The 57671-nt window shown below is 64.3% G+C and carries 43 protein-coding genes, 2 pseudogenes and 2 riboswitches (2 of these 47 cut by a window edge); of the genes and pseudogenes, 17 read left to right on the forward strand and 28 right to left on the reverse strand.

All coding sequences use genetic code 11. The features are described from left to right. Nucleotides 1-509: pseudogene (locus SCLO_RS22995) on the reverse strand (IS481 family transposase) (its annotated part extends 94 nt beyond the left edge of the window); the annotation flags it as partial. Between the two features lie 57 nt (nucleotides 510-566). On the opposite strand from SCLO_RS22995, the pseudogene SCLO_RS23935 reads away from it, so the two are divergent. Beyond that, nucleotides 567-770, forward strand: a pseudogene (locus SCLO_RS23935) (3-isopropylmalate dehydratase small subunit); the annotation flags it as partial. A 7-nt stretch (nucleotides 771-777) separates the two neighbouring features. Here the strand turns inward: SCLO_RS23935 and SCLO_RS14225 are convergent. Then, on the reverse strand, nucleotides 778-1254 hold the full coding sequence (locus SCLO_RS14225; protein ID WP_066522510.1) for a DNA-methyltransferase: 477 nt from the start codon (nucleotides 1252-1254) through the stop codon (nucleotides 778-780). A gap of 265 nt (nucleotides 1255-1519) precedes the next feature. Continuing rightward, complete coding sequence (locus tag SCLO_RS14230) at nucleotides 1520-2008, reverse strand: MarR family winged helix-turn-helix transcriptional regulator (protein ID WP_096362155.1); 489 nt, start codon at nucleotides 2006-2008, stop codon at nucleotides 1520-1522. 228 nt (nucleotides 2009-2236) lie between these two features. Between SCLO_RS14230 and ectA the strand changes: the two genes are divergently transcribed. The 8 genes from ectA to SCLO_RS14270 are packed head-to-tail and all read left to right on the forward strand — an operon-like array spanning nucleotide 2237 to nucleotide 10779. Then, a complete protein-coding gene (gene ectA / locus SCLO_RS14235) occupies nucleotides 2237-2788 on the forward strand; it encodes a diaminobutyrate acetyltransferase (protein ID WP_083949017.1) in 552 nt (183 codons plus the stop codon). Between the two features lie 4 nt (nucleotides 2789-2792). Then, the gene (ectB, locus tag SCLO_RS14240; protein ID WP_066515462.1) at nucleotides 2793-4100 is read left to right on the forward strand and encodes a diaminobutyrate--2-oxoglutarate transaminase; all 1308 of its coding nucleotides are present in this window, start codon (nucleotides 2793-2795) and stop codon (nucleotides 4098-4100) included. A gap of 11 nt (nucleotides 4101-4111) precedes the next feature. After that, the gene (locus SCLO_RS14245) at nucleotides 4112-4525 is read left to right on the forward strand and encodes an ectoine synthase (protein WP_066515461.1); all 414 of its coding nucleotides are present in this window, start codon (nucleotides 4112-4114) and stop codon (nucleotides 4523-4525) included. A gap of 24 nt (nucleotides 4526-4549) precedes the next feature. Beyond that, entirely contained in the window at nucleotides 4550-5470 is a 921-nt protein-coding gene (gene thpD / locus SCLO_RS14250; RefSeq protein ID WP_066515460.1) for an ectoine hydroxylase, read from the forward strand. Further along, on the forward strand, nucleotides 5467-6924 hold the full coding sequence (locus SCLO_RS14255) for an aspartate kinase (protein WP_066515457.1): 1458 nt from the start codon (nucleotides 5467-5469) through the stop codon (nucleotides 6922-6924). Before thpD ends, SCLO_RS14255 begins: the two co-directional genes overlap by 4 nt. Beyond that, nucleotides 6924-8174, forward strand: a complete 1251-nt coding sequence (locus tag SCLO_RS14260; RefSeq protein ID WP_066515454.1) for an MFS transporter — start codon at nucleotides 6924-6926, stop codon at nucleotides 8172-8174. Before SCLO_RS14255 ends, SCLO_RS14260 begins: the two co-directional genes overlap by 1 nt. Continuing rightward, nucleotides 8171-9511, forward strand: coding sequence for an MFS transporter (locus SCLO_RS14265; RefSeq protein ID WP_066515451.1), 1341 nt, complete (start codon nucleotides 8171-8173; stop codon nucleotides 9509-9511). The genes SCLO_RS14260 and SCLO_RS14265 overlap by 4 nt, the downstream gene beginning before the upstream one ends. Then, complete coding sequence (locus SCLO_RS14270) at nucleotides 9508-10779, forward strand: mechanosensitive ion channel family protein (RefSeq protein ID WP_066515449.1); 1272 nt, start codon at nucleotides 9508-9510, stop codon at nucleotides 10777-10779. The genes SCLO_RS14265 and SCLO_RS14270 overlap by 4 nt, the downstream gene beginning before the upstream one ends. Nucleotides 10780-10870: 91 nt before the next feature. On the opposite strand, the gene SCLO_RS14275 is transcribed toward SCLO_RS14270, so the two are convergent. The 6 genes from SCLO_RS14275 to SCLO_RS14300 all read right to left on the reverse strand — a co-directional run bounded on the left by SCLO_RS14275 (nucleotide 10871) and on the right by SCLO_RS14300 (nucleotide 17712). Further along, nucleotides 10871-11899: a methionine synthase gene (locus SCLO_RS14275; protein ID WP_066515447.1), complete on the reverse strand. Its 1029-nt coding sequence runs from the start codon at nucleotides 11897-11899 to the stop codon at nucleotides 10871-10873. A gap of 26 nt (nucleotides 11900-11925) precedes the next feature. Next, a complete protein-coding gene (locus tag SCLO_RS14280) occupies nucleotides 11926-12933 on the reverse strand; it encodes a DUF1852 domain-containing protein (RefSeq protein ID WP_066515442.1) in 1008 nt (335 codons plus the stop codon). A gap of 121 nt (nucleotides 12934-13054) precedes the next feature. Next, nucleotides 13055-13275, reverse strand: a riboswitch (cobalamin riboswitch). Nucleotides 13276-13565: 290 nt separating this feature from the next. Further along, on the reverse strand, nucleotides 13566-14966 hold the full coding sequence (locus tag SCLO_RS14285) for a short-chain fatty acyl-CoA regulator family protein (RefSeq protein WP_066515439.1): 1401 nt from the start codon (nucleotides 14964-14966) through the stop codon (nucleotides 13566-13568). A 257-nt stretch (nucleotides 14967-15223) separates the two neighbouring features. Next, nucleotides 15224-16147 (reverse strand): methylisocitrate lyase, encoded by a 924-nt coding sequence (gene prpB, locus SCLO_RS14290; protein ID WP_066515434.1) that lies wholly within the window; start codon nucleotides 16145-16147, stop codon nucleotides 15224-15226. 47 nt (nucleotides 16148-16194) lie between these two features. Further along, nucleotides 16195-17340 (reverse strand): bifunctional 2-methylcitrate synthase/citrate synthase, encoded by a 1146-nt coding sequence (prpC, locus tag SCLO_RS14295; RefSeq protein WP_066515432.1) that lies wholly within the window; start codon nucleotides 17338-17340, stop codon nucleotides 16195-16197. A 66-nt stretch (nucleotides 17341-17406) separates the two neighbouring features. Continuing rightward, nucleotides 17407-17712 carry a hypothetical protein gene (locus SCLO_RS14300; protein WP_066515430.1) on the reverse strand — a complete coding sequence of 102 codons (306 nt, stop codon included), beginning with the start codon at nucleotides 17710-17712 and terminating at the stop codon, nucleotides 17407-17409. 162 nt (nucleotides 17713-17874) lie between these two features. On the opposite strand from SCLO_RS14300, the gene SCLO_RS23420 reads away from it, so the two are divergent. Continuing rightward, nucleotides 17875-18045 (forward strand): hypothetical protein, encoded by a 171-nt coding sequence (locus tag SCLO_RS23420; protein WP_157080302.1) that lies wholly within the window; start codon nucleotides 17875-17877, stop codon nucleotides 18043-18045. Nucleotides 18046-18066: 21 nt separating this feature from the next. On the opposite strand, the gene prpF is transcribed toward SCLO_RS23420, so the two are convergent. Together prpF and acnD are read right to left on the reverse strand one after the other, a co-directional pair. Further along, entirely contained in the window at nucleotides 18067-19263 is a 1197-nt protein-coding gene (prpF, locus tag SCLO_RS14305; protein WP_066515427.1) for a 2-methylaconitate cis-trans isomerase PrpF, read from the reverse strand. After that, the gene (gene acnD / locus SCLO_RS14310; RefSeq protein ID WP_066515424.1) at nucleotides 19263-21881 is read right to left on the reverse strand and encodes a Fe/S-dependent 2-methylisocitrate dehydratase AcnD; all 2619 of its coding nucleotides are present in this window, start codon (nucleotides 21879-21881) and stop codon (nucleotides 19263-19265) included. Before acnD ends, prpF begins: the two co-directional genes overlap by 1 nt. A gap of 1042 nt (nucleotides 21882-22923) precedes the next feature. On the opposite strand from acnD, the gene rnk reads away from it, so the two are divergent. Both rnk and gdhA read left to right on the forward strand, forming a co-directional pair. Continuing rightward, nucleotides 22924-23334: a nucleoside diphosphate kinase regulator gene (gene rnk / locus SCLO_RS14315; RefSeq protein WP_066515421.1), complete on the forward strand. Its 411-nt coding sequence runs from the start codon at nucleotides 22924-22926 to the stop codon at nucleotides 23332-23334. A gap of 54 nt (nucleotides 23335-23388) precedes the next feature. Beyond that, nucleotides 23389-24738 carry an NADP-specific glutamate dehydrogenase gene (gdhA, locus tag SCLO_RS14320; protein ID WP_169800545.1) on the forward strand — a complete coding sequence of 450 codons (1350 nt, stop codon included), beginning with the start codon at nucleotides 23389-23391 and terminating at the stop codon, nucleotides 24736-24738. Between the two features lie 374 nt (nucleotides 24739-25112). Here the strand turns inward: gdhA and cobO are convergent, their stop codons facing one another. The 4 genes from cobO to SCLO_RS14340 form a co-directional block, all read right to left on the reverse strand. After that, a complete protein-coding gene (gene cobO / locus SCLO_RS14325; RefSeq protein WP_066515418.1) occupies nucleotides 25113-25721 on the reverse strand; it encodes a cob(I)yrinic acid a,c-diamide adenosyltransferase in 609 nt (202 codons plus the stop codon). Between the two features lie 2 nt (nucleotides 25722-25723). Continuing rightward, a complete protein-coding gene (gene cobN, locus SCLO_RS14330; RefSeq protein WP_066515416.1) occupies nucleotides 25724-29443 on the reverse strand; it encodes a cobaltochelatase subunit CobN in 3720 nt (1239 codons plus the stop codon). Further along, on the reverse strand, nucleotides 29443-30480 hold the full coding sequence (gene cobW / locus SCLO_RS14335) for a cobalamin biosynthesis protein CobW (RefSeq protein WP_066515413.1): 1038 nt from the start codon (nucleotides 30478-30480) through the stop codon (nucleotides 29443-29445). The genes cobN and cobW overlap by 1 nt, the downstream gene beginning before the upstream one ends. Before the next feature lie 258 nt (nucleotides 30481-30738). Continuing rightward, nucleotides 30739-30975, reverse strand: a riboswitch (cobalamin riboswitch). Nucleotides 30976-31042: 67 nt separating this feature from the next. Continuing rightward, entirely contained in the window at nucleotides 31043-31621 is a 579-nt protein-coding gene (locus SCLO_RS14340; protein WP_066515412.1) for a histidine phosphatase family protein, read from the reverse strand. A 97-nt stretch (nucleotides 31622-31718) separates the two neighbouring features. Here SCLO_RS14340 and SCLO_RS14345 point away from each other — a divergent pair, with 97 nt between their 5' ends. The 4 genes from SCLO_RS14345 to SCLO_RS14360 all read left to right on the forward strand — a co-directional run bounded on the left by SCLO_RS14345 (nucleotide 31719) and on the right by SCLO_RS14360 (nucleotide 37132). Next, nucleotides 31719-32036 carry a CbtB domain-containing protein gene (locus SCLO_RS14345; protein ID WP_456154406.1) on the forward strand — a complete coding sequence of 106 codons (318 nt, stop codon included), beginning with the start codon at nucleotides 31719-31721 and terminating at the stop codon, nucleotides 32034-32036. A 9-nt stretch (nucleotides 32037-32045) separates the two neighbouring features. Next, on the forward strand, nucleotides 32046-32780 hold the full coding sequence (locus SCLO_RS14350; RefSeq protein ID WP_083949015.1) for a CbtA family protein: 735 nt from the start codon (nucleotides 32046-32048) through the stop codon (nucleotides 32778-32780). A 240-nt stretch (nucleotides 32781-33020) separates the two neighbouring features. Beyond that, nucleotides 33021-35516: a TonB-dependent receptor gene (locus SCLO_RS14355; protein WP_066515405.1), complete on the forward strand. Its 2496-nt coding sequence runs from the start codon at nucleotides 33021-33023 to the stop codon at nucleotides 35514-35516. 74 nt (nucleotides 35517-35590) lie between these two features. After that, nucleotides 35591-37132: an alkaline phosphatase D family protein gene (locus tag SCLO_RS14360; protein WP_066515403.1), complete on the forward strand. Its 1542-nt coding sequence runs from the start codon at nucleotides 35591-35593 to the stop codon at nucleotides 37130-37132. 20 nt (nucleotides 37133-37152) lie between these two features. On the opposite strand, the gene SCLO_RS14365 is transcribed toward SCLO_RS14360, so the two are convergent. From SCLO_RS14365 to SCLO_RS14430, 13 genes are all read right to left on the reverse strand, one after another. Further along, nucleotides 37153-39042 carry a BCCT family transporter gene (locus SCLO_RS14365; protein WP_066515484.1) on the reverse strand — a complete coding sequence of 630 codons (1890 nt, stop codon included), beginning with the start codon at nucleotides 39040-39042 and terminating at the stop codon, nucleotides 37153-37155. Between the two features lie 255 nt (nucleotides 39043-39297). Beyond that, nucleotides 39298-40251: a hypothetical protein gene (locus tag SCLO_RS14370; RefSeq protein ID WP_066515401.1), complete on the reverse strand. Its 954-nt coding sequence runs from the start codon at nucleotides 40249-40251 to the stop codon at nucleotides 39298-39300. A gap of 218 nt (nucleotides 40252-40469) precedes the next feature. Next, on the reverse strand, nucleotides 40470-41159 hold the full coding sequence (locus tag SCLO_RS14375; protein ID WP_066515399.1) for a response regulator transcription factor: 690 nt from the start codon (nucleotides 41157-41159) through the stop codon (nucleotides 40470-40472). Then, a complete protein-coding gene (locus SCLO_RS14380) occupies nucleotides 41156-43351 on the reverse strand; it encodes a sensor histidine kinase (protein ID WP_066515397.1) in 2196 nt (731 codons plus the stop codon). Before SCLO_RS14380 ends, SCLO_RS14375 begins: the two co-directional genes overlap by 4 nt. Nucleotides 43352-43898: 547 nt before the next feature. Further along, complete coding sequence (locus SCLO_RS14390; RefSeq protein WP_197705108.1) at nucleotides 43899-44300, reverse strand: DUF305 domain-containing protein; 402 nt, start codon at nucleotides 44298-44300, stop codon at nucleotides 43899-43901. Between the two features lie 10 nt (nucleotides 44301-44310). After that, nucleotides 44311-45666, reverse strand: coding sequence for a hypothetical protein (locus SCLO_RS14395; protein WP_096362156.1), 1356 nt, complete (start codon nucleotides 45664-45666; stop codon nucleotides 44311-44313). Nucleotides 45667-45671: 5 nt separating this feature from the next. Beyond that, nucleotides 45672-47009, reverse strand: coding sequence for an ABC transporter permease (locus tag SCLO_RS14400; RefSeq protein ID WP_066515386.1), 1338 nt, complete (start codon nucleotides 47007-47009; stop codon nucleotides 45672-45674). Between the two features lie 40 nt (nucleotides 47010-47049). Next, nucleotides 47050-48519: an ABC transporter permease gene (locus SCLO_RS23590; RefSeq protein ID WP_066515384.1), complete on the reverse strand. Its 1470-nt coding sequence runs from the start codon at nucleotides 48517-48519 to the stop codon at nucleotides 47050-47052. Between the two features lie 24 nt (nucleotides 48520-48543). Then, complete coding sequence (locus SCLO_RS14410; protein WP_066515382.1) at nucleotides 48544-50097, reverse strand: ABC transporter permease; 1554 nt, start codon at nucleotides 50095-50097, stop codon at nucleotides 48544-48546. A 6-nt stretch (nucleotides 50098-50103) separates the two neighbouring features. Then, nucleotides 50104-50838 carry an ABC transporter ATP-binding protein gene (locus tag SCLO_RS14415; protein WP_066515373.1) on the reverse strand — a complete coding sequence of 245 codons (735 nt, stop codon included), beginning with the start codon at nucleotides 50836-50838 and terminating at the stop codon, nucleotides 50104-50106. Between the two features lie 32 nt (nucleotides 50839-50870). Next, nucleotides 50871-52532, reverse strand: a complete 1662-nt coding sequence (locus tag SCLO_RS14420) for a M20/M25/M40 family metallo-hydrolase (protein ID WP_169800543.1) — start codon at nucleotides 52530-52532, stop codon at nucleotides 50871-50873. Nucleotides 52533-52621: 89 nt separating this feature from the next. Continuing rightward, nucleotides 52622-55342 (reverse strand): TonB-dependent receptor plug domain-containing protein, encoded by a 2721-nt coding sequence (locus tag SCLO_RS14425; RefSeq protein WP_231923244.1) that lies wholly within the window; start codon nucleotides 55340-55342, stop codon nucleotides 52622-52624. 653 nt (nucleotides 55343-55995) lie between these two features. Continuing rightward, complete coding sequence (locus SCLO_RS14430; protein ID WP_066515369.1) at nucleotides 55996-57237, reverse strand: D-amino acid dehydrogenase; 1242 nt, start codon at nucleotides 57235-57237, stop codon at nucleotides 55996-55998. Between the two features lie 308 nt (nucleotides 57238-57545). On the opposite strand from SCLO_RS14430, the gene SCLO_RS23430 reads away from it, so the two are divergent. After that, nucleotides 57546-57671 carry the 5' portion of a hypothetical protein gene (locus SCLO_RS23430; RefSeq protein WP_157080301.1) on the forward strand. 21 nt of this gene lie beyond the right edge of the window, so the window shows 126 of its 147 coding nt (coding positions 1-126); its start codon is at nucleotides 57546-57548; the stop codon falls past the right edge of the window.

Consider the following 57671-nt stretch of genomic DNA (forward strand, 5'->3'; position numbering starts at 1 on the left):
GCCTTGTCGACGAGTTGCGTGACGGCGAACTTGCTGGTGCGGTCGATGCCGACGAACAGGTACAGCTTGCCTTCTGCAGTTTGCACTTCGGCAATATCGATGTGGAAGAAGCCGATCGGATAGCGTTTGAAGCGTTGTCGCTTTGGCTTGTCACCTTCGATGTCGGGCAGGCGAGAGATGCCGTGTCGCTGCAGGCACCGATGCAGCGCCGATCGTGTCAGGTGCGGGATCGATGGTTGCAGGGCATAAAGACAGTCATCGAGCGGCAGCAACGTGTGTCGACGGAACGCCACAACCATTGCCTCCTCGGCCTCGGACAGGGTGGTGGAATGAGGGGCCTTCGGCCCGGTCTTCAAATCCTCGACCGTCGCCCGCTTGCGCCACTTCGCCACCGTCTTCGGGTTGATCCCCAAATCCCGGCTCAGCGTCGCGAGCGAAGCTTGCGATCGCTGTATTGCTGCTCGGACGGCGTGCGTGGTCGTGGCGCTCCCGTGACGTACCTGTCCCATAAGGCTTCCTTCCATTCCAACGAAAGGATCGCACCATCAAACCGTGGGATCAAACAACTAGGCATCCAGGCCGTGATCGCCCCCAGTTTCTCCGACATATATGCGGGCAACGCATTCAAGAACGGTATCCTGACGGTCGTGCTGCCGCAAAGCCAGGTCGATCGGTTGCTGCAGGTGGCTGAGGAGCATCCGATTATGATCGACCTTGAGACCCAGGTGGTGACGACACCCCATCAGGATCGCTTCCACTTTGAGCTCGAAGCGCTCATCAACCTTCACTCCTTTCAAGCGCGGCGTTGGCTGCTTTCTCCATATCGGCAGCACGCCGCTTTTGCACATCGACATATTTCTCCCCGGTCGTTTCGAGTATCGCTGCCTTGTGGGTGATCATCTGCCACCGCCGGATCGTCACCTCGCAATAGCCCGGCTCATATTCGATCAGCCGACCACGCCGCTTCGTCTTCTCCGCCGCGATCAGGGTCGATCCTGAACCTCCAAACGGATCAAGCACGATCTCGCCGATGCGCGAAGTGTCCTTGATGTCATCCATGATCATCGGGACGGGCTTGACCGTCGGATGCATGGCAAGCTCCGCATCCGCACCGGTCTTCGTCGCGCCGCGATAGTTCCACACATTGGTGCGATAGCGGCCGTTCTTCCCGAGTTCGACCGTATTGAGATGCGGAGCGCTTCCTACCTTCCATACGAAAACCAGCTCATGCTGAGACCGGTAGAAGCTCCCCATTCCAGCGTTGTCCTTCGACCAGATGGGGGGCTTCCCCTGGGTGTCCTCGGGAGAAGGTGAGTTCAACTATGACTTCGCCGTGTCGTGCACGGTCAAGGGCCGCAAGGCTGGACGCGCCCTTTACAACTATGAGCTGGCCAGGATCGAACATAGCGCCGGCATGTTCGGTCTCAGTGTTTTCGTGAAGGACGAGGCGGGTGTCAATCGCGGCATGGCGCCCAGCCGCTTCGACGGTTCCAGTCCCGATAGCCGGTCAGTTGTGGAGTCAGGCTGGAGCGGACCGGTCGATGAGGCCGCTGTCGAGCAAGGGGGCGGCGTCGATATTCTGGGCGTCCATGAGCGTGGCGAGGCGTTCGACGGCGGCCAGGATCATCGCCTGCTCCCATGGCGGCAGGGCGACGAAACGATCGGTGAAGGTCGTTTGCAGCGGATCGGGCGCGTCGGCGATGGCGGCCTTGCCGGCGGGCAGGGCGCTCAGGTGAAACTGGCGCTTGTCCTTTTCGCTGCGCTGGCGCTGGACGAAGCCCAGCGATTCCAGGCGATCGACGATGGTGGTGATCGTCGCCTGGCTGAATTGCAGCGCCTGGGCGATCGTGCCGGGCGTGGCGGACTGGCGGATGTCGATTTCGCGCAGGACGAGCAATTGCGATGGCGTGAGGCCGGTGGCGGTCGCCAGTTGTCGGCTGCCGATTTCCGTGGCGCGCAATACCCGGCGGAGCGCGCGCAGGGTCAGGGAAGCGATTTGCGAAGTCATGGCCGGTGCATAGCGAAACCATGAACGAGTCAGCAATGTGAATGGGGTTTGGGGGACTGTTTTAGGGCATATCCTTTATTTGATAAAATATTTTGAGTGCTGCCGGGGTTGAAAAATGGCTCTGAACTGCGCATATACCGCGCCGAGTCGAACGGAAGCGTGGCTTTCGGACTGAGAATATAATTCGGGAGATAAACAATCTTCGATTCCCAAGCACCAGCGGCCGCCGTGCCGCCAAGGGCTTCTGCGCGCTCCGGACGGAGCAAGGGGCAGGTCTTTGAGCTTCGAAAGCCCGTCGGAACGGACGGGCCCGCCATCACGGCGCTGGTCGCGGCCTGTCCGCCGCTCGACGCCAATTCCGCTTATTGCAACCTGCTGCAATGCACCGATTTCGCCGATTCCTGCGTCGTGGCGGAAGCGGACGGCCGGGCGGTGGGCTGGGTATCGGGCTATCGCCCGCCCTCCGCGCCCGAGACCTTCTTCGTCTGGCAGGTGGCGGTGTCCGCCGAGGCGCGGGGCCGGCGGCTGGCGGGCCGCATGATCGAGGCGCTGCTGGCGCGCCCGGACAATGCGGGGGTCACCCATCTCACCACGACCGTGACGGACGACAATCGCGCGTCCTGGGCCCTGTTCGAAGGGCTCGCCCGCCAATGGGGCACGGCCCTGGAGAAAAGCGCCCGTTTCGGGCGCGACACGCATTTCGCCGGCGCCCACGCCACCGAATGGCAGGCGCGCATCGGCCCGCTGCCGGCGCGCCGCCCGCCCATCGAGGAGAATTGACGACATGACCATCACGCAACCCAAGCCGACCCCCTCCATTCCCGACATAGCGATCTACGAACGGCGGGAGTCGGTCGTGCGCAGCTATGCCCGGTCGATGCCGCGCCAGTTCACGCAAGCGCAAGGCGTGTGGATGCGCGACGACCAGGGCGGCCGCTATCTGGATTTCCTGTCGGGCTGCTCGACCCTGAACTACGGCCATAACCACCCGGTGCTGAAGCAGGCCCTGCTCGATTATATCGCGGCCGACGGCATCGCCCATGGCCTGGACCTGCATACCGACGCCAAGGCGGACTTCCTCGAAACCTTCGAGGACATCATCCTGAAGCCGCGCAAGCTGGACTATCGCGCGATGTTCACCGGCCCGACCGGCACCAATGCGGTGGAAGCGGCGATCAAGCTGGCCCGCAAGGTGACGGGGCGCGAAGGGGTGATCGCCTTCACCAACGGTTTCCACGGCATGACGCTGGGCGCGCTGGCCTGCACCGGCAATGCGTCGAAGCGCGCGGGCGCGGGCGTGCCGCTCAACCATGTCGCCCATGAGCCCTATGAGGGCTATCACGGCCCGGATGTCGATACGGCCGAACTGCTGGAACGGCGTCTGGCCGACCCGTCCAGCGGCCTCGATGCGCCCGCCGCCATATTGGTGGAGACGGTGCAGGGCGAGGGCGGCCTCAACGCGGCGTCGCCCGCATGGCTGCGCGCCATCGCGGAGATCGCCCGGCGCCACGGCGCGCTGCTGATCGTGGACGACATCCAGGCCGGCTGCGGCCGCGCGGGCGGCTTTTTCAGTTTCGAGGGCATGGGCGTGACCCCGGACATCGTGACGCTGGCCAAGTCGCTGTCGGGCATGGGCCTGCCCTTCGCCCTGGCGCTGTTCCGCCCGGAACTCGACCAATGGCTGCCCGGCGAGCATAACGGCACGTTCCGGGGCAACAACCATGCCTTCGTGACCGCCGCCGCCGCGCTGCGCCATTTCTGGAGCGGCGGGGAGTTCCAGGCGGATGTCGCGCGAAGGGGCCGCCTGCTCGAAAGGCGGCTAGACGCCATGGCGGCGGAACATGGGCTTTCGACCCGCGGCCGGGGCATGATGCGCGGCATCGATGTGGGATCGGGCGAGATCGCGGGAGCGATCACCGCCGCCTGCTTCGCCCGCGGCCTCATCATCGAAACGAGCGGCGCGCATGACGAGATCGTCAAGGTGCTCGCGCCGCTCATCATCGACGACGCCCTGCTGTCGGCGGGGCTGGACATATTGGAGACGAGCATCCGCGAAGCGTTGGCCGTGCCCTACGGCGTCGCGGCGGAATAAAGGAGAATAGCATGATCGTTCGCAAGCTTCAGGACATCCGCAAATCCGACCGCAACGTGCAGTCGAAAGGCTGGGAAAGCGCCCGCCTGCTGCTGAAAGACGACAGCATGGGCTTTTCCTTCCACGTCACGACCATGTATGCGGGCGAGGAACTGCACATGCATTACCAGAACCATCTGGAAGCGGTTCTGGTGCTGAAGGGGAAAGGCACGATCGAGGATCTGGGCACGGGCGTGACGCACCCGCTCGCCTCCGGCGTGATGTACGCCCTCGACGCCCATGACCGGCATGTCGTGCGGCCCGAAACCGACATACTGTGCGCCTGCGTGTTCAACCCGCCCGTCACGGGCAGCGAAGTGCATGACGAAAGCGGCGCCTATCCGGCCGAGGCGGACATGGTTCGCGAGGCCGTCCCGAGCAACTGACCCGACAGGAAAGGGGAAGTCCCCGTGCAAGACATCTACCCGTCCCGCCATGCACAGGCGGCGGCGTTTCTGCCGCGCCTCGATCCGGTCGTCCATGGCGGCTGGCACGAAGGCGCGCCGCTGAGCCGGGAGCAGGCGGCGCAATTCGACCGCGACGGCTATCTGGTTCTGGAGGATATGTTCTCCGACGAGGAAATCGCCTTCCTGCAAGGGGAGGCGGGAACGCTGCTGGCCGATCCCGACGCGCTGGAGGAGGAGACGGTCGTCACCGAGCCGGGCGGGCGAGAAATCCGGTCGATCTTCAGGATCCACGCCCAGAGCCGGGTGATGGGCCGGCTCGCCGCGGACGAACGGCTGGCCCAGGTCGCCCGCTTCCTGCTGGGCGACGAGGTGTACATCCACCAGTCGCGGCTCAACTACAAGCCGGGTTTCCAGGGCAAGGAGTTCTACTGGCACAGCGATTTCGAAACCTGGCATGTGGAAGACGGGATGCCCCGGATGCGGGCGCTGTCCATGTCCGTGCTGCTGGCGGAGAACACGCCGCATAACGGGCCGCTGATGCTGATCCCCGGATCGCACCGCAGCTTCCTGACCTGCGTGGGGGAAACGCCGGAGGATCATTACCGCATGTCGCTCAAAAAACAGGAATATGGCGTGCCGGACGAAACCAGCCTTGCCGAACTGGCGCATGAGCATGGGATCGTCGCGCCGACCGGAAAGCCGGGCACGGTCGTCCTCTTCGACTGCAACGTCATGCACGGGTCGAACGGCAATATCACGCCCTTCCCCCGCGCCAACGCCTTCCTGGTTTACAACGCTGTCGGCAATGCGCTGGAGCGGCCCTTCGGAGCGGAAAAGCCCCGCCCCGACTTCATCGCCGCGCGCGGCGATCCGGACAGGATCGTGCCGGTCGGCGGGCCGCTGATGGCGGAGGCGGTGGCATGAGCGCGGACGCCGCGAAGGGCCATAGCGTCGAGAAGATCGGCGGCACATCCATGGCCGCGACCGCGATGCTGTTCGACAATGTGCTGGTCGCCGGGCGCAAGGGCGCGGAGCTTTATAACCGCATCTTCGTCGTGTCGGCCTATGCGGGCATGACCGACCTGCTGCTGGAGCACAAGAAGAGCGGCAGGCCCGGCGTCCATGCGCGCTTCGTCGCGGACGAAGGCGCCGATGGCTGGCGCGAGGCGATGGAGGAGGTGCGCGCCGCCATGCATGCGCGCAATGCGGAGATGTTCGCGCGGGCGGACGGGCTGGCGCAGGCGACGGCCTTCGTCGACATGCGCATCGACGCGGTGGCCGCCTGTCTGGACGATCTGGCGCGGCTGCGCAGCCATGGGCGCTTCTGCGTCAAGGAGCAACTGGTGACGGTGCGCGAACTGCTGGCCGGGCTGGGCGAGGCACACAGCGCGCACAGCACCGCGCTGCTGCTGAAGGAACGGGGCGTGAATGCCGCCTTTGTCGACCTGACGCTGTGGGATCAGGACGACCGGCGCGGGCTGGACGAGCGGATCGTCGCGGCGCTGGAGACGGTCGACCTTTCCACCACATTGCCCATCGTGACCGGCTATGCCGGCTGCGTCGACGGCATGGTGCGCCGCTATGCGCGGGGCTATTCGGAAATGACCTTTTCGCGGATCGCCGTGCTGACGGGCGCGCGGGAGGCGATCATCCACAAGGAATTCCACCTGTCGAGCGCGGACCCGAAGCTGGTCGGCATCGACCGGGCGCGCAAGATCGGACGGACAAATTACGACGTGGCCGACCAGCTCGCCAATCTGGGCATGGAGGCGATCCATCCCGGCGCGGGGCGCGGGCTGCGCCAGACGCATATCCCGCTGCGCGTGCGCAACACCTTCGACCGGGAGGATGGCGGCACGCTGATCTGCGGCGATTATGTGTCGGAATATCCGCGGGTCGAGATCGTGACCGGCATCCGCCATGCGCAGGCGCTGCAATTCTTCGAACAGGACATGGTGGGCGTGAAGGGATATGACGCCGCCATATTGGAGGCGCTGACCGCGCATGGCGCGTGGATCGTCAGCAAATCGTCCAACGCCAACACCATCACCCATTATCTGTCCGCCGACGCCGCGACGGTGAAGCGGGTGATGGCCGACCTGCAACAGCGCTATCCCGAGGCGTCGGTCTCGGCCCAGCCGGTGGCGATGGTGTCGGTGATCGGCAGCGACATTTCGCGGCCGTCCCTGGTCGCCGACGCGCTGGACGCGCTGGCCGGGGAAGGCATCGGCATCATCGCGATGCAGCACCAGATCCGCAATGTCGACGTGCAGTTCATCGTCGATGTCGCCCAATATGACGCTGCCGTGCGCGCGCTGCATCGCGCATTGGTGGAACAGGACGAACCGGCCGCGGCGGAGGGACGACGCGCCGCCTGATGCTTGCCGCCATCCATCCGGTTCGCAGCCTGCTGCTCTCCATCTTCATGCTGATGGCGGGCAGCGGGTTCCTGGCCACGTTGATCAGCCTGCGCCTGGAACGCGGGGGCAGCGGGACCATCACCATCGGCATCGTCGCCACCGCCTATTTCGGCGGCCTGATGGCGGGCGCGCTGCGCGCCGGAGAAATCGTGCGGCGGGTCGGGCATATCCGCGCCTTCGCCGCTTTCGTCGCCCTGCTGTCGGCCAGCACGCTTTCCTATGTGCTGCTCGACCATCCGGCGCTGTGGGCGGGGCTGCGGCTGATCGACGGCATCTGCGTGGCGGGCGTGTTCGTGTGCCTGGAAAGCTGGCTCAACGACCGGGCGGAGCCGGACATGCGGGGCAGCGTGCTGGCCGCCTATATGGTCGCGCTCTATTCGGGGCAGGCGATCGGGCAATTGCTGCTGGGGGCGAGCGGGGCATTGCCAGCCATACCCTTTCAGATCGCCTCCATCCTGATTTCGCTGGCCATTATCCCGCTCTGCCTGACGCGCAGTTCCGCGCCCGCGCCGATGGAAGCGAGCGCCTTTTCGATCCGGTCGCTGCTGGCCGCTTCCCCGCTGGGCGCGATGGGCGCGGTGGCGACGGGGCTGATGCTGGGCGCCTTCTATGGACTGGCGGCGGTGCATGTGCGGCGCCTGGGGCTGGACCTGCCGGAAACGGCTCGGTTCATGATGATCGTGATCCTGGGCGGCGTCGCGCTGCAATGGCCGCTGGGGCGGTTGTCCGACCGCTATGACCGGCGGCGGATCATCATCCTGAGCTTCGCGGCGGCCGCGCTGGTGAGCCTCCTGCTCGCATTGTGGGAGTCAGGCGGTATCGTGCTGCTGACGCTGGGCGCGCTTTTCGGGGGGCTCAGCTTCGCGCTCTATCCGCTGTGCGTCGCTCATTGCAACGACAGGCTGCTGGAAACGGAGCGCGTGGCGGCGAGCGGGCGGCTGGTGCTGCTCTATTCGGCCGGCGCGGCTCTGGGGCCGGTTTGCGCCGCGAGTTTCATGACCGTGGCCGGGACCGGTGGCCTGTTCCTGTTCATTGCGCTGTGCGCCGCCCTGGCGCTGGTTCTGGGGCTGTGGCGGCAGAGAGCGTCTGAACCCGTGCCCGGCGGCGAGCAACAGGAATTCCAGATCCTGCCGCGCACCACGCCCATGGCCGCCTTGCTCGATCCCAATGTCGGCGATGAAAACATATCCGAGGGACAGAGGACATGACGGCGATTCCAGCCGATGGCTCTCCGGCCATTCCAGCCCCGGCGCAGAAGAGCACGCTGCGGCGCGCCATTGCCGCATCGGCCATGGGCAATGCGACCGAATGGTTCGACTATGGCATCTATGCCTATGGCGTGACCTATATTTCCGCCGCGCTGTTCCCCGGCAATATGGACGAAGCCGTGCTGTTCGCGCTCGCGACTTTCGCCATTTCCTTTCTGGTGCGGCCGCTGGGCGGGCTGTTCTGGGGACCGCTGGGCGACCGGCTGGGGCGCAAGTCCGTGCTGGCCTTCACCATATTGCTGATGTCCGGCGCGACGCTGTGCGTGGGGCTGATCCCCGATTATGCGAGCATCGGTTTCTGGGCGCCCGCCCTGCTGATCCTGCTGCGCATGGTGCAGGGCTTTTCGACCGGCGGGGAATATGGCGGGGCCGCGACCTTCATGGCCGAATATGCGCCCGACGACCGGCGCGGTTTCTACGGCAGCTTCCTGGAGTTCGGGACGCTGGCGGGATTTTCGCTGGGCGCGGCGCTGATGCTGGGCTTTTCCCTGATATTGGGAGACGGGGCGATGCATGAATGGGGATGGCGCATCCCTTTCCTGATCGCGGCGCCCATGGGGCTGGTCGGCATGTATCTGCGCTCGAAAATGGAGGATACGCCCGTTTTCCAGGCCGCCGCCGCGCTGCATCACGCGGGACCGCCGCCTCCCAGCCTTCGGCTTCTGATGCGTGGCCACTGGCGGCCCATGCTGGTGGTCGGCGGGCTGGTCGTCGCGCTCAATGTCGTCAACTACACGCTGCTGAGCTACATGCCGACCTATCTCCAGCAGCGGATCGGCCTGTCGGGCGACGAGGCGCTGATCGTGCCGATCATCGGCATGCTGCTGATGATGGTCGTCCTGCCCTTTGCCGGGGCGCTGTCGGACAAGGTCGGGCGGCGGGCGATGTGGCGGGTGTCGCTGATCGGACTGCTGATCGCCGTCGTTCCGCTCTATATGCTGATGGGAACGGGCCTTTGGGGAGCAACCATCGGCTTCGTGCTGCTGGGGCTGCTCTACGTGCCGCAACTGGCGACGATTTCGGCGACCTTCCCGGCGCTGTTCCCGACGCAGGTGCGCTTCGCGGGCTTTGCCGTGGCCTATAATGTCTCGACCTCCATCTTCGGCGGCACCGCGCCTGTGATCGGCAGCGGCCTCATCAGCCTGACCGGCAATGAGCTGATGCCCGCATTCTACATGATGCTGGCCTGCATCGCCGGCCTGATCGCGCTGCGCTTCATGCCAGAGACGGCGGGCCGTTCCCTTCATGACGACCCGTTTGCGGAGAAGCCCGTTTGATGACCCGATTGCCGCTTGCCAATGACAATATCGCCAGGCTGATGCAGGGTTATGCGCGCGAGCCATGGATGCAGAGCGGGATCGCCCTGCTGCTGCTCATGCTGGTCGCATGGGTCGCCAACTGGGTGGCGAAGCGCATCGTGCTCCGGGTGCTGCTGCGCCTGCTGGAACATCTGCCTTTCCAGGTGGAGGCGGGGCATATCGGCGCCGTGGTCGCCCGGCTGTCGAACATCGTTCCGGCGCTGGTGATCCAGTCCGGCATCGCCGCGGTGCCGCATTTGCCAGCCGACGCCATGGCCTTTGTCCGCAGCCTTTGCACGGCGTTCATCATCCTGACGATCGCCATCGCGCTCAGCGGCTTCCTCACGCTGCTCAACGATCTGTACCAGCGGCGTCCGGACGCGGCCAACAAGCCGATCAAGGGCTATGTGCAGCTTGGCAAGCTGCTGGTCTATGGCGCGGCCGCGATCCTCATCATCGCGGCATTGATGGATCAGTCGCCCTTGTTGCTGCTTTCGGGACTGGGCGCGATGGCGGCCGTGCTGATGCTGGTGTTCAAGGACACGATCCTGTCGCTGGTCGCATCGGTCCAGATCGGGTCGAACGACATGGTGCGCGTGGGCGACTGGATCGAAATGCCGCAGTTCAATGCCGATGGCGACGTGATCGACATCGCGCTGCATACCGTGAAGATCCAGAATTTCGACAAGACGATCACCACCGTTCCGACCCATCGCCTGATTTCGGAGAGCTTCCGCAACTGGCGCGGCATGTCGGAATCGGGCGGGCGGCGCATCATGCGCTCGCTCAAGATGGACCAGGCCAGCGTTCGTTTCCTGGATGAAGGCGATGTGGAGCATATGGAGCGTTTTGCCCTGCTGCGCCCCTATCTGGATGCCAAGCGGCGGGAGATCGCTCTGTGGAACGACAAGCCCGAGGCGAACGGCGCGGTCAATGGCAGGCGGCTCACCAATATCGGCACGTTCCGCGCCTATGTGCTGGCCTATCTGGAATCGCGCGAGGACATCGCGCGGGACAAGACGCTGCTGGTGCGGCAACTCGCGCCGGGCGAAAACGGCCTGCCGCTGGAAATCTACGCTTTCGTCACCAGCACGGTCTGGGCCGAATATGAGGGCGTGCAAGCGGACATATTCGACCATCTGATCGCGATCCTGCCGGAATTCGGGCTTCGATTGTTCCAACGTCCCGCGGGAGCCGACCTGACGGGCTTGGCGGGGAGCCGTGGAATGGAGCGCGCTCCGGTCTAGCCGGATTCAGTTTCCCTGTCCCTGTCCGATGCATGATGGGGGTACTGCCAGAGGAAGGTCGCCTGACGCTCGCGAAACCCTCTGCAATCCGTCAGGCCGACAGCTCTTTCCGGACGATCGCCGCGCCGGCACCCAAGGCGTTGAGCTTGCCCAGCGCGACCTGACGGGACAATGGGGCCATGCCGCAATTGGTGGACGGATAAAGCTTGTCCGCATCCACGAATTCCAGCGCGTTTCGCAGCGTGCCGGCCACTTCCTCCGGCGTCTCGATCGTGTCGCTCGCCACGTCGATGGCGCCGACCATCACCTTCTTGCCCCGGATGAGTTCGATGAGGTCCATCGGAACGTGGGAATGATGACATTCCAGCGAAATGATGTCGATCTTCGACTTCCGCAGATTGGGGAATGTTTCCTCATACTGCCGCCATTCGGAACCCAGCGTTTTTTTCCAGTCCGTATTAGCCTTGATGCCATATCCATAGCAGATGTGGACCGCCGTTTCGCACTTCAGCCCCTCTGCCGCCTTTTCCAACGTGGCGATGCCCCAGTCGTTCGCCTCGTCGAAGAAGACGTTGAAGGCCGGTTCGTCGAACTGGATGATGTCGATGCCGGCGGCTTCCAGCTCCTTTGCTTCCTGATTGAGGATCTTCGCGAACTCCCAGGCGAGCTTCTCGCGGCTCTTGTAGTGGGCGTCGTAGAGCGTATCGATCATCGTCATGGGGCCGGGCAGGGTCCATTTGATCGGCTGATCCGTCTGCGCGCGCAGATATCTGGCGTCCTCCACAAAGACGGGCTTCGTCCGCGCCACTGCGTCGACGACCGTCGGCACGCTCGCATCATAACGGTTGCGAATCCTGACGGTTTCGCGCTTCTCGAAATCGACGCCGCTCAAATGCTCGACAAAGGTGGTGACGAAATGCTGGCGTGTCTGTTCGCCGTCGCCGACGATCGTGATGCCGGCCTGCTCCTGATCGTTCACCGCCAGGCGCAGCGCGTCCTTCTTGCCCTCCGACAATTGCTCGCCCTGCAATTTCCAGGCCGCCCAGAGCTTTTCGGGCTCCGCGAGCCAGGAGGGCTTGGGCAGGCTGCCGGCGGTCGAGGTGGGCAACAATGTCTTCATGGATAGGGCCTCGTAAATGGGATGGATCAGGCAGCTACAGCATCAACGACAGCGGCATGGCGCGACGACCATTGTTCGAGCACCGCCGCATGCGGCTTGATGAAATGCTCCTGGGCGAACTTGCCCTGTTCGACCGCGAGCCTGCTGCGTTCTTCGCGGTCGTAAACGATGAGGGTCAGCGAATAGTCCTGATATTTCAGGCTCGGCCGATAGTCCTGCGCGGCAACGGAATTGGCATTGTAGATTTCGGGACGATAGATTTTCTGGAAGGTTTCCATCGTGCTGATCGTGCTGGCGAGCTCCAGATGGGTGTAGTCGTCGAGCAGGCCGCCGAGATGATAGAAAGCCAGGGGCGCGACGGCGTGCGGCGGCATGAAGTAGCGAACCTTCATCCCCATCTTCGCGAAATAGGCATCGGTCGCGGAGACTTTGTCGTTCTTGTACTCAATGCCGAGGATGGGGTGGACATTGGCTGTCCGGTGATAGGTTTCCCGGCTCGACACGCTCAGGCAGATGACCGGCGGCTTGCTGAAATTGTCCCGATAAGCGCTGGAATTGAGGAAGTGCTTGAACAATTTTCCATGCAGGTCGCCAAAGCCTTCCGGTGCGCCGCCGTGGGGGTTCTGCTTGAGGTGGTCTAGCAGCAGGATGCTGAAATCATAGTCGCGGACATAGGATGAGAAATTATTGCCGACCATGCCGGGGATGCGTTCACCGCTGCGCGTGTCGATGACGGTTGTCTGTAGGATTTCGATCAGCGGGAAATGATCGTCATCCTCCCGCGCGCCGATCTTCAACTCCGCAGAGATGATCGTCAGTTCGACCGCATAACGATCCCCAGCGGGATTGTCCCAATGCATGATCGAATTGAAGCGATTGTCGATCATCTTCAGAGTGTTGCGCAGATTTTCCTGACGGTTCTCTCCTCGCGCCAGATTCGCGAAATTGGTGGTGATCCGCGTGGCGTCGGCGGGACGATAATCCTCGTTGAACGGGATGCTGCTGATGGAGAAGGTAAACCCGCTATTCGTCATGACACACCTGTTTTTGCCGGACAGGAGGCCAAGGGAAGAGCGCGCAGGACAGGCCCGGACGATGCTTACGCCACGAGCCTTTGCTTCTAGCGCGATCCACCGGAGGAACCCCCGTCCGAGGAACGTTATCGCGTCGGAGGCAGGTCTCCTGGCTTACGGGTCATCGCGGCGGTTCCGGCCTTCCCGAGCTTCTTGCGGAAGCCCAGTGACACGAAATGGAACCGCCACTCGCCGCTTACAGTTGCGGGGGCAGCGCCGGACTCTGTCTAGCAGACATCACCGGCTTCCCGTCTTAGCCCCGCCGTCACGCCTGAGGCGGGGAACCTCGACGAGCGGCTTACACACCATCGCGAGCTTCCTGTCAAGGTCCATATAAAGATTTCTTTATATGCAATCGGTGCAGATTGTCGCGCCAACTGAGGATCGACACGCACCCGCTTGCCCATCGAAATGCCATATTTCGAAAGAATGGATGTCGACGCGCCAACCCCGCATTGGGCGGCGAAACGCATGAGGGTCGGCTGGCATGTGGCGCACAGGGTCGTCATGAACGGGAGAAGGACAGTCGTCTTCAGGAACTGAGCCAAGGCCGGTGGATGGACCCAACGCCGCGCGATCAGAGCGTTTCTCTCTCAAGCCACTGGATAGGGCGTCGGCGCGCTGCGATTTTCGTCGACGGCAATCGCCCGCCCGACGGGCGGGAAAGCGCGTTGCGGGCAGGCCTGACGCTCGCAGACCTTACATCCGGCGCCGATAGGTGTCGCGGCGCTCGGATCGCTGAGGTCGAACCCGCGCGCATAAACAAGGCGTGAAGCATGGCGGATGTCGCAGCCAAGCCCAATGGCGAATGTCTTGCCCGGCATGCCGAAGCCGGCATTGACGCTGCCCACCGTTCGCGCGATCCACAAATAGGTGCGCCCATCGGGCATCTGCGCGATCTGGCGCAACACGCGACCGGGCTGGGCGAAGGCTTCATAGACTTTCCACAGCGGGCAGGTGCCGCCGACACGCGAGAAATGGAAGTCCGTCGCAGACTGACGCTTGGAGATGTTGCCGGCGCGATCGACCCGCACGAAGAAAAAGGGGATGCCGCGCGCTTCCGCCCGTTGCAGCGTCGAAAGCCGGTGGCAGACTGTTTCGAAGCCCACGCCGAAGCGGCGCCCGAGCTTTTCGATGTCATAGCCTTCCGCTTCGGCTGCGGCGAGGAAGTCCCCATAGGGCAGAATCAGCGCACCGGCGAAATAGTTGGCGAGGCCGATGCGCGCCAGCCTTCGTGCTTCGTCGCTGGTGAGGATTGGATTGTCCGTGAGCCTGGCAATGATGTCGCCATGCTCCAGAAAGGCGAGTTGAGTGGCCATCTGGAACGCCTGCTGGCCTTGGTTTAATTGGTCGGAAACATAGAGGGTGCGCGTAGCCGGATCATAACGGCGTTGGGCCGCATCGCTGTCGCCGCCGATGACCTGCACGCGATGCCGTTCGCCCAGCAAGGCGGTCAGGCCGGCATGGATCGAACGAGGGGTCAGACCAGCTTGGCGGTAAAGGCGCTCGGCCGCCTCATCCAGGGGTTCGACATGATTGTGCCGGGCGTAGAAGAAGTCGCGCACCTGCTCGAAGGGCATGCGCGCCGGGCCGCCGCTGATCCACTCGTCACCCAGTTGCGCCGCCATCGCCTCGCTGCGCTCGACGGATTCGCGGTAACGGCGGTGCAAGGACACGAGCGTGCGCCCCACCGCCGGCATGTTGGTCGCCAGTTCGCGGATTTCGGCCACGGATATGGGTTCCACGCCATCCGTCAGCGCGTCGCGCAGGTCGGTGATGAGGCGCGCTTCCTCATCTTCGGAGAAAAGCTGCACGTCGACGCCGAAGACCGCGTTGATCTTCAGCAGCACCGGCACTGTCAGCGGCCGCTGATTCTGTTCCAGCTGGTTGAGATAGCTGGACGAGATACCGAGTGAGTTGGCCAGTTCGACCTGCTTGAGATTCCGCTCTTCCCGCAAGCGTCGCAACCGGACGCCCATGAACGCTTTGCGCATATTTCCACCCATCATTCGCAATATTTGCAAATTTACGGCTTTTTGTCCGCAAATCTTCGCAAATTCGGTCATTCCTAGACTAACAGATAATTGCGGATGTTGCGAAGCGAAAGAGACTTTGCAGCAGGGTGGACATGACGAAGCGGATCAAGCGGCTTCCGGCGGCGCGCGCCCGAAGCGGTCAGCGGCCCGTGCCGGGGCCGGGTTGGCGGTTGACGCCCCGGATCGCTCAGACGCCGCCCGCCCAGCCGTGTCGCTCAGCTGTCCTGAGGCATTCCCTGTGGCACGATGGTCTGGATGATGTTGGCATCCAGCTCCTCGAACGCGTGCAAGCCTATCGTGTCATAGAGTTCCTGCCGGGTCTGCATGCGGTCCAGCATCTTGTGGGTGCCGCCCTCCGCCTTGATCGAGGCGTAGAGTTCGGCCTGCGCCCTGTTGGCGATGCGCAGCGACGATACCGGCCAGATCACCATCTTGTAACCCATCGCCTCGAACTCGGAGGCGGTGAAGAAGGGCGTCTTTCCGAATTCGGTCATGTTGGCGAGCAGCGGCACGTTCGGCATCGCCGCGTGGAACTTTTCGAACATCTCGCGGCTGGTGAGGCCTTCGGGGAAGATCGCGTCGGCCCCGGATTCGACATAGAGCTTCGCACGCGCGATGGCGGCATCGAAGCCCTCTACTCCCACCGCGTCAGTCCTCGCGACGATGACGAGATCGCGGCGCGCCTTGGCCGCCGCGGCCACCTTGGCGGCCATGTCGGTGGGGGAAACGAGGCTCTTGCCGTTCAGATGCCCGCATTTCTTGGGCAGGATCTGGTCCTCCAGATGAACAGCGCCCGCCCCCGCATCCTCGAAGGTGCGGATCATGTGCATGACGTTGAGCGCCTCGCCATAGCCGGTGTCGCCGTCGACGAGCAGCGGCAGGCCGGTCGCGCGGACGATCTGGCGGATGAAGAAGGCGACCTCGTCCACGGTGATGATGCCAAGGTCCGGCAGGCCCATGCTTGCCGTCATCGCCGCGCCGGAGAGATAGAGGCCGTCGAAGCCCGCCTGCCTGGCCTGGATCGCGGCCTGCCCGTTATGCGCGCCGGGCAACTGGTAGATGCCGGGGCGCTCAAGACCGGCACGGAAACGCTTGCCAGCCGGTTCGGTGGGAAGATCGGCGGAAAGAAGATAAGGCATCGATGATCCTTTTCAGCAGTCGCTCCCGAGAGCGGGAGCAAGGAACGTCAGGCGCGTTCCGCGAGCGGCACGAACTTGAGATCCTCCGGCCCGACATAGTTGGCGCTGGGGCGGATGATCTTGTTGTCGGCACGCTGTTCCATCGCATGCGCCGCCCAGCCGGACGTGCGGCTGATGACGAAGAGCGGCGTGAACATCGCCGTCGGCACGCCCATCATATGGTAGCTGACGGCCGAAAACCAATCGAGGTTCGGGAACATGTTCTTCACTTCCATCATAACCGATTCCAGCCGGTCGGCGATGTCGTACATCTTGGTCGATCCCGCCTCGTCCGACAGGTTCTTCGCGACCCGCTTGATGACGACGTTGCGCGGGTCGCTGATCGTGTAGACCGGGTGGCCGAAGCCGATAATGACTTCCTTCGCCTCCACGCGGCGACGGATATCGGCCTCCGCTTCGTCCGGGTTCTGGTAGCGCTTCTGGATTTCGAAGGCGACCTCGTTGGCGCCGCCATGCTTGGGGCCGCGCAGCGCGCCGATGGCGCCGGCGATGCAGCTATACATGTCGGAACCGGTGCCGGCGATGACGCGGCTGGTGAAGGTCGATGCGTTGAATTCATGCTCCGCATAAAGGATCAGCGACGTGTGCATGGCGCGAACCCAGCCTTCAGGCGCGGGCTTGCCATGCAGCAGGTGCAGGAAATGACCGCCGATGCTGTCGTCGTTGGTTTCCAGCTCGATCTCCTTGCCGTTGTTCGACAGGTGATACCAATAGAGCAGCATGGAACCGAGCGAAGCCATCAGCCGGTCGGCGATGTCGCGGGCGTCGGCGGCATTATGGTCGTCCTTTTCCGGCAGCGCGCAGCCCAACGCCGAGACGCCGGTGCGCATCACGTCCATCGGATGCGCGGCGGCGGGAATGGCGGCCAGCGCCTCCTTGACCGGCAAGGGCAGGTTACGCAGCGCCTTGAGCTTGGTCTTGTAGGCCTTGAGTTCCGCCGCGTTGGGCAGCCAGCCATGGACCAGCAGATGCGCGATTTCCTCGAACTCGCTGGTCTCGGCGAAATCCAGAATGTCATAGCCGCGATAGTGGAGATCGTTGCCCGAACGGCCGACCGTGCAGAGCGCGGTGTTGCCTGCCGTTACGCCCGACAGGGCGACTGACTTTTTGGGCTTGAAGGTGATCTCGTTCATTAGGGGCCTCTCCGTGTCAGAAGGCGCCGGCGCAGGGACCGGCCGAGGGAATGAAGGGGAGCCGGGTCATGCGCGATACGCCCGCTTGCCGGTCAGGGTGGTGAATGTGAAGCGGCCGCTGGCGGCGGTAGCGAGGCTGCCATCGTCATTGGGCCCCGTCGCGAAGACGGAGACGACAATCGCCTGATGATCGGCGAACAGGGGCCAGGTTTCGATGTCGACGTCACGAGTTGCGAAGCCTTCGTTGACCTGCACGTCATCGCATTTGGCGAAGCGGATCACCTCGAGAAAATGCGACGAGGCCCGCTCCGCCGCAGCGGCGACCATGGCGTCCATGAGGTCGAGGCCTCGTTCTGGCAGATTGGAAAGCATGGGCGCATTATCCGCAAGCTTTGGCTGGCGAAAACGGCTGAAAAGGCGGAGATTTGCGAAGGAAAAGTTGCGAATTGGCGAAGATTGCGAAGCTTTGGTTCAAGCTGTTTGCCGGAACGCGCCGGATGGCCGGTTCGTTGGGCATAGGAAGGAGACCGGGATATGACGGATGCGCCCAGAACCGATGCCGACGAGCATGCGATCGACGATCAGGAACTGAAGAAAGGCCAGCTCACCTCCGATGAGAAGCTGGACATCGCGCTCGAAGGATCGATGATGACGTCCGAACCACCGCAGATTACGGAGCCCCGGCGCGCCGACGACCCGGATTGACAAGGCCATCGGCGTCGCGGGTCAGAAACTGCCCGCGGGTACGCGCACTTCCCCCTGCATCAGGATACGCGCGCTGCGGCTCATGATCGCCTTGGTGACGGTCCATTGCCCGTTCGCGAGCTTCGCCTCCGCGCCGACGCGCAGCGTGCCCGAGGGATGGCCGAAGCGCACCGCCTGACGCTCTCCGCCGCCCGCCGCGAGGTTGACCAGCGTGCCGGGCACCGCTGCCGCCGTGGCGATGGCGACCGAGGCCGTACCCATCATCGCATGGTGCAGCTTGCCCATCGACAGCGCGCGGACCAGCAGGTCGATCTCGTCGGCCTCGATCGTCTTGCCGCTGGACGATGTGTAGCGGGTGGAGGGGGCCACGAAGGCGATGCAGGGCGCGCGCAACGATCTGGCCGCTTCTTCCGGCGTCCTGATGATGCCCATGCGCAGGGCGCCGATCGTGCGCAGCGCCTCGAGGCGCTTGAGAGCGGCGGCATCGCCGTTGATCGCCTCGCGCAATTCCGTGCCGGTATAGCCGATGTCGGCGGCGTTGACGAAGATCGCTGGAATGCCGGCGTTGATCAGTGTCGCCCTGAGCTTGCCGCCCGTGACGATATCCTCGGGCACGTCCAGTTCGTCGACGATGTTGCCGGTCGGGAACATCGACCCGCCCTCATCGCCGTCTTCAGCCGGGTCCAGAAATTCGAGGACGATCTCGGCGGCGGGAAAGGTCACGCCGTCCAGTTCGAAATCGCCGGTTTCCTGTACTTGCCCGTTCGTCACCGGCACATGGGCGATGATCGTCTTGCCGATATTGGCCTGCCAGATGCGGACGGTGCAGACGCCGTTTTCCGCGCGCGCCGGATCGACATAGCCTGCATGGATCGCGAACGCCCCCGCCGCCGTGGAGAGGTTGCCGCAATTGCTCGACCAGTCGACGAAATCGCTGTCGATCGCGATCTGGCCATAGAGATAATCGACGTCATGATCCAGCACGCTGCTCGGCGAGACGATGACGCATTTGCTGGTGCTGGACGTCGCGCCGCCCATGCCGTCGATCTGCGCGCCATAGGGGTCGGGGCTGCCGATCACCCGCTGGAAAAGCCTGTCGCGCGCCCGCCCCGGCACACGGCAGCTTTCGGGCAGGTCTTCCAGCCGGAAGAACACGCCCTTGCTGGTGCCGCCGCGCATATAGGTGGCGGGGATGCAAATCTGCGGTGCATCGGACATCAGGCGGCCTCCGGTTCCGAAGCGAGGAAATCCTGCGCGAACCGCTGGAGCACGCCGCCCGCCTCGTAGATCGACACTTCCTCCGCCGTGTCGAGCCGGCAGCGCACCGGCACGCCGATCTTCTCGCCATCCCGGCGATGGACGATCAGGTTGAGTATCGCGCCCGGCTTGCGTTCGCCCAGCACGTCGAAGGTCTCGGTGCCATTGAAGCCCAATGTCAGTCGCGTGGTGCCAGGCCGGAACTCCAGCGGCAGCACGCCCATGCCGATCAGGTTGGTGCGGTGGATGCGCTCGAACCCCTCGGCGACGATCGCCTCCACGCCGGCCAGCCTTACGCCCTTGGCCGCCCAGTCGCGCGAACTGCCCTGGCCATAGTCGGCGCCAGCGATGATGATAAGCGGTTGGCGACGCTCCAGATAGGTTTCGATCGCTTCCCACATGCGCATGACCTTGCCCTCCGGTTCGACGCGGGCGAGCGATCCTTTCTTCACCGCCCCGTCGACGACCGCCATCTCGTTCACCAGTTGCGGGTTGGCGAAGGTCGCGCGCATCGCGGTCAGATGGTCGCCGCGATGGGTGGCATAGCTGTTATAATCCTCTTCGGGCAGGCCCATTCTCGCCAGATACTCGCCCGCCGCCGAACTGGCGAGGATAGCGTTGGACGGCGACAGGTGATCGGTCGTGATATTGTCCGGCAGGATCGCGAGCGGGCGCATCCGCAACAACGTGCGCGGGCTGGCCGCCAGCGCGCCGACCCCTTCGGTATCCCAATAGGGCGGCCGGCGGATATAGGTGGATTGCGGCCGCCAGTCGTAGAGCGGGTCTGCCTTGCCGGTGTCGCGTGGGGCGAACATCGGTTCATAGACCTGTCGGAACTGGTCGGGCTTTACGCTCGCCTCGACGATGGCGTCGATTTCCTCGTCACTCGGCCACAGATCCTTGAGGCGGATTTCCTTGCCGTCGATCACGGCCAGCACATCCTTCTCAATGTCAAAGCGCACCGTCCCGGCGATTGCATAGGCGACGACCAGCGGCGGAGACGCGAGGAAGGCCTGTTTGGCATAGGGATGGATGCGGCCGTCGAAATTGCGGTTCCCCGAAAGCACGGCGGCCGCATAGAGATCCCGATCGATGATTTCCTGCTGGATCGCCGGATCGAGCGCGCCCGACATGCCGTTGCAGGTGGTGCAGGCATAGGCGACGATGCCGAAGCCCAGCTTTTCGAGTTCCGGCAACAGGCCCGATTCCATGAGATAGAGGCGCGCGACCTTCGATCCCGGCGCGAAGCTGGTCTTGACCCATGGCTTGCGGGCGAGGCCCAGCGCATTGGCCTTCTTCGCCAGCAGAGCGGCGGCGACCACGTTGCGCGGGTTCGACGTGTTGGTGCAACTGGTGATGGCCGCGATGATGACCGCGCCGTCGGGCAGCAGGCCTTCCTTTTCCTCGGCCACTGCCTTGTCGAGGTCGACGGCGATGCCGCGCTCCTCCAGCGCGCTGGTGGGCAGGCGGCGGTGGGGGTTGGACGGGCCGGCCATGTTGCGGACCACGGTGGACAGGTCGAATTCCAGCACGCGCTCATAGTCGGCGGTCTTGAGGGCGTCAGCCCAGAGGCCCGTCCGTTTCGCGTAATTCTCGACCAGTGCGACCTGCTCTGGCTCGCGGCCGGTCAGGCGTAGATAATCGATCGTCTGGCCGTCGATATAGAACATCGCGGCCGTGGCGCCATATTCCGGACACATGTTGGAGATGGTCGCGCGGTCGCCGATCGACAGGCTGTCCGCACCCTCGCCGAAGAACTCGACCCAGGCGCCGACCACCCGCTCCTTGCGCAGGAATTCGGTGATGGCGAGAACGATGTCGGTCGCGGTGATGCCTGGCTGGCGCTTGCCCGTGAGCTTTACGCCGACGATGTCGGGCAGGCGCATCATCGACGCGCGGCCCAGCATCACCGTCTCCGCCTCCAGCCCGCCAACGCCGATGGCGATCACGCCCAGCGCATCGACATGGGGCGTATGGCTGTCGGTGCCGACGCAGGTGTCGGGGAAGGCGACGCCATCGCGTACCTGGACCACCGGCGACATCTTCTCGAGGTTGATCTGGTGCATGATGCCGTTGCCCGCCGGGATCACGTCCACATTCTCGAACGCCTTCCTGGTCCATTCGATGAAATGGAAACGGTCCTCGTTGCGGCGGTCTTCCACTGCGCGGTTCTTGTCGAAGGCCTGCCTGTCGAAGCCTCCATACTCCACGGCCAGGCTATGGTCGACGATCAGCTGGGTCGGCACCACCGGGTTGACCTTGGACGGATCGCCGCCCTCGTCGGCGATCGCGTCGCGCAGGCCAGCCAGGTCCACCAGCGCCGTCTGACCTAGAATGTCGTGGCAAACGACACGGGCGGGATACCAGGGAAAGTCGAGGTCGCGCTTGCGATCAATGATCTGCGTCAGCGCATCGGTCAGCAGTGCCGGATCGCAACGTCGCACCAACTGCTCGGCCAGCACGCGCGAGACATAAGGCAAGCCATCATAGCTTCCAGGCCGGATCGCCTCGATTGCTTCGCGAGTGTCAAAATAGTCGAGGGCTGTCCCCGGCAGCGGCTTGCGGAAGGCTAAGTTCATCGACGCATTTCTCTTGTCTATAGGGCTTTATCGTCGATGCTCCTACCCTCGCGCGCGCACGAATGGACAGTTCTGAAAAGGCGAAGATTTGCAAAGAGAAATCTGCAAATCAGCAAATTTTGCTAACTTTCGAAGCAGGAACCGATCCGATGCAGATCGCATCGTTCGCGACCTCGGCATGCTGCGCGAAAGCCCGGACATGTTCTCGCCGATCGCGGCCTTTTCGAGCCGGAGCCCGGTGTGCGCCTCGCTCGCCCATTCCCGCGCGGCCGCCTCTGTGAGGCCTGATGGGCGTGGAGACCTCATTTATGAAGCGCGGGAAGCTGATGGACGCTTGGGCGGCATATCGCGGCGTGCCGAGCGGGCGCGAACTGTGCCGCGAAGCAGGGTAGGAGAGCGGGTCGTCGCCGATTCGCCGGGCCGTTTCGACTCTTCCTCCCGCACGCGGGAAGGGCGGATTGCCGTTGCGTCGCTCCTGCGGTTGGGCACGGGCAACATAATGCCAACCCGTTCCCCGTCCGTCGACCATCGGCGGCTTTTGGGGTGTCATTTGGGCGCTATAGCGTAGGTGTAATTCTCGGTTTCCTCGTCTCCCGCCGGCCATAAATGCACTGATGTAATTTATATCGTCGCTGTCCCGCGTAATCCTGCGAGGGATGGAGCCGCATCATGCGTCATCTGCGACGCCTTCTTTTTCCCCAAGCCTGCCCCCTTCATGCTTCGGCCCCGGCGAAGGCCCGCATCGGAGGGCCATCGCTGCTGGTCGATGTCCGTGGACAGGCCGCTCCTGTCATGCGCGCGCTCTTCGTGATCAGGGGTATCTGATGACCCGCACTTGCCTGTTTGACTCGGGCGGCGGGCACGTGCAATGGAACGCCATGCAATCACGCCATGATCATGTGCGCTTCCGTTACCAAGGAGGACAGCTTCTCGCGGGCATCTAGCCCCGGGTTCCGGCGCTTCACGCCCCGGGCTCGGGGTCAATCGACAGATTGCGGCACGCCATGCAGATGCGCGCCCGTTCCTTTCGAAAGCCAGCGCCATGACCAGAATGCCCAATGGGACAAGACCTCCCGTTCATCTCATAGACAGCGAAGCTGAAAGCCTGACCAACCTTGCCCTGGGCGTCGCCGACACCGCGCCGCAGGTCAGCGAACTCCTGCTGGACGAAATCGCGCGCGCGCAAACCCACCGCGCCGAGCGCATGCCCCCGGATATCGTCACCATGCATTCCTCCATCGAATATATCGACGAGGCGAGCGGCGTCGAGCGGACCGTGCAGATCGTCTATCCGGCGCAGGCCGACATCGCCGCGGGCCGGATTTCCATCCTGACGCCCATCGCTGCGGGCCTGATCGGGCTGCGCGAGGGACAGGTCATCAATTGGCCGGATCGCGAAGGACGCAGGCGGAAGCTGCGCATCGTGAAGGTGATCCAGCCTACCCGAATCTAAGGGCCGCATGGCCCCCGCAGGACATCCCGTCCACGTTCACAAGGAGACATGACATTGCCCCGGATCGACGAAAAACTTCTGCCGCTATTCGAAGATGTCCTGAGGCGGAATGCCGGTGAAACCGAATTTCATCAGGCTGTCGAAGAAGTGCTCGAAAGTCTGGGCGTCGTCGTGGCAAAGCATCCGGAGTATATGGACAATGCGCTGATCGAGCGGATCTGCGAACCGGAACGGCAGATCATCTTCCGCGTCCCCTGGGTCGACGACAGGGGGCGGACCCACATCAACCGGGGCTTTCGCGTCCAGTTCAATTCCGCGCTCGGGCCGTATAAGGGCGGCCTGCGCTTTCATCCGTCGGTCAATGTCGGCATCATCAAGTTCCTGGGTTTCGAGCAGACATTCAAGAACGCGCTGACCGGCCTTCCCATCGGCGGCGGCAAGGGCGGGTCCGATTTCAACCCGCGCGGGCGTTCGGATGGCGAGATCATGCGCTTTTGCCAGTCCTTCATGACCGAACTCTACCGGCATCTGGGCGAATATACGGACGTTCCGGCGGGGGATATCGGCGTGGGCGCGCGCGAAATCGGTTTCCTGTTCGGCCAGTACAAGCGGCTGACCAACCGCTATGAAGCAGGCGTCCTGACCGGCAAGGGCCTGATCTATGGCGGCTCACGCGCGCGCACCGAAGCGACGGGCTATGGCACGGTTTATTTCATCGACCAGATGCTCAAGACCCGGGGCGACAGCCTGGAGGGGAAGCGGGCGGTCGTTTCCGGATCGGGCAATGTGGCGGTCTTCGCGATCGAAAAGATCAAGGAATTTGGCGGCAAGGTCGTCGCATGTTCGGATTCGTCCGGTTTCATCGCCGATGAAGCGGGCATCGATCTGGATCTGTTGAAGGAGGTCAAGCTCGCGCGTCGCGATCGGATTTCCGAATATGCGCGGCTGAAAGGCGCGGGCGCCTATTTCGCCGAGGAGGGCAGCGTCTGGGAAGTGCCGTGCGATGTCGCCGTGCCGTCGGCGACGCAGAACGAGCTGAATGGCCATGATGCGGCGACCCTGATCCGCAACGGCGTCGTCGCCGTGGGCGAGGGCGCGAATATGCCGTGCACCCCGGATGCCGTCCGCCTGTTCCAGAATGCCAATGTGCTCTTCGGTCCCGCGAAGGCGGCCAATGCGGGCGGCGTGGCCACGTCGGCGCTTGAAATGCAGCAGAATGCCTCAAGGGACAGCTGGACGTTCGAGGAAACGGAAGCCCGGCTGGCGATGATCATGCGCCGTATCCATGACAGCTGCGCGGAAACCGCCGACTTTTATGGCGCGCCGGGCAATTATGTGCTGGGCGCGAATGTGACGGGCTTCGTCCGGGTGGCCGAAGCGATGCAGGCGATGGGCGTTATCTGACCGTCCGGCGCCAATATCAGCGGGTATTTCGCAGGCGGTTGACGCGATCCCGGCTTCCTGGCCGGATCACGCCAGCCGCCTTCATGCCGTTTTGGAAAGACGGGCGCATCCTTGCCGGTCAAGCCGGTCAAAAGGGCAGGCGCGTGCCATGAATCGACGCCCGCCCATCCGGGATGGCCCATGCGGCAAGCCCCGATCTGCGTATAATGGAATGACCGCCGGCTGATCGGGGAACCGGCGGTGGCGTGGCCGCCCCCCGCTGCCGCGACGAAGGGCCCGGCTGCCCCCGACCATTCCCGATCTTTTCGCAGCCGGGCCCGCCTGTCGAGCGGGGGAAAGGGCGCGGGGCCGACCCCTGATCCGTCCCTTTCCTCTTAATATTCGATCCCCGCCTGCGCCTTGACTCCCTGTTCGCGGAAGGGGTGCTTGAGCAGGGTCATTTCCGTCGCCAGATCGGCCATGTCTATCAAGGCCTGCGGTGCGTTGCGGCCGGTGACGATGACATGCTTCATTTCCGGCCGGGCGGCGAGCGTTTCCAGCACCTCGTCCAGCGGCAGATAGTCATAGCGCAACACGATGTTGAGCTCATCCGCCAGCACCATGTCATAGGAAGGGTCGGCGATCATGCGCTTGACCTCCTCCCACGCTTCACGGGCGACGGCCATGTCGCGCGCGCGGTCCTGCGTGTCCCAGGTGAAGCCTTCGCCCATGGGCTTGAACGCGACATTTTGCGGGAAGGCGTCGAACACGACCTTCTCGCCCGTGGTCATCGCGCCCTTCACGAACTGGACGACGCCCACCTTCCGGCCATGTCCGATGGCGCGCACGACCATGCCCAGCGCCGCCGTCGTCTTGCCCTTGCCCTTGCCGGTATGAACGATGAGCAGGCCCTTTTCCACCGTCCTGGACGCCACGATCCGGTCGTGGGCGGCCTGTTTCTTCTTCATCTTCGCGCTGTGCTGTTCCTCGGTGCGTTCAACCATGGTCATGCTCCTGCAAGGCTGGCGAGCAACGGGCCCGCGCTGTTCGATCGGGGTTTCCACAGGCCGCGCTCCAGCGCTTCGGCAAGGCGCGCGGCCGTTTCGCGCAGCGCCGCCGGGTTGGCCTGCGCCATGAAGGCGCGGACGGCCTCATCCTCGATGAAGGCGGCGTGGACAGAGTCGAAATGATGGTCCTTCACCGCGTGGGTCGTGGCGGCAAAGGCGAAGAGATAATCGACCGAGGCGGCGATCTCGAACGCGCCCTTATAGCCGTGGCGCATCACGCCCGCGATCCATTTGGGATTGGTGACGCGCCCGCGCACGATGCGGCCGATCTCATCCTCCAATGTACGGATGACGGGGCGTTCCGGGCGGCTGTGGTCGTTATGATAGCTGATCGGCCGGGCGCCCTTGAGATGTTCGACCGCCGCCGCGATGCCGCCTTCGAACTGGTAGTAATCGTCGCTGTCGAGCAGGTCATGTTCCCGATTGTCCTGGTTCTGGACCACCGCGTCGGCATCGGTCAGGCGGGCGGCGAACAGGTCGCGCTGCGCATCCCCCTCCACGCCGCCGCCATAGGCATAGCCGCCCCAGTCGAGATAGACGTCGGCCAGATCGGCGCGGCTGTGCCAGATCCGCTCGTCGATCATCGCCTGCAAGCCCGCGCCATAGGCTCCGGGCTTCGATCCGAACACGCGCGCGCCGGCGCGGCGGTTGGCGGATGCGGCATCCTGCCCCCGGTCGATCATCGCCGCCATGTCCGCGCGATGGCGGGCGGCGGCGGGATTGTCCTCCTCCGGCTCGTCCAGTGCCATGACGGCGCGCGCGGCGCTGTCGATGAGGTCGATCTGCTCCGGGAAGGCGTCGCGGAAGAAGCCGGAGACGCGGAAGGTCACGTCGACGCGCGGGCGGCCCAGTTCGGCGACCGTCATCATCTCGAAGCCGACGACCCGGCCCGACGTCCACTCCCAGCGCGGCCGCACGCCCATCAGCGCCAGTGCCTGCGCGATATCGTCGCCGCCGGTGCGCATATTGGCGGTGCCCCAGGCGGAAAGGGCGATGGCCCTGGGGTGGTCGCCCTCCCGCTGGAGATAATCCTCAACGAGAAGCTGGGCGGACTTGCGCCCCAGTTCCCAGGCGACGGCCGTCGGAACGGCGCGTGTGTCGACGGAAAAGAAGTTGCGCCCGGTGGGCAGGACGTCCGGCCTCCCCCGCGTCGGCGCACCGGACGGGCCGGGGAGGACGAAACGCCCGTCCAGGCCCGCGATCAGCGCCTCCGCCTCCCGCGCGCCGCACTGGTCGATGCGAGGGGCAAGGTCTTCGGTTATCGCACGCAGCACGGCCGCGGAGCGCGGCCCTGCCGTCTCCGCGCCGTCCAGCATGGCGAGCGCCAGAAGCTCCAGCCGTTCGACCGCATCGCCACAGCTTCGCCATGGATCGGCGGACAGGGACGTCAGCCGCTCCGGCCTGGGGCCGTTCCATGGGTCGGCCATGCGGCAATCGAGCGGATCGAAACCAAGCGAGAGGTCGTCGGCCATGGCGCGGAGCAGCGATGCCTGCCCGTCATGCTCATAGCCGCGCGGCGTGCGCGCCAGCGCCGCGAGCAGGTCGCGCCGCAGCCGCCCCTCCGGCGAGCGGGTGAAGATGTGCAGCCCGTCACGAATCTGCAATTCCTTGAGTTCGCACAGATAATTGTCGATGGCGGAGAGCGCGTCGTCGCCGTCTCCGGTCGCGCCCGCATCCTTGTCCAGCCCCTGCGCGCGCGCCAGGTCGATAATGTCCCGCCGCAGCCGCTCCAGCCGTCGCGGGTCCATGCCCGCGGCAAGATAATATTCGTCGACCAGCGCTTCGAGTTGCTTCAACGGCCCATAGCTTTCCGCGCGTGTGAGCGGAGGCGTTAGATGATCGACGATGACCGCGCCGATGCGCCGTTTGGCCTGCGTGCCCTCGCCCGGATCGTTGACGATGAAGGGGTAGAGCTGGGGCAGGGCGCCGGCGCAGATTTCCGGGAAGCAATCGGCGGAAAGGGATACCGCCTTGCCCGGCAGCCATTCCAGATTGCCATGCTTGCCCACATGGACCAGCGCCTGCGCGCCAAAAATCCGCTCCAGCCAGATGTGGAAGGCGAGATAGGCGTGGGGCGGGGGCAGCGCCGGATCGTGATAGCTGGTCTTGGGATCGATATTGTAACCCCGCGCCGGCTGGACCGCCAACACGACATGGCCGAAGCGGTGAATGGCGAGCCGGAAGGCGCCTTCGCGCACGAAGGGGTCGGCTTCGGGCGGTCCCCAGCGTTCGAGCATCGCTTGCCGCGCCGCTTCCGGGACATGGGCGAAGGCGGCGCCATAGTCGGTCAATGGCAAGGCGGCTTCGCCGTGCCGTTCCAGCGAAGCGAGGTCGTTGGTGACGCCGCCGGTCATCACGCGCATCAGGTCCGCGCCATCTTCCGGCGCGGCGCCGGTGTCGTAACCCGCTTCCCGCAGGGCGGCGAGGATGGCGGCGGCGCTGGCCGGCGTGTCCAGCCCCACGCCATTGCCGATCCGTCCGTCCCGGTTGGGATAGTTGGCGAGGATCAGCGCGACGCGCCGCTGCTTGGGCGGGGTGCGGCGCAACGCGGCCCAGTTGGCGGCGAGATCGGCGGCAAAGGCGACCCGGTCCGGCGCGACCTTGGGGACGACGATGCCGCATTGCGTCACGGCATCGAAGCGTTCCGCCGCCTTGAAAGTCACCGCGCGGGTGAAGATGCGACCGTCCACCTCCGGCAGGGCGACGTTCATCGCCAGGTCGCGCGGGCCAAGCCCCCGTGCCGACGCTTCCCATTCCGCCTGCTCCACCCCGGCGAAGGCCAGCTGCAGGATCGGGCAGTCGGCCTGTTCCAGCACGGCTGGCGTCCGCTTGTCCCCGGCGGACGAGGCGGCAAAGCTGGTCGCGTTCAGGATCGCGTCGGGCGCGATCTCGCCCAGCAGGCCGCGCAGCCAGTCGATCGCGAAGGGTTCGCGCAGTGCCCGGACATGGACGGCGGCGACGTTGAAACCGCGCGCCTCCAGCGCCTCCACCATGGCGTCGACGGCGTCCAGCGTGCCCGCGATCATCAGCGCGCGATAGAAGATGAGGAGCGCGACGGGCTTCCCGTCCAGCCACCCTGTCCGCAAATCCGCCAGTGTAGGGCGGTCGCAGCCCTTGAGGTAAAGCCCTGCATCGGCAACCGGCACCGGATCGTCCGGCGCGCCCGCATCCTCGCCGATCAGTCTGGCCGCCAGGCGCAGGAAGGCCAGCGCATTGGCCGTCCCCCCCTGCCGCAGATATGCGCGCAGCTTCTCCCGCACCTCGGCGGGCAGGGTGGACGCGCGGTCAAGCGCCGGGTCCGCCTCCCGCCCATCGGCGATGGCGGCGAAGGCGATGCCCTTTTCCCGCGCGATGGCGGCGATCTCATCTATGCCATAGGGCCAGTAGCTTTTGCCCCCCAGCAATATGACGCACACGAAACGGGCATGGGCGATCGTCTTTTCGACATAGAGGTCCGTCGAATAGGGATGCCGCAATGGCAGCAGGTTGGCGAGCCGGACGCTGGGAGCACCCGGCGGCAACTGCCCCGCCGCCTTGGCGAAGCAGGCCAGTTCGCTGTCCGCCACCGTCAGGATCACGATGTCGCCCGGCGGCTGGTCGAGGTCGATCGCCTCCTCCCCATCGGTGATGGTGCCGGGGGTGGCGGACAGCAGGTGCATCAGCCCAGAATATCCCGCAGGTCCGATGCGATGACCGACCGGTCCAGTCCCTTCTGCCCGATCACGACCAGCTGGGTCCGGCGTATTTCCGCAGGCATCCATGCGCGGTCGTAGAAATGCTGGATGCGCGGGCCGACGGCCTGCACGATGAGGCGGCTCTGCTTGCCGTTTACCGCCACCATGCCCTTGACGCGCAATATGTCATGCGCCGCGATCAATGCGCCGAGCCGGGCGGTGAGCGCCTCGACTTCTCCGACCTCGCCGCCGGTGACGACGAAGCTGTCGAAATCGTCATGGTCATGATCGCCGCCCTCCCCGTCATGGTGGGATGGCCGGGCGTCAAGGCTGTCTTCCGCCGCCGCCGTGATGCCCAGCAGCGCGCCCACGTCCACGGCGCCATGATCGGCGCGGACGATCTTCACGCCCGCGCGGGTTTCCGCCTCGACCTGCGCCTCGACCCGCGCTAGCGTGGCGGTATCGACCAGATCGGTCTTGTTCAGCACCACCATGTCGGCGCAGGCCAGCTGGTCCTCGAACAGTTCCTCCAGCGGGCTGTCATGGTCGAGATTGGGATCGGCGGCCCGCGCCGCCGCCAGCGCGGCTTCGTCCGTGGCGAAGCGTCCCGCCGCCACCGCGTCCGCATCGATCAGCGCCACTACGCCGTCCACCGTCGCGCGGGTGCGGATGTCGGGCCATTGGAACGCTTTCACCAGCGGCTTGGGCAAAGCGAGGCCGGACGTTTCGATGATGATATGGTCGGGCGGGTTCGGCCGGTCGAGCAGCTTCTGCATGGTGGGCAGGAAGTCGTCGGCCACGGTGCAGCAGATGCAGCCGTTGGCGAGTTCGACGATGTCGTCCTCCGGGCATGCCTCGTCATTGCATCCCTTCACCAGCTCGCCGTCCACCCCGACATCGCCGAACTCGTTGATGACGAGGGCGAGGCGGCGGCCCCTGGCATTTTGCAGGAGATGGCGGATGAGCGTGGTCTTGCCCGCGCCCAGGAAGCCGGTGACGACGGTGGTGGGCACCTTGCTCATGCGCCTTCTCCCGTCGGTTTGAGGAAGGGGGGAGCGGCAGTAACGGTGTTCATGGGAGGTCTTCCCTCGCAGCGCCGGAGCAACCGGGCCAGGGCTTGCCGGCGCCATCCAGCGGCCCGGTGCCGGTGGACGCACGACGGCTGGCCCGCGCCCATGACCGGGCGTTCGCCCATGGACGCAGGACCACGCGGCCCCAGCCGCATGACATCGTCGCTCAGACGGAAAACACCGTGCCGCGGCCATCCCCTGGACCAGGGCAAGAGCGACCAGACGCCGGCAGGTCTCCTGGCTCGCGGGTCATCGCCCGATGCACGGCCTTCCCGGACCTCGCCTGTTTCAGCGTCCGGCCCAGTGGCTGCTTCCCTTGGGGGAAGCGTGTGCATCGCGCTGCCGCTTACAGTTGCAGGGACAGCTGCGGCTTGGGATGGAGCTTCCCTGCCCATCCGCACCGCATTCCCATTTTCAGCCTCTTGCGAGGCACCGGCGCGATCAATACCCGGACGCGACGGATGCCGCCCCGGACGACCGGCTCATATCGCCTGCACCGGCGGGCCGCAAGGGCTCAGCCGCCGCCGTTCAACGATTGCAGCCGCCATGTCCGGTGAAAGGACAGGACGGTGCGCGAGAGCGGGGCGATGTCGATCGCGAGCGTGGCGCGCAAGGGCAGGTCGAGCGCGTGGCACAGGGCGGCGCGAATCATCATCGGGTGGGTGATCGCGCAGACCGGCCGCCCGCTTTCCCGGATGCCGTCGAGCCAGCAGCCGATCCGCGATGCCGCCGCCTCCATGGTTTCGCCGCCCGGCGCCTCCCTCGTGGGATCGGCCAGCCAGCCGGTCAGCGCTTCCGGTTCGTCGCTTCCGATCTCCTCGAAGCATCGGCCGGCCCAGCGTCCCCAGCCCATGTCGGCCAGCGCGGCTTCCGGCCGGGCGAGCAGGGAGAGGGCGAGAGCGGTTTCCTCCGCCGCGCGCGACGGGCTGCGGAAGGCATGATCGCGCAAGCGCCCGGGAAGCTCCATGCGGGCCGCTGCCCGGAGGCCGCCTTCGTCCAGCGATTCCGAAGGGTCGGGAAAACCGCCGCGGCGGCTGGAGGGCGTGGCCGCGATGCACAGGAGCAGGAGAGAGGTCGGCAGGGTAAACTCCAACAGGCCGTTGACGCCGCCAGCCCCCCGGCTCTAAGGGCTGCATCGTCCTGGAAGAAGAAGCCGGTGCAAATCCGGCGCGGTCGCGCCACTGTTATCGATGCGGACATCCGCCGTCGAGAGCCAGACCTTCCTCCCGGATCGTAAGATCAACCCTTGGGACGCGCAATCCCTTCAGGAGCAGAATATCATGGCAATGAGCGCCGCATTTTTCGACGACGGCTTCATCCCTGTCCAGGGTGGAACGGCGATCCCGGTCGAGGACATTCTTCCATGGGCCGTGTTCGGCTCGCTGATCGCCTTGATCTTCCTCTATTTCGTCAGCACGGAACAGGGCGCCGTCGCGATCTTCGACGGCATGTACGTGCATGAGTTCGTCCATGACGGACGGCATCTCCTCGGCTTTCCCTGCCACTAGGGCCGGGTCATGACGAAGGATCTGTTGTGGCGCGGGATGCTTGCGGGCATCCTGGGCGCCTTTCTTGCGACCCTGTGCGCCCATCTCGTCGCCGAGCCGCAGGTCGACCGCGCCATCGCCTATGAAGCCACCCATGCCGCCCATGCGGCCCATCATGACGAAGGGCCGGCGGGTGGCGAGGAGGAGGAACTGGTCAGCCGTCCTACCCAGAAGGGGCTGGGTCTGTGGACGGCCCTTTCCCTCTATGGCGCGGCGGTGGGCGGCATCTTCTCGCTGCTGTTCGCTTATGGCTATGGCCGGTTCGGGCGGATGGGGCCGCGCAGCTTCGCCCTGCTGCTGGCGGCCCTGGCGTTCCTGCTGGTCGTGGTCGTCCCGGCGCTCAAATATCCGCAGACGCCCCCGGCGGTCGGCAAGCATGAAACCGTGGAGCTGCGCACCGCCGCCTATTTCTCGATGATCGCGCTGTCGCTGGCCGGCGCGGTGATAGCCTGGAAGCTGTGGAGCGCTTTGGCCCAGTCCCGGCGCGGGATAGACGCGACCCTGTTTTCGGCCGGCGCCTATCTGCTGGTCGTGGGCAGCGGCCAGATGTTGCTGCCCAGCATCGATGAAGTGCCCGATGATTTTCCGGCGACGCTGCTCTGGAATTTCCGGGTGGCGTCCCTGGCGACGCAGCTTCTGCTCTGGGCGACGATCGGCATCGCCTTCGGCCTGATGGCGGAGCGCCTGCTCCAGCGCCGGGGGTGAACGGAATATCTTTTTGCGGGCATTAGCGGGGCTGCGATCTGTCCGGGGGCGCGCGGCCGGCTGCGGGAAAACGGATGCCGGGATGGCGGAAGTGCCGATCGAATCGCACTTCTGCCGATCGGGCTATCGTGATCGAGCCACGCCTTTCGACCAACCGAATGTCCTGTCATGGTCATGAAATGATCCCTTCCTAGCGGGCGGATGCTGCAACGCAACATCTGCATATGAAGGGGTATCATAATGGTTCGTTGGGTATCTGGTCCGTCTCTGGCGGCGCTGGCTTTCGCCAGCTTTGGAACAACTGCCGCCTATGCGCAGTCCACGGGGTCCATCGACTTCGACAAGGAAATCGTGGTCACGGCCGCCGGAAACGAGAGTGCGCAGGTCGGCGGAGTCGCCGTTCCCAACACGTCCAAGGCGAAGGCCGTGCTGACGCAGGAATTCATCGCCCGGCAAACGCCCGGCCAGTCCGTCAACGATGTCATCAACCAGTTGCCGGGCGTCAGCTTCCAGAACAACGACCCCTATGGATCGGGCGGCGGCACGCTGACGATTCGCGGTTTCGACGACACGCGCATTTCCCAGACGGTGGACGGCATTCCGCTGAACGACACCGGCAATTACGCCCTCTACACCAACCAGCAGGTCGATCCCGAACTGATCGATCAGGTCAATGTCAATCTGGGCACCACCGATATCGACAGCCCCACCGCCTCGGCCAGCGGAAGCACGGTCAATTACCGCACGCTGGTTCCGACCGAGGATTTCGGCGCCCGCCTTGCGGGGACTTATGGCGACTTCTCCTATTTCCGCCTTTTCGGGCTCGTCAACACGGGCATATTGACGCCAGCGGGCACGCGCGCCTGGCTTTCCGCCAGCCGGGCGACCTATGATTCGCCTTTCGGTCATTTCGGCAAGGTCGAAAAGACGCAGTTCAACGCCAAGCTCTATCAGCCCATCGGCTCCAATGGCGACTTCGTTGCCGTCGCCGGGCATTTCAACCGCAACCGCAACAATTTCTCCGGCTCCGTGGCGCTGCGGACGGACACCGCCGACGGCCGCGTCGTCCCGAATCGCTTCCCGCTGACGAAGGACGAGCGCTATTATGATGCCGGGCGCTGCGAAACCGCCACGCCGACGCCCGGCGTGGCGGATGCGGCCAATTCCTGCGGGTCGCTGTTCGACTATCGCTACAATCCGTCCGACACGGGCAATATCCGTGTCAATTCGCGCTTCACCCTCAGTGACCGGCTGACGCTGACCCTCGATCCCTATTATCAATATACCAAGGCGAATGGCGGCGGCACGGTCGTCGGCAATGAGGCGCTTTATTTTCCGCAGGAGGGTGGCCCCGGCTTTTCAGGCTATGTCGGCGGCGCGCCTTATGCGGGCATGGACCTCAACGGCGATGGCGACATGCTCGACAAGGTGCGCCTGCTCGCGCCCAGCCAGACCAAGACGCACCGCCTGGGCGTGATCGCCTCGCTGCGCTACGACATCAATGACAGCAACTCGATCCGCCTTGCCTATACTTGGGATCGCGGCAAGCATCGCCAGACGGGCGAAGTGGGCAGGCTGACCGTTTCGGGCGACGCGATCGACGTTTTCCCCGTGGACGATCCGCTGATCGGGGCGGACGGAAATGTACTGCAAAAGCGCGACCGGCTTTCCTATGCTATCCTTCATCAGATCTCGGGCGAATATCGCGGAGAGTTCGGCGGGCTGACCGTCACCGCCGGATTCCGGGCGCCGTTCTTCAAGCGGAACCTCAACAACCACTGTTTCGCGTCCAGTGCGAGCGGCTTCGTCGACTGCTTCTCCGGCAATCAGGCAGCGGAAGACGCCTATGCGAAGGCCCATCCCGGTTATGGACGGCCCCAGCAGCGCATCTTCAAATATAACCGTTTCCTGCCCCAAGCCGGCCTTGTCTATGAACTGACGCCGCAGGCCAGCCTGTTCGCCAATTACTCCAAGGGCATACAGGTCCCCGGAACCGACAATCTCTACCAGATCTTCTGGTATCCCAAGGGAACCGGCTCGGTCGAACCCAATCCCGAAACGACCGACAATTTCGATCTGGGCGGCCGTTTCCGCTCAGGCAACATGCAGGCGCAGGCGTCGGTCTGGTATACGTCCTACAAGAACCGGCTGGCACAGTCCTACGACATCGTGAACAGCATCTCCATCTACCGCAATCTCGGCAAGGTGGAGAAATATGGGGTCGACGCCAGCATTTCCTACGCGTTCATGCCCGAATTGCAGGTCTATGCCTTTGGTTCCTATCTGAAATCGAAGATCAAGGACGATGTGGTCCTGTCGGTCGATGACGACGGCAATCCGGTCTATGGCGAGACGGCGGGCAAGCGCGAGGCGGGCGCGCCGACCTATACGTTCGGCGGGCGCATCCAGGCGCGGCTCGGCCCGCTTGAGCTGGGCGGGCAGGTCAAGCGGACGGGCCCGCGCTATGTGAACGACCAGAACCTGCCGATCATGAGCGGGGGCGTGGCGGTCTTCGCCGCGCGGACCCCCTCCTATACGCTGGTCGATCTGGATGCGCGGCTGCCGCTGGGCATCATCGGGCTGAACGACCAGTCCTACTTCCAGTTCAACGTCACCAACCTGTTCGACAAACGCTATTATGGCGGTTTCGACGGCAAGACGGAGACGACGACGGGACAGTTCGTGCAGATCGGCGCGCCCCGCGCCGTCAGCGGCACGATCAACTTCGCCTTCTGACCGGCCGGCCGGCCGCCGGGCGGGGTTTCCCGCCCGGCATTTCATCATCGGAAAAGCAGGATAAAGACAAACCCATGTTCACTCGCCGTTCGGTTCTTGCTGGCAGCGGCGCGCTGCTGTTCGCTCCCGCCATCCTGCGCGCGCAGACGCTGTTCACCGCCTGGCCTTTCCGGCTGGGCGTCGCGGCGGGCGACCCGCAGCCGGACGGCTTCGTGATATGGACCCGCCTCGCGCCCGATCCGCTCGCCGAACATGGCGGGATGCCGATGCAGGCGGTGGCCGTCGATTGGGAGGTCGCCCCCGACGCCTCGTTCAAGACCATCGCGGCCAAGGGCGAAGCCGTCGCCCGCCCGGAACTGGGTCATGCCATGCATGTGGAGGTCGCGGGACTCCAGCCCGACCGCCCCTATTGGTATCGTTTCCTGATCGGCCGCGAACGCAGCATCACCGGCCGGGCGCGCACCATGCCTGCCGCGGGCGCAACCGTGGACAGGCTCCGCATCGGCGTCGCCGGCTGCCAGAATTACGAGGACGGCCTCTACACCGCCTATCGCCACATGGCCGGAGAGGATCTGGCGTTCGTCTTTCACTATGGCGACTATATCTACGAAGGCCGCGCCTCCCAGGCGCGCTGGAACTGGAACAGCGGGCCGCAGCCGCTTGCGCCCGTGCGCCAGCATATCGGCCAGGAAATCTACGACCTGGCCGACTACCGGCGGCGCTATGCCCAGACCAGGCTGGATACCGACCTCCAGGCCGCCCATGCCGCCTTCGCCTTCTTCCCCACGTTCGACGATCATGAAGTCGACAATAACTGGACCGGCAATCACGATCAGGACGACGTGCCCATCGAATATGCCCGGCTTCGCCGTCAGGCCGCTCTCCAGGCATGGTATGAACATATGCCGGTGCGGCGCGCCTCCATCCCGGCCGGCCCCGCCATCCGGATGTATCGCGGCGCCCGTTGGGGCGATCTGGCGGATTTCCGGTTTCTCGACACGCGCCAGTTCCGCAGTCCCCAGCCCTGCGGCGACGGCTTCCAGCCGGTCTGCGCGGGGGTGTCCGATCCCAGGGCGGAGATATTGGGAAGCGAGCAGGAGAAGATGGCGACGGCCCCCGGACGGGCGCGCTGGACCGTATTGGCGCAGCAGGTGATGATGATGACGATGGACCGGCGCACCGGCGACCAGCCCGCGCCGATCATGAACATGGACACCTGGTCGGCCTATGCGGTTCCCCGGGCGCGGATATTGAAGGCGCTGGCCGGCCGCGGCGACGTGATCGTGCTGACTGGCGACGAGCACCAGAATTTCGCCGGTCAGGTCCGCGGCGCGGATGACCGCCCGGTCGCGGTGGAATTCGTGAGCACGTCGATCAGTTCAGGCGGCGATGGACAGGATCTTCGCCCGGGAAGCGACCGGATGATGGCGAACAATCCCCATCTCGCTTTCCTCAACGACCAGCGCGGCTATCTGGTCTGCGACATCGGACGCGATCAATGGCGGTCCGATTTCATGGTGATGGATCAGGTGTCCAAGCCCGAAGGGCGCATCGGCCGCCGCGCCAGCTTCCTTGTGGAGCGAGGAGAACCGGCCCTGCACCGCGTGGAATCCTGAATCGCCCCTGCCGGGACCGATCACCCCTTTTTCCATTGCTCGAGCTGCTTGAGCAGATCGTCGGCAATTTGATTTGCGGTGAACCCCGTCAGATCGCGCGACTTGCGCCCCTCCGCTTGCGCGGACAGCCACCATTCCCGGCTGCGGCGGCTTTCGGAAGCCTCCAGCGCGGTGAAAGCGGCCAGCGGGCGCGATTGGGGAGTCAGGCGATAAACAAACCGCCGGTCGGAATCTGAACCGACCGTAATGACTGCGGTCCCGCCCTCCTGATCGACCTGGGTATCGGCCCAACCTTCGGCAATCATGGCGTCTCTCACCGAATGAAGCGCCGGCCCGCCGTTGACGGCGATCTGCTGTTCGATCTCCTTTCGACTCGCGGGCGTGAACAGCCGTTTCAGCCGCTCGCGGATGGGCGCGGCATCGGTGGAGATGATCGCGCCTTCCACATCCGCGCTGGCTTGCCGGACCATCGAGTAGGCCAGCAGGATCATGATGAAGCAGAAGGGAAGCGCCGCCACCAGCGTCGCAGCCTGAAGCGCGCCCAGCCCCCCCGCCAGGAGCAGCAGCATGGCCACGGCGCCAAGCACCACGCACCAGTAGATGCGCTGCCAGCGCGGCGTTTCGTCCGCGCCGCCCGACGCCAGCGTATCGATGACCAGAGATCCGGAATCCGCCGATGTCACGAAGAACACGCCGACCAGCAAGATAGCGAGCGTCGACGTAAAGGCGGGCCCGGGCAGATATTCCAGAAAACCGAACAGGGCCGTCGATAGATCGGCCCTTACAGCATCCGCGATCGCGCCCGCCGCGATGCCGAGGTCGAGGTGGATAGCCGTGTTGCCGAACACGGTCATCCACAGGAAGGTGAAACCCGTCGGCACCAGCAGCACGCCGATCACGAATTCCCGCAATGTCCGCCCGCGCGATATGCGCGCGATGAACATGCCGACGAATGGCGACCAGGCGATCCACCAGGCCCAATAGAACAGCGTCCAGTCGGCCATCCAGGCGCGCGGTTCATAGGCATAGAGCGTGAAGGTGCGAATGAAGAAATGGTCGAGATACAGTCCGAAATTCTGGACCAGCGCATTGAGCAGGAACAGGGTCGGCCCGGTCACCAACACGAACAGCATCAGCAATATCGCCAGGATCAGGTTGAACTCGGACAGCCGCCGCACGCCTCGGTCGAGGCCGCTGAGCACCGAAAGGGTGGCGATTCCCATGACGATGACGATGAGCCACGCCTGCACCGTCGTGGTGTTGGGCAAGCCGTAAACATAGGAGAGGCCCGCGCCCATCTGGGCCACTCCCAGGCCCAGCGACGTTGCGATGCCGAACAATGTCCCGCAGATGGCGAAAATGTCGACGGCATCGCCCGCCCATCCGTGGATGCGCTTTCCCAGAACCGGATAGAGGCCGGAACGCAGCGTCAGCGGCAGGCCCTTGCGATACGTGAAATAGGCGAGGCTCAAGCCGACGATCGCATATATGGCCCATGCATGGACCCCCCAGTGCGTGAAGGTGATCACCATCGCTTCCCGCGCGGCCAGGATGGTGCCGGCCTCGACTTCCGGCGGGGCGCTATAATGCTGGATCGGCTCGGCCACCGCGAAGAACATGAGGCCGATTCCCATGCCGGCCGCGAACAGCATCGCCAGCCAGGAGATATAGGGAAAGTCGGGCTCCGCGTCGTCGGGGCCCAGGCGCAATCGGCCCGCGGGGCTGATCGCCAGACCGATCACGACCACCAGGAAACCCGCGACCGATGCAATGTAGAACCAGCCGAAACGATCGATCACCCAGGCTTGCGCCTGGCGAAAGACGATGTCCGAGGTGCCCGGCGCCAACAGCGCTCCCGCCAGCAGGAACAGGGCGATGAGGCTGCTGCCCCAGAACACGCGAGGATTCATCGTGGCGTCCGGCACCACGCATGTCTAACCCAATGCCATGGCCAGGACCACAGTCCTCTTCCCTTTTTTTTAATGGGATAGCCAGAAATCATGACTTCATCGAACGTGCTCCCGGCGCGCGGCGACGTGCCGCGGCCCGCATCGCGGATCGGATCGCCATGTCCATGGCGGGCGCAGGAACGGGCTTACCATGGCCCTGGAGCTATGAAGCGGCGCGATGCCGGTGCCCGGCAGCGATCATCGCGCCGCTTCACGTCATCGAGCGGCGAGGAGGTTGGCGACGACCGAGGCATTATAGGCCCGATAGGCGGATTGGACGAGCGCGGTCCATCGCGGCAGGTCGACGATGATGTCGCCCGGCCGCGCCTGCTTCATCTCTAGATAGGCGCCCTCCGACTGCATCGCCGAGGCGCCCGCCGAATGCGAGAAAGGGGCCTTGATCACGACGTCTTTCGAAAGCGTCATCATCGTCGGGCCGGCGATGCCGACGGACTGGCCGACCTGGATGTTGGTGGGGGATGGCGCGCGGATGGCGAATTGCGGCTCGATCTCGACGCTGGCGCGGCGGCTGCCGGCCAGGGTCCGGCCAATGCGCGCGTCGGCATCGGCGAAATCGATCGTCAGCGACGGGGAGATGAACGCCGCACCCAATTCCAGCGCCGGCTTGCTGAGGGCGTTGCCCTTGCCGAACCGGGCCAACATGCCGAACCCGCCGACCTTGCCGGCTGACTGATACAGGTCGGTCAGCGGCGCGGCATCGGCGCCCACACTGACATAGGCTTTCTTGATTCCGGTCCCGATCGTCATGCCGCCGTCGCGATTCTCTTCCCTGTTGCCCGGGATCAGCGTCACGCCGGCCGTGCGGGCCGTCCGGGCCACGATGTCGTCGCCGATCGACGGGATGCCAGCGGCCGCCATCTGCGCCTTGAGATCGGCGAAGGCCTCATTGGCGAGCCGCCGCATCATTGCCTCGTCCACGCCGATCAGCGCGGTTCCCGCGCGCGCCTTGACCCCGACGGTGGCATTGGCCGACGCGCGCTGGGCGGTCACGAAGTTGATCGAATAGGACAGGATGGCGATCTTGTTCTTCAGGCCATGGCCGTTCGGCTTGGACAGCTTGACCGGCGGAACGGGGACGGGCGCCTGGGCGAATGCCCCGCAAGGCGCCAGCGCGAACAGGGCGGCGTAAACGATATGCAGCGAACGCATGATATGCTTCTCCCTGGCAGGCGCATGATTACCCACGGCATCGGATGCCGGGGCAGGCCCTTCACCTGCCGTATAACTATGCCAAGGCCCCCGGCCTCCGAAAACCCGGTCTCACTCGATCCCCCATGGCGGAACACCAGGACCGGGCGCACGGCTATCACGGGTGGGAATGGCGCCGTTACCCCCGTTTCGGGAGGGACGAACCGGAAGGGAAGGGCTCAGCCCAGCCCGCGACGGCGCGCTTCCACCACGGCCTGGGCGCGATTGTTGACACTGAGCTTGGAATAGATCGTGCGGACATAGGTCGAGACGGTCTGCGACGACAGGCCGAGCCGACGCGCGGACTCCGCGATGGTGTAGCCGCGCGCCAGCAGATCGAGCACTTCGGTTTCGCGCCGGGACAGCGCCCGCTGGTGCGGCAGATCGCCTGCCGCGATACGCTTTTCCGCGCTTTGCCGGAAATGGGCGAGGATGCGCAGTGCGATTGCGGGGGACGTTGCCGGCTCACCGCGCGCGAGCCGTTGCAGACACCCCCGAAGGATGTCGGGCGGGTCTCCTTTCAGCAGATAGCCCCGCGCCCCGGCCGCGATGGCCTCCATCAGGTGAAGATCGTCGCCATAGATCGTCGCGACGGCGGCGATGGCATCCGGCCATCCGGCGGCGACCTGCCGGATAATCTCGATGCCCGATCCGTCGGGCAGGTTTATGTCGACCAGCGCCATGTGAAGATGGCCGACCCCCGGCCGCAGCATCGTTAACCAATCGGCCGCGTCCTCCTTCGTCGCGTGGGACACGACCGGATGGGCGGGGAAGGCGGACGACAGGATGGCCTCCAGCCATGCCCGCGTGCGGTGCTGGTCCTCGACAAGAAGGACGTAACCGACAGGACTCTTCGCGGCGAGGGTCATTCGGCAATGGTAAGCGCCGGCCGGGGCGCCGTCACTCCCTGTTCCGGGATGGTGGGCATCGGGGCGTAAGGGAAATCGAACCGGGCGATCGTTCCTGGCCGTCCCGGCCCGATCACGAACCCGCCGCACAGCGCCTGCGCGCGCGCGGCCAGGTTGCGCAATCCGTTGCCCTGGCGCTCTCCCCGCCGCTCGGGAAGGCCGACGCCGTCGTCGGCGATCGTCCCTTCCACGACGCCATCGCGGCAGGAGATCCGGATCGTGACCGAACGGGCGTCGGCATGCCGCAATATATTGCTGGTCAGCTCCCGCACCATCGAGGAAAGCGCCCGGCACGCGCGATAGTCGAGCACGGCTTCCGCTTCCCGCGGGTCGGGCAACGGCCAGTCGAGCGCGATGTCCAGTATCTCCAGCCGCCGGGCCACCTCGTGCCGCAATTCGGCCATGAGCGAGCCGAAGTCCCGCTGTTCCCCGCCCAGCCCCGATACGATGAGGCGAATATCGTCGAGCGCGGCGTGGAGGGCCGGACGCGTCCCCTCATCGGCGCCGTGGAGCGCGGAGAGCAGCCGGGCGCCGACATCGTCATGGAGATCGCGCGCGATCCTCAACCGTTCATGGATCACCGCCTGATCGTAAAGCTGCCGTCGCGCGTCGATCGTCTGTAGCAAGGCGATGATATCCTGGGCCAGCTTGCGCTCTTTCTCCCCGAACAGCCGGCCGCCGCCGTGCATGAACCGGAGGCGGAGCGCGCTGGCCCCGGCGACGGCGGGCAGCCGCAGCTCGGCGCCGTCCTCGCGGATTTCCGGAGCGTGGACGTCCTCCCCGGTCCGCATGATCGACAGCGGGTCGAACGCATGGCGCAGCAACGCCTCCCAATGTTCGGTGCGATGGTCCAGAGCGAACGCCACCTCCGAAACCATGCCGAACAGCCGGGGGCGATCCTGTCCGCGACCGGCAAATCTTTGCCACAGCATGTCCCGGACCGGCAGATAACCGAGCGTCGTGACCAGAAGCGCGAGGCCCAGCGACGGCGCGGGCGCCATCTGGATGCCGATCATCAGAATCGCGTCGATGACGACCAGCATCACGCTGGTTCCGGCAAACAGCAGGATGCGGAGCGCCCAGCGATCGAGGTCGAACAATCGGTAGCGCGCGACCGCCACCGCCGCTCCGCCATAGATGGCGAGGAAGGCGATCACGGCATAGCCCTGCGCTACCGAAGATGTCGCGCCGAACATCGGCGGCAGGATGATGAGGGCCACGAACAGCGCGCACCCCGACAAAACCGAGACGCCGAACCAACGGACGATGACCCGCGCGGCCGGATCCCCGGCGGACGCGCGCCACTGCCAGGCAATGCCCAGCGCCAGCGCCGCCAGCGCGACGAGCACGGGCGCCTGATGCGCGATCGCGGGTGTCGGGGCCAGACGCATCGACCGGATCAGGAACGCGCCCGCGCACAGCATGAACACGGCCAGGATCGTCCTGTCGCGGACGAGGCGGCGCGGATAGGTGAGGAACAGGCTGATGAGTGCGGCGCCCAGCACCCACGATCCCGCCAGGCTGATGTGCAGCAGCAGCCGAAACAGGCCGCCGGGCAACGCGATTTCGCGGCTGCTGTAGATCGCGACGGGCAACAGCGCGACGAACATTCCCGCGCCCGCCAGACCGAACAGCCGGGCGCTTCGATCCCGCGGCCGCAGGGCATGGATCCACCCCCCGATCAGCAGCCCGGCGACGCCGACGCCGATCTGCACCCAGAAAAAGGCGGGCAACAGGGCGAGCCGATGATGAAGATGCAGCGGCCCGGCGGGCGCCGCGACCACGACGGTGCCCTGTCCGGTGTCCAGTTCTAAGCCATAGCCGTCCCGCAGCGCCTTCGCCAGGCGGGTCTGGCGGGCAAAGAAGTCGTCCAGCACCCGATAGCTGTCGATGAGGTCCGGGTCTTCGATCAGGTCCATCGGCAGGATCGCCATGCGCCGGCCATCGGGCGCGGCCAGCGCCGTCACCCGTCCCTCGACGATGCCGCCCGATGTCGCTTGCGTGGCGAGGCGGACGGACACATGCCCTCCCCCCGCCAAAAGGCGCCCGGCCCTGGGCTGGGCGAGCGTCATCGCGCAGACGACAAGCACGATCGCGATAGCGCCCGTCACCAACAGCGTCAGGAACAGGCGCGGGGAAAGGGCGGCGCTCATGACGGACGGCCGAACCCGACGAATCCGCCAGCATCGAAGGCCGACGTGGAAAGCTCAGGTAAGCTTGGGGCAACGGCTTTGTCTTTGGCCAATACCCTACCCCTTTTCCGATTATGGAATTTCCTGGCATGCCATAAATCGGTGCCAAGAACCTTGCCTCTACCCCGCCTCGACCAAGCCTGCGTGCTTCCACTCTGTCAATAGTTCGGAACGCGTTAGGAGACGAGATGGCCACGACACCGACCATGGCATTGACGGGCTCGGGGATGATATGATCGACCGGCCGATCCAGTTTATCTTACGGCATCTGTGGTTGATGTCGATGCTGCGCCCGAACAACAGGTCCTCGACATTCCGAAGGCTCGGCGGAAAGCGGATGTACATCATCACAACAAGCCGGATGATCTCGGACGATGTCTTGAAATAACGGAAGGGCTGGTTGATCGACGGGGCATCCACTGGTCCTGCCCTGCGTCTGCGTTCAGACAACCTTCTTCTGACGATGCCCTCCGCCGATAGCGTCAGGTGCCGCCGATTATTACTACGGTTAATGATGATGGTGCGGAGGATTTTCGTCCGCGGGGGCAGGCGCGGCAGGCATGTCCGCCAGCAAGCGTCGCATCAGGTGGATTTCTTCTTCCTGCTTGGTCGCAATCTCGTTGCACAATATCTTGAGCTTCGCGTTGGAGCCATATCGTAGCAGCGCAGCACACATGTCGATGGCTCCCTGATGATGCGGGATCATCATCACGAGGAAGTCGCGATCGACCATGCCGCTGGGCGGCACATGCATGTCCGCCATCATCTTTTTCATCGCGGCGTCATTTTCCACCAGGAAAGCGGATGCATCCGACGATGCATGAACCTGCGCGCCGGACATGCCGCCACAAGCCGCACCGCCGATAAGCAGCAGCCCGGCCAACGATACCCTCAAGCTGGTCTTTCCCACGTCGATCTCCTTATGATGATGGGACGGCGAAACCCGCCGCCAATACATAGGGCGGAGGCGCGCGCGGCTGCTCGACCAGCGCGCGCAGCGGCTCCCACGGACTCCCGCCGCAGTTGCGCGTAAGCCCGCTCCTCACCCGGTCGCGCGCGAGGGTGTAGCCCGTGACATAGGCGCCATAGCGATCCGTGAAGTCGAGAAGCGCGGCCGGGCTTGCCACCAGCGCTTCGTCGGCCAGCGCGGCAGCGGCGGCGGCGCGGCTGAGCGTGCCGTCGCGATAGCGCGCCAGGATCGGCAGGCTCATCCCCGATGCCGTGCGTTCAAGCGCCTCGATCCGGGCATAGAGCGGGGCGTCGGCCGGATCGAGGCCCGCGAGCGGAAAGAGCGTGTCGCGCAGGAATGCGATCCGCTCGCCGGACGGAAACACCAGTTCAACTCCAAAATCGGCGGCCCCTTCCCGGATCACGCTTTCGGGAGAACGCAGCAGCGTCAGCCGGTCCTCCACCGGCAAGCCGCCCGGTCCAGCAGCCGCATCGGCAAGGACGAACTGGGCATGATGGCCGGGATAGGCTTCGTGACAGGCCAGATCCATTGCCTGCCCCGGCAAGGCAAGCGCCTGCCGGTTGATCCGCAAGACGCTGCGCAGATTTCCTTCATAGCGGTGCCATGCCGCCGGCACTGCCGCGGTCCAGACGAGATCGAGCCTTTCCTCGGCTGGCAGTTTCCACTGGGCCAGCGTTCGGGCGCGGCATTCAGCAAGCGCCTGGGTGAACAGCGCCTCGCGGCTGTCGAGCGGGACGATAAAGCGCGACCGGAACTTTTCGAGCCGCGCGACCAACGGCCCCTCGCCGGGCAACAGCGCATCAAGTTGAGTGCGCGCCTCCTTCCAATGCGCGGCCTCGGCATCGGTCGGTTCGGCGAGACCATAGATATGGGCGGCCTCCCGGTAGAAGTCGTCGGACGGGCTATTGCCGATGATCGTCATCACGCCTGTCAGCCGGCGGACAAGGATACGCAAATGCACGCGGCGCTCTTCATCGGCGCCTTTGCCGGGAGTTGCGAGAGAGGCGGCAAGGCGCGTCACGGCCCGGTCGAGCCCATCCGGATCGTGGGGAATGGCGGGGTCGGGCTGGTCAGGCAATGCAGGGCCGAACCAGCCATCCACCTCACCGTCATGAAGGCGGTCGAGCGCAAGGGCCAGCCGGACATATTGTTCCGCTTGAGCCTGGGTATCGGCTGCCGTCGCTACGCCATTGCCGCGCACCGTCACGAATCCGACCAAAGCCAGTAGCGCGATCAGGGGCAACACGAACCGGAACCGTGCCCGCTGGCGCTCAACGTTCGGGAGCAAGGCTGCGGCCGAGGCCATCGCGGCTATTCGCTCCTCAACGCGTCGATCGGATCGAACAGCGAGGCGCGCCGGGCTGGATAGATGCCGAATACCAGTCCGACCAGCAGTGAAATGCCGATCGCCAGCATGATCGCGCCGAAGGACACCTCCACCGGCCAGCCGAGCGACCAGCCGATCAGGCGCGACGACAAGAGTCCCAGCGCCAGCCCGATCAGGCCTCCGATCAGGCTGAGCATGACCGCCTCGACCAGGAACTGCATCGCGACATCTGCGGAACGCGCACCGGTGGCGACGCGCAGCCCGATCTCGCGCGTGCGTTCGGTCACCGACACCAGCATGATGTTCATGATGCCGATGCCGCCGACGATCAGGGAAACGCCCGCGATGCTGGCCAGCAGCGCGGTCATGGTGTCGCTGGCGCGGTCGAGTGTCGACGCCATCTCCTCCAGCGTAACCTCGTCAAGCTTGGGCAGATTGGCGAGGGCAAAGGCGGCTGCAGGGGTATAAAGGCCCTTGGTCAGCGCCTGGGCCGCCTGGGTTTCCACGGTGAAATCGTCGGGCCGCGCCGATCCGCCGCCCTGCGCGCCAAGATAGCTCTGATTGCTGCTGCCCGGCGAAAGGCCGTGGCGGCGGCGCAGCAGCGCCTTGATGTCATCGCCCATGCGTGAGGCTTCGCCCGCCTTTTCGGCCGCGATCACGATGGCTTCGATGTGGCTGCCGCCCAGGCGCGATTGCAGCGCGCGCCATGGCACGAACAGTTCCTCGCCCTGATCCTCCGATTCGCCGGGGATCACGCCGACGATGTGGAAAGTCGCGCCGCGCGCCTCCACCTGCTTGCCGACCGCCGCGGCGCCGGTGCCGAACAGGCGGTCGGCGAGGACGCGGCCGATCACCGCTTCCTCGCCGCCATCGCCGAACATCCTGCCGTTCGAGAATGTCCAGGAATAGGCCTTGGCGAAATCGGGCCCGACGCCTTGCACCCGCGCGAAGGATCGCGCCTCGCCGCTGCTGATCGTGGTGCGGGCCGAGACGCGCGGGCTGATCGCCCTTATGCCGGCGACCTCGCCCGCGATCGCCTCCGCATCCGCGGGCATCAGCGTTCTGGCGGCGCCCAGACCGGCCGCGATGCCGACACTCTCGCCGCCGCGCGTATAATTGCCCGCCTTGACGAAGATCAGCTTGGTGCCGGCGGAGCCGACCTCATCCTCGACCGACGCGCGCGCGCCGGTGCCGAGCGCGATCATCGTCAGCACCGCCGCGATGCCGATGATGATGCCCAGCATCGTCAGCAGGCTGCGCATCCGGTTGCGGTTGAGCGACTGGATCGCAAGGTGGATGTTCACGGGCAACAGCGCAAGCATCAGGGCCTCCCCATAACCGCCGGCAGAGAAATTCGCCGGCTCATTCCGAACGCACCGCGACCACGGGATCGAGGATCGACGCGCGGCGGGCCGGACCATATCCAAAGACGACTCCCGTGCCGGCCGCCATCGCCAGCGCGAGCAGCAGCATTGCCGGCGAAAGGGCGGTCGCCCAGTGCAGGCCATAATGGGCGACCGCCAGGCCGATCCCGCCGAGCAGCAGCCCGCCCGCGCCGCCGATCGCGGCCAGGAGCACCGCCTCGACAAGGAATTGCGTCATGACGTCGCGTTCGCGCGCGCCGACCGCCATGCGCAGGCCGATCTCGCGCGTCCGCGCCGTGACGGAAACGAGCATGATGTTCATCACCCCGATCCCGCCCACCAGCAGGGAAACGGCGGCAGCGGCCGCCAGCAGAAGCGTGAAGGTACGGTTCGCCTGTCGCAAGCTCTTCGCCATTTCCTCCCAGGACGCCTGCTCGAACTCGACGACATTGGAATGGACGGCGCGCATCAGCCTGGGATCGCTGCCCATTCCGGGCATCGCCGAGACGCTCTGCGTCTCGATCCGGAAATCGTCGAGGGTATCGGCCGGAAGCGTGTGAAGCGCCCGCAACTCCTTGCGCATCGAGGCCGCGACAGCGGTGGTCACACCGACCGACGCAGTCTGCACCATGATGCTGTCATAATCCGTGCGGTCCAACAGCGCCTTCGCGAGCAGCAAGGGGACATGGACCAGCGGCACGGCCACCGACGGCTCATCGGCATGTTTCACCGCAATGATCCCGATAAGTTTCACGGCACGTCCCTTGAGCGAAAGGCTGCGGCCCAGCGGCTTCGCTTCGTCCGGCCATAAGCGGCGGACGACATCGGCCGTGGCGACCATCACAGGCGCGCCGGCACGATATTCGTCCTCGCCAGGAAAGCGTCCCATGACGAGCGTCCAGCCGCGCATTTCAGGCAGGGCAGCCTCGATCCCTTCGATCCGCAGCGTGCGCATCGCGATGCCGGACGCCGGATCGACCGGGATGTTGCCCCGCATCGACGCGGCAACGGCGCGCACGCCCCTGATCGAGCGGCGCAGCAGCGCGACATGCGCGTCGTCAAGCGGCGCGGGCGGCGTGCGGTGCGTCTTTGCCGACGTCGTCTCGATCGCCCGCCGCCGGGCATCGGCCACCGCAGCGTCCGTGGCCGGAGCGATCGCGCCCTTCTCCGCCGGCGGGTCGGATGCCAGCGGGTTGGGAGAGACCGACCCTTCGCTGGGTTCGCCGCCGCCGCTGTCCTGCTGCCCCGTCATTTCCATCGCCGCAGGGCGGAAATTGCCGGAACGCAGGATGATGCGGGTCGGGCCGGCGCTTTCTATCTGGTCCTCGATACGCAATTGCGCGCCCCGCCCCAGCCCCGAAACGACGACGACCATGGCAACGCCGACGCTCATCCCCAGAAGCGTGAGCAGCGCCTGCATCCGGTTCTGGCGCAGCGATGCGATGGCGATCCGCAGATTTGTTTTCATGGCCGCCGGACCTCCTGCATCGGCCTATTCATGACGCAGCGCGTCGATCGGGAGCAAAGCCGCCGCGCGCCGCGCCGGATAGACGCCAAAGACGACGCCGAGCAGCGCCGCCGCCCCCACCGCCGTCAGCGCGATCATGGGGGAAACCACCGCCGACCAGCGGAAGAACTGTTGCAGCACCTGCGCGGCCCCAAGGCCCGCCGCAATGCCAAGCACGCCGCCGATGAGCGTGAGGAGCATCGCTTCCAGCATGAATTGCAGCCCGATGTCGCTTTGCCGCGCGCCCAACGCGATCCTCAGTCCCACCTCACGCGTCCGCTGCGTGACCGACAGCAGCAGCAGATTCATCACGCCGACGCCGCCGACCAGAAGCGATACGGCGGCGACGCTGCCCAGCAGGATCAGCATCGTGCGGTTGGCGCGCGTCAGCGAACTGGAAAGCTGTTCGATCGTCAGTTGATCGACGCTGCGCATATTGCTCTTCACCACATGCGCGATTTCGGGCGGGAGCCCTTTGCCCAGAAGTTGCTGCGCCTGCGTGCGGACTTCGAAATCGTCGGGATGATTCTCGGCAATACCGTGCCGCTTGCGCAGCAGCTTCGCCACTTCGCCCGAAATGCGCGTCGTATCCCCCACCGACCTGGTCGTCACGAGCACGGTGTTGAGCTTTGCGACATTCAACAGTCTGGCGACGGTCGTGACGGGAACATAGACGGCGTCGAACTGGTCGTCGCCCGCCGCCGGCGCGGCGGCCCAGGACTGGCCGTCGACCATGCCGACGATCCTGAAGGGCTGGTTCCACAGAAACGCGGTGCGGCCGACCGGGTCGTTTCCCGGCCCGAACAGCCGATCCGCGGCTATGCGTCCCAGCACCATCACCTGCGCCGCGCTTTCGACATCGCCGTCGCTGAGGAACCGGCCCCGGCGGATCGCCCAGCCGGCGCGGACGCGCGGCAAATCCGCCTCTGTGCCGTGCAGCCTTGTATACCATTGTTTTCCGCCGGGTTCGTCGGCAAAGACGCGCACGTTTTCGTGAACCCCCGACACGACATGTTCGATGCCTGCAATCTCCCGTTCGATTGCGCGGGCGTCGTCGCGCGTCAGCGTCGCCGCTGCGCCCAGCCCGGCTTCCGCGTCGCCCAGCCGCTCGGCCGCGGTCGGATGATCGTGGACGGCCATGGGATCGCTTTCATCATGGGCGAGGAGGATCGGCGCCTGTGACGATCTCCATCCGAACCAGTCGGTGGGCACCAGCGACGCCTGTATCACGCGTCGCGGGCGGGCCGGATTTCGGGGAGGCGTTTCGGGATCGGCCGCACCATGGGCTGGCCCGCCGTCCATGCGCTGCTCGCGCTTGACCTGATAATTGCCCGACGTCACCAGGATCATGTTCGCGCCGGCCGCGCGCAGTTGTTCGTCGAGGGCATTTTGCGCGCCGCGCCCCAGAGCGAGGCTCGCCACCAGTGCGCCCACGCCGATCATGACGCCGAGTATCGCCAGCGCCGCCTGCCCCCGGTTGCGCGACAGGGCGGCCCAGGCGACATGCAGGTTGTGCCGCAGGGAAATGTCGAGGCTCATCGGCAATCAGTTCGCATTCGCCGTCACCGGCACGGGATGCGCAATGGCGGCCTGATTGGCTTCGTCGCTGACGATGTCGCCGTCGCGGATCGCGATGATGCGCGTTCCATGCGCCGCGATATCGGGTTCGTGGGTGATGAGCACGATGGTTATCCCGCGCGTTTCCCGCAGGTCCTGAAGGATACGCATCACCTCGACGCTCGTTCTGGTGTCCAGGTTGCCGGTCGGCTCGTCGGCAAGGATCAGCGCAGGCTCGTTGACCAGCGCGCGCGCGATGGCGACCCGTTGCTGCTGACCGCCCGAAAGCTGGTTCGGATGATGGTCATGGCGATCGGCCAGCCCCATCGCCACCAGCGCCTTCATCGCGCGCTCCCGCCGTTCGGCCGCTGGCATCGTCGGACGCGTATAGAGCAGCGGCACCTCCACATTTTCAAGCGCGGTGGTGCGGGGCAAGAGATTGAACCCCTGAAAAACGAAACCGATCTCCTTGTTGCGGATGTCCGCAAGTTCGTCGCGCGACAGGCTGGAGACATTTTTGCCGTTAAGCAGATATTCGCCCTCGCCGGGCCGGTCGAGGCAGCCCAATATATGCATCATCGTCGACTTGCCCGATCCCGATGGCCCGGTGATCGCCACAAATTCTCCCTGGGCGATGTCGAGCGAGACGCCGCGCAGCGCCTCGACCCGATTTTCCCCAAGCTGATAGCTTTTCTTGATTCCGCGAAGCGAAATGACTGACATGCGGGCGTTTTCCGTCACGATGTCCGGCTCCTCTATTTGCGCCTGGCCGCCGCCGTGGCCGGTGCGGTCGGCCCGTTCAGACCGGCGAAATTGTAGAGGACCATCGCAACCGATTTCTCGGCGCCGGCCATGCCGTAGACCTTCCCGGCCCCTTCGATCACATAATATTCGTTGGCTGCGTGCGCGTTGCCGCCATGTCCGGCCATGCCGCCGGTGATTGGAATGTCGAGCGTGTCGCCGGCGAACAGATAGGCCGGCCAATATCCGCCCATGACGCTCTGTTCCGCGCTGAGCGGCGCATGCGGGATGCCGAATGCATCCAGCGTGGTCGCGACGGCCCGGCCGACCGGCGTGTCGGTGCTCCGCTTGGCCCAGGGCACGTCACCCACGACGTTGATCTCGACATCCTGGAAGCCATGCTTGTCGAGATGGGCGCGAAGCTTCTTCACGATGTCCATCCCGTTCATGTTCGGGATGTAACGGAAATTATGTTTCGACGTGATCTTGTTGGGCAGGATCGCGCCCGAACCGCCGGGGAACATATTGCCGCCCCAGATGCCGTCTATGTTCATCGACGTGCCATATCCGGAATCCTTGAGGATCTGGTAGGGATCGTCCGAGATGAAACGCTCGACGCCCAGATTCTGCGCCGCGGCCTTCGGGTCGAAATTCGCCGCGGCGGCGCGCAGCGCGGCTTCCTTCGCCGGGGAAAGCGGCTCCATATTATCATAGAAGCCGTCGATCAGCACCCGGTTGCCGGTTGCATCGGTGAGTGTCGAAAGCATCTTGATATGACGCCAGGCGGGCGCATCGACCGACCGCTTGAAGCCGCCATGGATATCGCTGTAATTCGGTCCCCTGCCCCATTTCGCACCGCTCGTCGTCAATTCGACGAATACGCAACCCTCGGAACCGGCGAGCATGAGGGCACCACCTGACGCCGATTGAAAACCGAACGTGTACATGGCGTCGGCCTTCTTGAAGAGTTCGGGATGGTCGCGAACGAACTTGCGATAGCCGATCGACATGCGCTCCTCATCGCCCTCGGCAACGAAGATCAGGTTGACCGGAAGTTTCCCCGTGACTGCCTTGATCGACATCAGCGCATTCCACATGGCCATTTGCGGTCCCTTGGAATTGGTTGCGCCACGCCCGATCAGCACTTTCTTGAAAGGCGCCTGTTCGACCAGTTGGCCTTCGAACGGCGGCGCTTTCCACAGGTCGGGCTGCGTCACGGGCATCGTGTCGTACATCCAGTAGATGACCAGCGTCTTGTCGGCCCCTTCGTTGCAATCGGCGTAGACCACCGGATTGCTCTGGGCCCCGAACTCCGACTTGCCGACATCGAAAACCTGCGTTTTCTGGCAGCCGAGCTGATCGAACATGCCTTTCACCATTTCGGCGGATTCGGGAATGCCCTCGCCGGTGTTGGATACGCTGGGTTGCTGTATCCACTTCTGCAGATTGACGACATGCTCGTCGATATTTTCGTCAATATAAGCGAATATCTTCTTGAGATCGTCGGTGTGCACCTTGCTCATGTCGATATTGAGTTCGGTGTCGCCTTGCGGTCTGATCCCCAGCTTTTTCTGAGCCGACGGCGACGCTGATCCGGCATTGGACTGCCCCGAACCGGACTGGTCGCCGCAGCCCACCAATAAGAGCGCCGTCCCCGCCATCAGACAAGTCAGCATTGTTTTTCGGAATCCTGCGGTGCGCATCCTGTTGCCCTCCTTTATCCTGAATTTGACGCCGGCGGTTCATCTGCCTGCGACCACCTGGTCTAGAACGAGAATCTGGCCCCGACGCGGAAGGTCCTGCCCAGCACGTCGTAGAGCAAACGGTTGGTTTGCGGATAACCGGCGGTATTTTCCGCAGCGATATATTGAGGATCGGAAACCAGCACCGGGTCCTTGTCGAGCAGGTTCTTGACGACGAAGAACATCTCGGCGGTCCTGCCGCTGCCAAGGTTCCAGGTATAGTTCACCGACGCGTCCAGAAAGAAGGCGCCGGGCACCTTATTGTCGTTTACCGTGAAATAGGGCGGGCTCACGGTCGGGCAGGCGCTTTGGCATTCCACATAGTCATGGCGGATGACGCCGCTGCTGACGCCGCGCCCGGTCAGGGTCAGCAGCAGATTGTCGTTCTTATACCCTGCGGTCAGGCGATAGACCCAATCCGGCGTGCCCGCGGCAAAACCCGCGATCGCGCCCGCCTGGTCGATCGCCGTCACGCCATTGTCGGTGCGATTTTCGATATAATGGGTCGCCATGGCGCGGAAACTGAACTCGCCCGACGCCTTGGCGAAAATCGCGTCGGCCGGAAGGCGGTAGGACGCTTCTATATCAATCCCTTGAGCCCGCATGCTGTTCAGATTTTCAAAATACAGGTCGATAGTCTGCAAGACGCCATTGCCGTCGAAATTGATATTGTCGCAGTAGCGCTGGATATTGTTGTCGTAACAATAGTTGACGGTCTGTTCCGCATTGAGCGAGCTGATGACATCCTTGATCTTGAGCTTGTAATAATCGACTGAAAAGGAAAGGCCGGGAATGAAACGGGGCGTCGCAACCGCGCCAATGCCGAAGCTGTCCGCCTTTTCCGGCTTGAGCTGCGTGCTTCCCATCAGGGCCTGGACGAACTGCATCTGCGTCCCGTTGATCGCCACGGAATTGGTGCGGCCGATCCCGGTCGCAAACAATTCGCTCAGATTGGGCGCGCGAATATCCTTCGAGACATAGCCGCGGAAGCGCAGGTCGGAAATGGGCTCGAAGGTGGCGCCGACCTTCCAGGTGCTCACGCCGCCGGAAATGGAATAATCGGTATAGCGAAAGGCGCCGTTCATCTCGAACCCGCTGAAAACGGGAACGACAGCTTCGACAAAGGCTTCCTTTACATTATAGGAGCCCGTCGTGACGCGGTAGTTGCCATATTTCCATCCGCTCTGGAATTCAGGATCGACATGACCGTCGATCTGTTCCTTGCGCGCTTCGACGCCGAAGGCGAGCGAGATGTTGCCGGCCCATCCGGGAATGTCGTTCGTGGAAAAGCTGACGGCGCCGACATCCTGCTTGAAGGTCTGGTTCCGCAGCGGACGTCCCATCACATAGGCGAGGTCGTCGGCATTGGCGATGCCGGTCCCGAAGCGGTTGAGCGGAACGCAGCCGTTGGCCTGCGCTTCGGCCGAACGGCAGACGATCCTGCCGTTCCCATCGAACACCGCGTCGGTCGCCCAGGCCAGCCGCTGGATATTATAAGTGTCGGTCAGTTGCTCGCGCGATCTGGTGATGCCCTTCTGATAATAGGCGTTCCAGGTGAAACCGAGGCCTCCGACGGTGAAATCGCCGTCTGCGCCGACCACATATCGCTCGGTCTTGCGGACGTTGCGGCTGCCCGATGACGGCATGTCGCCGTTGCTGGTGCCCATGGTGAAGGAGGTGACGCCGTTCTCATCCATGGCTGCGGCCACCTCCGCCGGGAGAAACGCGTTGTCCCGCTGGATGACAATGCCCGTGGTCGTGGGATTGATGTAATAGCTGAGCCCCTTGTAGCGCGTGAAGGAGGCCTGCGCGAAAATATGGATATTGTCGGTCAGGTCGAAGCTGCCGCGTCCGAAGATGCTCTGCCGGTCCTCCTCGGCCTGGAGCGAGTTGGTGCCGAGCATGCCGGAGGTCGTGTACCGCCAGTCGCCGCCCTGCATCCACTGGCCTGAGGTAGCGCCATAATCGAGCTGCCCGACTGCGCCGCCTTCGCCGAAAAACGTCCCCTGAAGCGGGCCGGAAGTGATCAGCCCGCCGGGCGTGTAGGACGCGATGCCGATCCCTTCGCCGACGATGTAGAAAGGCGCTCCCGCCGAGGTATCGGGATTCCTCATCGCGAAATAGCCCTTGCGATCCCAGCTGCGCGACTTGCCAAAAATGCCGTCCTGATGGAAGATTTCGCCGCTGATGAGCAAATGGCCGCGCTCTCCGGCAAAGGGCATTCCGCCGGTCAGGGTCGCGCGATAGTTGGCCGCATCGCCGCGGGAGGTGATGCCCCGGTCGACCGATCCCTTGATGCCGGTATATTTGCGATCCAGGATGAAGTTGACCACGCCACCGATCGCATCCGAACCATAAGCCGAGGAAGCGCCGCCCGTCACCACCTCGACCCGCGAGATCAGCGCCTGCGGAAAGGTGTTGGTATCCACAACGCCCGTCCCGGCCGAAACCACCGATCGCTGTCCGTCGAACAGAACAAGGGTGCGTCCCGTTCCAAGCCCGCGCAGGTTCAACGCCGCAATGCCCGCTTCGCCGTTACTCAGCGCGCCGGAGGATTGCGATGCCGTGGTGCTGCCGCGAACGGATGGAAGCGTATTGACGAAGTCTGAAATATTGGCTGGCGCTTCGGCCTTGATTTCTTCGGTCCCCAGTACATTGACCGGCGTGGGTGCCTGATAACCGTCCCGCGTGACGCGGGTGCCGGTGACAACGATGGCGGACTGTTCGACAGGATCGCTATTCACGGAATCCTGCCCAAAAGCTGCCGGAGAAATCATACTACCGATACAGGCAATGGCGAGAGCGGATAGGCATGAAGATCGAAAAAGACCGCATTTATATTCAACATACTTCTCAAGAAAAAGAGTCATGCCTACCCCCTGATTGTCATGTGGACCCTCTCCATTTCGATAGTAAATTGAGATAAATACGATTTAATGCGAGAGATTAGACTTCATTGGTCGATGACAGCAATATTGTTTCTATATCTATAATAATATTGCTACATTCCCTCTTCATCGCCGATCATAACAAATAGGGCGCGTCGATATCTCGAAAACATGAGAGAAAAAGCAGTCCATATTTGCGTAATCCGTTATGAATTTCGGGATTCAATTGGAATTGATGCGCGATGTGCGCCTTCGTGTTTGAGAGTTCATCGCCGATTCGCGGATTCTTGTGGCTCTACCGTCATCTCGCCGCCGGTGAAGGAGCCGCGGCTGAGATGATTGCAAAGATCGAAAGGCACGCGGTCATGTCCTGCGGAAGAGGCGGCGAGCGGCGCCCAAGGCATGAGGCGGGAAGGGAGGGGCTGGGCCTGTCGATATGGGCCGGTCGATATCGGATAGGGGACGGCCAGCCCATCGGCCAGCCGTTCATCAGATCATGGTGCCGAATTTCAATGTCCGGGCGCGATATCCCCCGACAGACCCTTCTCCAGATGTTCGGCTGCCAGTTCGGCAGTGATGGCCGAAAGAGTCCAGCCCAGATGGCCGTGGCCGGTGTTGTAGAATATGCGGGAATGGCGGCCCGGACCGACAATAGGCATCATGGTCGGGGTCATCGGGCGCAGGCCTGCCCAAGGAACGACCTGCCGGGTCGACATGTGAGGAAAATGGCGTTCACTCCAGGTGGTCAGCGGTTGAATCCGGTCAGCGCGGATATCGCGGTTGAAGCCGTTGAATTCCGCTGTGCCGGCAACGCGGAAGCGATCCTCGCCAAGACGGCTGGTCACGATTTTGGCGTCTTCGTCCAGTAGGCTCACGCGCGGCGCCGCGGCACGGCTGGCATCGTCGCCGAGCAGCACGGTGATCGAATAGCCCTTGACCGGATAGATATTGGCGCGATCGCCCAGCATGGCCGCCAGCTTGTGGCTGGCGACGCCGGCGCAGACCATCACGGCGTCGCCCTCGATCCTTTCCTCGGCGCCGTCTTTCCGCAACCGCACGGACACGCCGCCGGAGCGAAGGTCGAAACCGCTCACGTCGCCACCGAACAGGAATTTCGCTCCCCGCCGCATGCAGGCTTCCGCAAGGCCGGTGGTGAACTTGTGGATGTCGCCCGTCGAATCCGAAGGCGTGAAGAAGCCGCCGCAGAAATCGCCATGGAGCGTCGGTTCGATCCGCGCGATCTCCTGGGGCGACACTTCGTCCCGTTCGAGGCCTCCTTCGCGCAACAGGGCGTTGCCGCGCCGCGCCTGCGTGAAACTCGCGGGCTCGCGGTAGAAATGCAGGATGCCGCAACGGGACAGATCAAAATCTATTCCTTCACGTTCGGCGATGTCGAACAGGTGATGCCGTGCCGCAATGGCAAGCCTTGTGGTTTCCACGGTATTGGCCCGGTGGCTGCGGATGGCGGCCAGAAATTCTCCCAACCAGGAATATTTGTGTAGTGAGGGGCGCAGGCTGAACAGCAGCGGCGCGTCGGCCCGGAATATCCAGCGCATGCCCTTGGCGATCGTCGCTATCGAGTTCCACACTTCCGCGTTGCTGGCCGAAAGCTGGCCACCGTTCGCGAACGAGGTTTCCATCGCCGGGTAGCGGAGGCGCTCGACGAGCGTAACCTCATGCCCCCTTTCAAGCAGAGCGTAAGCCGACGTGACGCCGGTGATGCCGGCGCCGATTATGATGATCCGGGCCATCGAAAGTTCCTTCCGGCGGGAGGCAGAATGTAGAAAAATCCGGCGACGACGGGGCGCTAATCCGCCGCGGACGCCTGAGGAATGTCCCCGATCCATCCCTTGCGCCCGTTGCTGGAGACGCTTTCATATGTGAGGCTATGCATCGCGATGACTCCTTCTGGCATGAACCATGCCTGCCTCCGGCCGCCCCTCTCCATGAGGAGGGAAGGCGAGTTCGTTGCCTCGCCGATACTTCTTCAGAACAGGCTTGATCTTAGCTGGAAGTACGCGCGCGATCCCGCGAAAGATCAGAGGATAGTGGGAGACCGATGACAGATTTGGTCGCAGAACGGGAACATGGCGCGGAAATGATGCACGCTATCCCACCGGGCGCGCATTTTGCGGTCAACACGCTGGTCGTTGATTCGAAATGCAGTGCAGCATGGAGTTTCCGC

The organism is Sphingobium cloacae (assembly GCF_002355855.1).
Classification (GTDB): domain Bacteria; phylum Pseudomonadota; class Alphaproteobacteria; order Sphingomonadales; family Sphingomonadaceae; genus Sphingobium; species Sphingobium cloacae.

Excerpts from the sequence above, each read along its gene's own strand:
- SCLO_RS14345 (WP_456154406.1), top strand. The coding sequence starts at position 31,719 with ATGCGGACATCCGCCGTCGAGAGCCAGACCTTCCTCCCGGATCGTAAG.
- SCLO_RS14275 (WP_066515447.1), bottom strand. The coding sequence starts at position 11,899 with ATGAAGACATTGTTGCCCACCTCGACCGCCGGCAGCCTGCCCAAGCCC.
- cobW (WP_066515413.1), bottom strand. The coding sequence starts at position 30,480 with ATGAGCAAGGTGCCCACCACCGTCGTCACCGGCTTCCTGGGCGCGGGC.
- SCLO_RS14300 (WP_066515430.1), bottom strand. The coding sequence starts at position 17,712 with ATGCTTTCCAATCTGCCAGAACGAGGCCTCGACCTCATGGACGCCATG.
- SCLO_RS14355 (WP_066515405.1), top strand. The coding sequence starts at position 33,021 with ATGGTTCGTTGGGTATCTGGTCCGTCTCTGGCGGCGCTGGCTTTCGCC.
- ectB (WP_066515462.1), top strand. The coding sequence starts at position 2,793 with ATGACCATCACGCAACCCAAGCCGACCCCCTCCATTCCCGACATAGCG.
- SCLO_RS14395 (WP_096362156.1), bottom strand. The coding sequence starts at position 45,666 with ATGGCCTCGGCCGCAGCCTTGCTCCCGAACGTTGAGCGCCAGCGGGCA.
- SCLO_RS14410 (WP_066515382.1), bottom strand. The coding sequence starts at position 50,097 with ATGAGCCTCGACATTTCCCTGCGGCACAACCTGCATGTCGCCTGGGCC.
- SCLO_RS14375 (WP_066515399.1), bottom strand. The coding sequence starts at position 41,159 with ATGACCCTCGCCGCGAAGAGTCCTGTCGGTTACGTCCTTCTTGTCGAG.
- SCLO_RS14255 (WP_066515457.1), top strand. The coding sequence starts at position 5,467 with ATGAGCGCGGACGCCGCGAAGGGCCATAGCGTCGAGAAGATCGGCGGC.
- cobN (WP_066515416.1), bottom strand. The coding sequence starts at position 29,443 with ATGCACCTGCTGTCCGCCACCCCCGGCACCATCACCGATGGGGAGGAG.
- acnD (WP_066515424.1), bottom strand. The coding sequence starts at position 21,881 with ATGAACTTAGCCTTCCGCAAGCCGCTGCCGGGGACAGCCCTCGACTAT.
- SCLO_RS14260 (WP_066515454.1), top strand. The coding sequence starts at position 6,924 with ATGCTTGCCGCCATCCATCCGGTTCGCAGCCTGCTGCTCTCCATCTTC.
- SCLO_RS23590 (WP_066515384.1), bottom strand. The coding sequence starts at position 48,519 with ATGAAAACAAATCTGCGGATCGCCATCGCATCGCTGCGCCAGAACCGG.
- SCLO_RS14285 (WP_066515439.1), bottom strand. The coding sequence starts at position 14,966 with ATGCGCAAAGCGTTCATGGGCGTCCGGTTGCGACGCTTGCGGGAAGAG.
- SCLO_RS14370 (WP_066515401.1), bottom strand. The coding sequence starts at position 40,251 with ATGCGTTCGCTGCATATCGTTTACGCCGCCCTGTTCGCGCTGGCGCCT.
- prpF (WP_066515427.1), bottom strand. The coding sequence starts at position 19,263 with ATGTCCGATGCACCGCAGATTTGCATCCCCGCCACCTATATGCGCGGC.
- SCLO_RS14265 (WP_066515451.1), top strand. The coding sequence starts at position 8,171 with ATGACGGCGATTCCAGCCGATGGCTCTCCGGCCATTCCAGCCCCGGCG.
- SCLO_RS14350 (WP_083949015.1), top strand. The coding sequence starts at position 32,046 with ATGACGAAGGATCTGTTGTGGCGCGGGATGCTTGCGGGCATCCTGGGC.
- prpB (WP_066515434.1), bottom strand. The coding sequence starts at position 16,147 with ATGCCTTATCTTCTTTCCGCCGATCTTCCCACCGAACCGGCTGGCAAG.
- prpC (WP_066515432.1), bottom strand. The coding sequence starts at position 17,340 with ATGAACGAGATCACCTTCAAGCCCAAAAAGTCAGTCGCCCTGTCGGGC.
- SCLO_RS14245 (WP_066515461.1), top strand. The coding sequence starts at position 4,112 with ATGATCGTTCGCAAGCTTCAGGACATCCGCAAATCCGACCGCAACGTG.
- SCLO_RS14380 (WP_066515397.1), bottom strand. The coding sequence starts at position 43,351 with ATGAGCGCCGCCCTTTCCCCGCGCCTGTTCCTGACGCTGTTGGTGACG.
- SCLO_RS14420 (WP_169800543.1), bottom strand. The coding sequence starts at position 52,532 with ATGCTGACTTGTCTGATGGCGGGGACGGCGCTCTTATTGGTGGGCTGC.
- SCLO_RS14230 (WP_096362155.1), bottom strand. The coding sequence starts at position 2,008 with ATGACTTCGCAAATCGCTTCCCTGACCCTGCGCGCGCTCCGCCGGGTA.
- SCLO_RS23420 (WP_157080302.1), top strand. The coding sequence starts at position 17,875 with ATGACGGATGCGCCCAGAACCGATGCCGACGAGCATGCGATCGACGAT.
- SCLO_RS14225 (WP_066522510.1), bottom strand. The coding sequence starts at position 1,254 with ATGGGGAGCTTCTACCGGTCTCAGCATGAGCTGGTTTTCGTATGGAAG.
- SCLO_RS14280 (WP_066515442.1), bottom strand. The coding sequence starts at position 12,933 with ATGACGAATAGCGGGTTTACCTTCTCCATCAGCAGCATCCCGTTCAAC.
- cobO (WP_066515418.1), bottom strand. The coding sequence starts at position 25,721 with ATGGTTGAACGCACCGAGGAACAGCACAGCGCGAAGATGAAGAAGAAA.
- SCLO_RS14415 (WP_066515373.1), bottom strand. The coding sequence starts at position 50,838 with ATGTCAGTCATTTCGCTTCGCGGAATCAAGAAAAGCTATCAGCTTGGG.
- rnk (WP_066515421.1), top strand. The coding sequence starts at position 22,924 with ATGACCAGAATGCCCAATGGGACAAGACCTCCCGTTCATCTCATAGAC.
- SCLO_RS14430 (WP_066515369.1), bottom strand. The coding sequence starts at position 57,237 with ATGGCCCGGATCATCATAATCGGCGCCGGCATCACCGGCGTCACGTCG.
- SCLO_RS14360 (WP_066515403.1), top strand. The coding sequence starts at position 35,591 with ATGTTCACTCGCCGTTCGGTTCTTGCTGGCAGCGGCGCGCTGCTGTTC.
- SCLO_RS14365 (WP_066515484.1), bottom strand. The coding sequence starts at position 39,042 with ATGAATCCTCGCGTGTTCTGGGGCAGCAGCCTCATCGCCCTGTTCCTG.
- SCLO_RS14400 (WP_066515386.1), bottom strand. The coding sequence starts at position 47,009 with ATGCTTGCGCTGTTGCCCGTGAACATCCACCTTGCGATCCAGTCGCTC.